34 protein-coding genes and 2 tRNA genes are annotated in these 43,425 nt (G+C 58.0%); 25 read left to right on the forward strand and 11 right to left on the reverse strand.

The window, feature by feature from the left end:
* Positions 1-344 precede the first annotated feature (344 nt).
* The 7 genes from gyrA to DW913_RS07475 form a co-directional block, all read right to left on the reverse strand.
* Positions 345-3,056 (reverse strand): DNA gyrase subunit A, encoded by a 2,712-nt coding sequence (gyrA, locus tag DW913_RS07445; RefSeq protein WP_199580805.1) that lies wholly within the window; start codon positions 3,054-3,056, stop codon positions 345-347.
* A gap of 41 nt (positions 3,057-3,097) precedes the next feature.
* A complete protein-coding gene (gyrB, locus tag DW913_RS07450; RefSeq protein ID WP_117769723.1) occupies positions 3,098-5,128 on the reverse strand; it encodes a DNA topoisomerase (ATP-hydrolyzing) subunit B in 2,031 nt (676 codons plus the stop codon).
* A gap of 105 nt (positions 5,129-5,233) precedes the next feature.
* Entirely contained in the window at positions 5,234-5,797 is a 564-nt protein-coding gene (locus DW913_RS07455; RefSeq protein WP_117584032.1) for a DciA family protein, read from the reverse strand.
* Complete coding sequence (locus DW913_RS07460; RefSeq protein WP_117584031.1) at positions 5,784-6,890, reverse strand: DNA replication/repair protein RecF; 1,107 nt, start codon at positions 6,888-6,890, stop codon at positions 5,784-5,786. Before DW913_RS07460 ends, DW913_RS07455 begins: the two co-directional genes overlap by 14 nt.
* A 9-nt stretch (positions 6,891-6,899) precedes the next feature.
* Entirely contained in the window at positions 6,900-8,003 is a 1,104-nt protein-coding gene (gene dnaN / locus DW913_RS07465; protein ID WP_099432409.1) for a DNA polymerase III subunit beta, read from the reverse strand.
* A 238-nt stretch (positions 8,004-8,241) separates the two neighbouring features.
* Complete coding sequence (locus DW913_RS07470) at positions 8,242-9,966, reverse strand: DnaA ATPase domain-containing protein (RefSeq protein WP_117640646.1); 1,725 nt, start codon at positions 9,964-9,966, stop codon at positions 8,242-8,244.
* Between the two features lie 15 nt (positions 9,967-9,981).
* Positions 9,982-11,334, reverse strand: a complete 1,353-nt coding sequence (locus tag DW913_RS07475) for an ATP-binding protein (RefSeq protein WP_117798105.1) — start codon at positions 11,332-11,334, stop codon at positions 9,982-9,984.
* A gap of 345 nt (positions 11,335-11,679) precedes the next feature.
* Here DW913_RS07475 and rpmH point away from each other — a divergent pair, with 345 nt between their 5' ends.
* The 9 genes from rpmH to DW913_RS07520 all read left to right on the forward strand — a co-directional run bounded on the left by rpmH (position 11,680) and on the right by DW913_RS07520 (position 16,720).
* Positions 11,680-11,814 carry a 50S ribosomal protein L34 gene (rpmH, locus tag DW913_RS07480; RefSeq protein WP_019127408.1) on the forward strand — a complete coding sequence of 45 codons (135 nt, stop codon included), beginning with the start codon at positions 11,680-11,682 and terminating at the stop codon, positions 11,812-11,814.
* A gap of 20 nt (positions 11,815-11,834) precedes the next feature.
* Positions 11,835-12,173 (forward strand): ribonuclease P protein component, encoded by a 339-nt coding sequence (gene rnpA, locus DW913_RS07485; protein WP_117766363.1) that lies wholly within the window; start codon positions 11,835-11,837, stop codon positions 12,171-12,173.
* Positions 12,170-12,394 carry a membrane protein insertion efficiency factor YidD gene (gene yidD, locus DW913_RS07490; RefSeq protein WP_117798106.1) on the forward strand — a complete coding sequence of 75 codons (225 nt, stop codon included), beginning with the start codon at positions 12,170-12,172 and terminating at the stop codon, positions 12,392-12,394. The genes rnpA and yidD overlap by 4 nt, the downstream gene beginning before the upstream one ends.
* 29 nt (positions 12,395-12,423) lie before the next feature.
* Positions 12,424-13,194, forward strand: coding sequence for a YidC/Oxa1 family membrane protein insertase (locus DW913_RS07495; RefSeq protein WP_117584025.1), 771 nt, complete (start codon positions 12,424-12,426; stop codon positions 13,192-13,194).
* 45 nt (positions 13,195-13,239) lie between these two features.
* Entirely contained in the window at positions 13,240-13,809 is a 570-nt protein-coding gene (locus DW913_RS07500) for a R3H domain-containing nucleic acid-binding protein (RefSeq protein WP_117798107.1), read from the forward strand.
* Positions 13,810-13,977: 168 nt separating this feature from the next.
* Entirely contained in the window at positions 13,978-14,643 is a 666-nt protein-coding gene (gene rsmG, locus DW913_RS07505) for a 16S rRNA (guanine(527)-N(7))-methyltransferase RsmG (RefSeq protein WP_233542030.1), read from the forward strand.
* Between the two features lie 134 nt (positions 14,644-14,777).
* Positions 14,778-15,578 carry a ParA family protein gene (locus tag DW913_RS07510; protein WP_022093800.1) on the forward strand — a complete coding sequence of 267 codons (801 nt, stop codon included), beginning with the start codon at positions 14,778-14,780 and terminating at the stop codon, positions 15,576-15,578.
* Positions 15,571-16,476, forward strand: a complete 906-nt coding sequence (locus DW913_RS07515) for a ParB/RepB/Spo0J family partition protein (RefSeq protein WP_199578346.1) — start codon at positions 15,571-15,573, stop codon at positions 16,474-16,476. The genes DW913_RS07510 and DW913_RS07515 overlap by 8 nt, the downstream gene beginning before the upstream one ends.
* Positions 16,466-16,720: a hypothetical protein gene (locus tag DW913_RS07520; RefSeq protein WP_117564012.1), complete on the forward strand. Its 255-nt coding sequence runs from the start codon at positions 16,466-16,468 to the stop codon at positions 16,718-16,720. The genes DW913_RS07515 and DW913_RS07520 overlap by 11 nt, the downstream gene beginning before the upstream one ends.
* A gap of 198 nt (positions 16,721-16,918) precedes the next feature.
* Here DW913_RS07520 and rlmN read toward each other — a convergent pair whose 3' ends face one another.
* Positions 16,919-17,971, reverse strand: a complete 1,053-nt coding sequence (gene rlmN, locus DW913_RS07525; protein ID WP_117634727.1) for a 23S rRNA (adenine(2503)-C(2))-methyltransferase RlmN — start codon at positions 17,969-17,971, stop codon at positions 16,919-16,921.
* Between the two features lie 85 nt (positions 17,972-18,056).
* Between rlmN and DW913_RS07530 the strand changes: the two genes are divergently transcribed.
* Both DW913_RS07530 and DW913_RS07535 read left to right on the forward strand, forming a co-directional pair.
* Positions 18,057-19,022 carry a D-alanine--D-alanine ligase gene (locus tag DW913_RS07530; RefSeq protein WP_117798109.1) on the forward strand — a complete coding sequence of 322 codons (966 nt, stop codon included), beginning with the start codon at positions 18,057-18,059 and terminating at the stop codon, positions 19,020-19,022.
* Positions 19,016-21,910: a helicase C-terminal domain-containing protein gene (locus DW913_RS07535; protein ID WP_117798110.1), complete on the forward strand. Its 2,895-nt coding sequence runs from the start codon at positions 19,016-19,018 to the stop codon at positions 21,908-21,910. Before DW913_RS07530 ends, DW913_RS07535 begins: the two co-directional genes overlap by 7 nt.
* On the opposite strand, the gene DW913_RS07540 is transcribed toward DW913_RS07535, so the two are convergent.
* Entirely contained in the window at positions 21,907-22,830 is a 924-nt protein-coding gene (locus DW913_RS07540) for a YafY family protein (protein ID WP_117798111.1), read from the reverse strand. The genes DW913_RS07535 and DW913_RS07540 overlap by 4 nt on opposite strands.
* Positions 22,811-23,833 carry a YafY family protein gene (locus DW913_RS07545; protein ID WP_117798112.1) on the reverse strand — a complete coding sequence of 341 codons (1,023 nt, stop codon included), beginning with the start codon at positions 23,831-23,833 and terminating at the stop codon, positions 22,811-22,813. Before DW913_RS07545 ends, DW913_RS07540 begins: the two co-directional genes overlap by 20 nt.
* Before the next feature lie 198 nt (positions 23,834-24,031).
* Between DW913_RS07545 and DW913_RS07550 the strand changes: the two genes are divergently transcribed.
* Together DW913_RS07550 and DW913_RS07555 are read left to right on the forward strand one after the other, a co-directional pair.
* Complete coding sequence (locus DW913_RS07550) at positions 24,032-27,178, forward strand: hypothetical protein (RefSeq protein WP_117798113.1); 3,147 nt, start codon at positions 24,032-24,034, stop codon at positions 27,176-27,178.
* A gap of 21 nt (positions 27,179-27,199) precedes the next feature.
* Complete coding sequence (locus tag DW913_RS07555) at positions 27,200-27,418, forward strand: hypothetical protein (RefSeq protein WP_022094153.1); 219 nt, start codon at positions 27,200-27,202, stop codon at positions 27,416-27,418.
* 66 nt (positions 27,419-27,484) lie between these two features.
* On the opposite strand, the gene DW913_RS07560 is transcribed toward DW913_RS07555, so the two are convergent.
* A complete protein-coding gene (locus DW913_RS07560) occupies positions 27,485-30,916 on the reverse strand; it encodes a SpaA isopeptide-forming pilin-related protein (RefSeq protein WP_117798114.1) in 3,432 nt (1,143 codons plus the stop codon).
* Between the two features lie 297 nt (positions 30,917-31,213).
* Here DW913_RS07560 and DW913_RS07565 point away from each other — a divergent pair.
* The 12 genes from DW913_RS07565 (at position 31,214) to DW913_RS07620 (ending at position 42,918) form a co-directional block, all read left to right on the forward strand.
* Positions 31,214-31,288: transfer RNA gene (locus DW913_RS07565), tRNA-Gly, on the forward strand.
* Positions 31,289-31,712: 424 nt separating this feature from the next.
* Positions 31,713-33,059 (forward strand): adenylosuccinate lyase, encoded by a 1,347-nt coding sequence (purB, locus tag DW913_RS07570; RefSeq protein ID WP_117798115.1) that lies wholly within the window; start codon positions 31,713-31,715, stop codon positions 33,057-33,059.
* Positions 33,060-33,200: 141 nt separating this feature from the next.
* Positions 33,201-34,037, forward strand: a complete 837-nt coding sequence (locus tag DW913_RS07575; protein WP_158551316.1) for an ABC transporter substrate-binding protein — start codon at positions 33,201-33,203, stop codon at positions 34,035-34,037.
* A complete protein-coding gene (locus DW913_RS07580) occupies positions 34,034-35,833 on the forward strand; it encodes a GGDEF domain-containing protein (protein WP_117798116.1) in 1,800 nt (599 codons plus the stop codon). The genes DW913_RS07575 and DW913_RS07580 overlap by 4 nt, the downstream gene beginning before the upstream one ends.
* A 113-nt stretch (positions 35,834-35,946) precedes the next feature.
* The gene (locus tag DW913_RS07585) at positions 35,947-36,210 is read left to right on the forward strand and encodes a TIGR03905 family TSCPD domain-containing protein (protein WP_089572560.1); all 264 of its coding nucleotides are present in this window, start codon (positions 35,947-35,949) and stop codon (positions 36,208-36,210) included.
* On the forward strand, positions 36,210-37,421 hold the full coding sequence (locus DW913_RS07590) for a twin-arginine translocation signal domain-containing protein (protein WP_117798117.1): 1,212 nt from the start codon (positions 36,210-36,212) through the stop codon (positions 37,419-37,421). Before DW913_RS07585 ends, DW913_RS07590 begins: the two co-directional genes overlap by 1 nt.
* Positions 37,422-37,574: 153 nt before the next feature.
* On the forward strand, positions 37,575-38,297 hold the full coding sequence (locus DW913_RS07595) for a response regulator transcription factor (RefSeq protein ID WP_006236208.1): 723 nt from the start codon (positions 37,575-37,577) through the stop codon (positions 38,295-38,297).
* An 11-nt stretch (positions 38,298-38,308) separates the two neighbouring features.
* Positions 38,309-39,874, forward strand: a complete 1,566-nt coding sequence (locus DW913_RS07600) for a cell wall metabolism sensor histidine kinase WalK (protein ID WP_117798118.1) — start codon at positions 38,309-38,311, stop codon at positions 39,872-39,874.
* Positions 39,875-39,992: 118 nt separating this feature from the next.
* Positions 39,993-40,871 carry a phosphoribosylaminoimidazolesuccinocarboxamide synthase gene (locus tag DW913_RS07605; protein WP_035136481.1) on the forward strand — a complete coding sequence of 293 codons (879 nt, stop codon included), beginning with the start codon at positions 39,993-39,995 and terminating at the stop codon, positions 40,869-40,871.
* Positions 40,872-41,447, forward strand: a complete 576-nt coding sequence (locus DW913_RS07610) for a hypothetical protein (protein WP_055251296.1) — start codon at positions 40,872-40,874, stop codon at positions 41,445-41,447.
* An 89-nt stretch (positions 41,448-41,536) separates the two neighbouring features.
* Complete coding sequence (locus tag DW913_RS07615) at positions 41,537-42,817, forward strand: aminopeptidase (protein ID WP_117798119.1); 1,281 nt, start codon at positions 41,537-41,539, stop codon at positions 42,815-42,817.
* A gap of 28 nt (positions 42,818-42,845) precedes the next feature.
* A tRNA-Lys gene (locus tag DW913_RS07620) sits at positions 42,846-42,918 on the forward strand.
* The last annotated feature ends 507 nt before the right edge of the window (positions 42,919-43,425 follow it).

The following is a 43,425-nucleotide window of genomic DNA, read 5'->3' on the forward strand; positions in this document are numbered from 1 at the left end:
CCCGGTTATCAGCCGGACGCTCTAACCAACTGAGCTACAGGTCCATCGCGCAAGGGATATATTAGACGAGTCGTTACGCGCGCGTCAACAACTTTTTTGAAAATCTTTGGAGGGGTTCGCCCCGGTCGCCCGGCGGCATATGAAGTCGCCTGCTCGGACAGTCCTGACTCGCACGGAGAGCACATTAAGTGCTCTCCGGCTCGTGCGGAACTCGCGATCGACTTCATATACCGCCGGGCGACCGGGGCGAACGCGGGTCCCTAGGTTTTCAAAAAAGCGGTCGGCGCGCAGGTGCGCCGACCGCCGATATATGGGGTCTGATGTTTTTGACCGGAGAGGACTACTTACTCGTCGAGGAGATCCTCTGTCATGTCGTTGCCGTCGCCTAGGTCGACTGGGGTCTCTTCGGTATCGGCTGCGGCCTCGACACCTTCGCCCTCGGGCTTCTCTTTGGCGGCTGTCATGCGGGCCACGGCGCATATACGGTCGTTGTCGTCGACGGTCATCATCTTGACGCCCTGGGTGGCGCGGCCGGTCTGGCTGATCTCGTCGGTCTTGACGCGAATGACCGTCGCGCCCTCCGTCACGATGAACAGCTCGTGCTGCGGACCCACCGTCTTCATGGCCGCGAGGTTACCCTTACGCTCGGTCATTTGGATGGTGTAGACGCCCTGGCCGCCGCGATTCTGCTCCGGGTAGTCCGCAACCGGCGTGCGCTTGCCGTAGCCGCGCTCGGTGATGACGAACAGATCGCCGTTGCCGTTAGTGACTTCCATGCCCAGAACGCTCACGCCGTCCTTCATACCGATACCGCGAACGCCGCTGGTATCGCGGCCGGTGGCGCGCACCTGCTCCTCGGAGAACATGATCGCCTTGCCCGCGGTGGTGGCCAGGATAATCTTGTCGCCCTCGCGCACGCGGCGCACGTTCAGCAGCGCGTCGTCGTCACGCAGGTTGATAGCGATCAGGCCGTCGCGGCGGCTGCGGTCATATGCGCTCATCACGGTCTTCTTGACCATGCCACTCTTGGTGGCAAACATCAGGTACTCGTCGGCAGGGAACTCGCGGCAGCTGATGACGCTCGCGATCTTCTCGCCCTCCTCGAAGGGCAGCAGGTTGACGATCGCGGTACCGCGCGCCTGGCGCGTACCCACCGGCAGCTCATGCACCTTCAGGCGATAGACCTTGCCCTTGTTCGAGAAGAACAGCACGTACTCGTGCGTGGACGCGATGAACATCTCGTCGATGACATCGTCCTCTTTGAGGTTGACGCCCGACACGCCCTTGCCGCCGCGTTTCTGGGCGCGGTAGGCGGCCACCGGGATGCGCTTGACATAGCCGGTGTGGGTGATGGTCACGACCATGTCCTCGTCGGCAATGAGGTCCTCGACGTCCAGGTCCTTCTCGACCTGGCTGATCTCGGTGCGGCGCTTATCGCCAAACTTCTTGGAGATCTCGCGCATCTCTTCCTTAATGACGCCCAGGATCTTCTCCTCGTGCGCCAGCAGGTCCTCGTAGTAGGCGATGGCGCGGCGCAGGCCGTCCAGCTCTTCCTGAATCTTGTCGCGCTCCAGGCCGGTCAGGCGGCGCAGCTTCATCTCGAGGATGGCCGTGGTCTGCTCGGGCGTAAAGCCAAAGCGCTCGATCAGGCGACTGCTGGCCTCGGAGTCGGTCTGCGAGGAACGAATGATGCTAATGACCTCGTCGATATGGTCGAGAGCCATCAGGTAGCCCTCGAGGATATGCGCGCGGGCCTGGGCCTTCTTAAGGTCGAAGCGGGTGCGGCGGGTGACGACGTCGACCTGGTGGTCGATGTAGTGCTGCAGCATCTCGCGCAGGCTCAGGCATTTGGGGACGCCGTTGACGAGCGCTAGGTTGTTGGCGCCGAAGGTCGTCTGCAGCGAGGTGTACTTATACAGGTTATTGAGCACGACCTGCGGAATGACGCCCTTCTTGAGCTCGATGACCAGACGGATGCCCTTCTGGTTGGACTCATCGCGCATATCCGAGATGCCCTCGATGCGCTTGTCGTTGACGAGCTGGGCGATCTTCTCCTGCAGGGTGCCCTTGTTGACCATGTAGGGGATCTCGGTAAAGACCAGGCGGTTGCGGCCGGTCTTGGTGGACTCCACGTGAGCCTTGGCGCGCACGGTAATGGAGCCGCGGCCGGTCTCGTAGCTCTGCTTAATGCCGGCGCTGCCCATGATGATAGCGCCGGTGGGGAAGTCCGGACCGGGCATGATCTGCATGAGCTCGTCGACAGTGGCGTCGGGATTATCGATCAGGTAGCAGGTTGCCTCGATCGCCTCGGTGAGGTTATGCGGGGCGATATTGGTGGCCATGCCGACGGCGATGCCCTGGCTGCCGTTGACCAGCAGGTTGGGGAAGCGCGCAGGCAGTGCCACGGGCTCGGCGAGCGATTCGTCGTAGTTGGGCTGCCAGTCGACGGTATCCTTCTGCAGGTCACGCAGCAGCTCCATGGCGGGCTTTGCCAGGCGGCTCTCGGTGTAACGCATGGCAGCGGCGCCGTCGCCGTCGATGTTGCCGAAGTTGCCGTGGCCGTCGATGAGCGGCGTGCGCATGGAGAACCACTGCGCCAGACGAACCATTGCCTCGTAGACCGCGAAGTCACCGTGCGGATGGTACTTACCGATAACTTCGCCGACCGTCCAAGCGGACTTCTTGTGCGGGCGGTTGGGGTAGATGCCGCTCTCGTTCATCGCATACAGGATGCGGCGGTGCACCGGCTTTAAGCCGTCGCGCACGTCCGGCAGGGCGCGCGCCGTGATGACCGACATCGAATACTCGATAAATGACTGCTTCATCTCGCGGCCAAACTCCGAAATCTGGAGCTGGCCACCGTTGATATCCTCGCCGGCCGAGGCGCCGCGATCGACTTCGCCAAAGCTCTCCTCGAGCTCACCGTCGTCGTCCTCTTCCTCGTCATCATCGGCATCGGGGTTATAGGCATCCGGATCGCCGTCCTCGCCCTGCTCAGCACGGGCAAGCAGGCGCTTCAGATCGTCGGGCATGCCGGCATCGCCGGCCTCGCCCATACCCTCGTTATTGTTGATATCGTCTGCCACGTTACCTCCTCTTAAGCGTCAAGGAAGCGTGCATCATGCGCATGCTTCTCGATGTACTCGCGGCGATAGCCGACCTCGGAACCCATCAGCTCGCGCACGGCGCGGTCTGCCACCACGGCATCCTCGATCGACACGCGCTGCAGGATGCGGGTCTTGGGGTCCATCGTCGTTGAGGCAAGCTGCTTGGGATCCATCTCGCCCAGACCCTTGTAGCGCTGGACGGTATAGCCCTTGCGCTTCTTGGTGATCTTGCCGTCCTTGGCCTTGCCGTCCTCGTCGTTGTCGTCGGGGTTCAGGCCCAGACTCTGGATGGTGTCGCGCAGGATCTCGTCTTCGGGCTGGCGGCCGTTGGGATACACGTAGTGGATCTTGTTGCGCACCTTAATGCCAAAGATGGGCGGGCAGGCAACATAGACGTAGCCGGCATCGATCAGCGGACGCATGTACTTGTAGAAGAACGTCAGCAGCAGGATGCGGATGTGCGCACCGTCGACGTCTGCATCGGTCATGATGATGATCTTGTGGTAGCGCGCCTTGGTGATATCGAAGTCGCCACCGTCGCCGGCACTCGTCGTGACGCCGCAGCCGATCGCGGTAATCAGCGACTGGATGGTGTCACTCGAGAATGCGCGATGGTCACCAACGCGTTCGACGTTCAGAATCTTGCCGCGCAGGGGCAGAATCGCCTGGATGTCTCGGCGACGGCCGTCCTTGGCCGAACCGCCTGCCGAGTCGCCCTCTACGATGAAGAGCTCGGTCAGCTCGGCATCGCGCACCGAGCAGTCAGCGAGCTTACCGGGCAGGGACGCCGTCTCGAGCAGGCTCTTGCGGCGGGTCGCCTCGCGCGCCTTGCGGGCGGCGTTGCGCGCCTTGCAGGCCTGTTGCGCCTTCTTGACGATCTCGCGGGCGGGCTTGGGATGCTCCTCCAAGTAATCGGCGAGGCCGTCGGTCACGATCTTGAGCGTGAGCGCGCGCATATAGGAGCTACCGAGCTTGGCCTTGGTCTGGCCCTCAAACTGCGGATCGGGCAGCTTGACCGAGATAACGGCCGAAAGGCCCTCGCGCACATCGTCGCCGGTCAGGTTGGCGTCTTTTTCCTTGAGCAGGTTCTGTTTGCGCGCGTAGTCGTTGATCACGCGGGTGAGCGCGGTGCGGAAGCCCTCAAGGTGCATGCCGCCCTCGGGAGTGTAGATGTCGTTGGCAAACGACATGACGTTCTCGCCGTAGCCGCTATTCCACTGCAGGGAAACCTCGACCTCGCCCATCTTGGCCACAGGCGCGTCCGGGTCCGATTTGCCCTCGATGTAGATGGGCTCCTTAAAGGCCTCAGGGACGTCCTTGCCCTCGTTGAGGAACTTGACGAAGTCGATGATGCCGCCCTCGTAGCAAAACTCCTCCACGTGGGGAGTCGCCTCGCGCTCGTCGGTCAGCACAATCTTAAGGTTCTTATTGAGGAACGCCGTCTCCTGCAGACGGTTGTGCAGCGTATCGAAATCGTAGATGCAGGTCTCGAAGATCTCGTCGTCGGGCCAGAAGGTGACGGTGGTGCCCGTCGAATCCGAGGTGCCCACGACCTCCATCTTCTTGACGGTCTTGCCGCGCGAGAACTCCATCTCGTAGGTGTTGCCATCGCGACGAACCTGAACGACCACGCGCTTGGACAGTGCGTTGACGACGGAGATGCCCACGCCGTGCAGGCCGCCCGAGACCTTATAGGCCGAGTTATCGAACTTACCGCCGGCGTGCAAGATCGTCATAACGACCTCGAGCGTCGGGATCTTTTTAACAGGGTGCTCGTCGACGGGGATGCCGCGCCCGTTGTCGACGACCGTGATGGAGTTGTCGGCGTGGACCGTCACCTGGATCTCGGTGCAGAAACCGGCCATGGCCTCGTCGACGGAGTTGTCAACGATCTCCCACACCAGGTGATGCAGACCGCTGGCGCTCGTCGAGCCGATATACATGCCCGGGCGCTTACGAACGGCCTCGAGACCTTCGAGAATCTTAATCTCGCCGCCATCGTAATCGTTTTCGTTTGCCACACGTCCTCCTTCAGTCAAGAAAATGTGTACAGCCTTACTAGTTTATCGTAAAAAAATACCCTCGGGAACGAGGGTATTTGGCTCTACAAGGCCACCAGATGCGATTTAAGGCTCTTTTTTGCTTTGCACGCCCTTGGCCCACTCGGCACTGGCTCTCATGGCATTCTCGAGGGCCTCGCGCAGTTTTTGGTCTTCGATGGGCGCCACTTGGCGCTCGATCTCGGTGCACTCGGCCTCACTTAGGTCGGCGTGCGGGGCCGGCGGGCGCTCGGTCGTCGCCGGGCGCAGGCGCTCCTTGGCGGCGGGCGGCGTGTGACCGGGCGCGGTGGTTTTGAACACCAGGCCGTCCACATGCGCACCGGCGCGCTCCATGCGCGCGCGGATGATCTCGCGCAACAGCGTCATTTCCTGCGTCCACGAGGGCGAGTCGAGATACACCAGCAGCTCATTGGACTCGGGCAGGTAGCGCAGTCCCGTCACATGCCGCCCCTCGCGCGTGCCCGAGCACACCGCGTTCCATGCGCGATAGACCGTGCGCGACTCCTCGGCGGCCTCCATCTGCGCACGGCGCTTAGGCGTTGCAGCCGCCAGGATGCGCTGGCGCTCTGCGTTCAAAAACCCGCTGAAGGCGACTGTCTCGCTCTCGCGCTCGTAATTAGCACGTCTCACCCATGCTCACCACCTTGGCTCGATCAAGCAGGTCATCGGTAAAGTACCCCAGGTTGGTCGTGGTTATGACCGTCTGGATATCATCGCCGATCAGCCGCAGGAAAGCGCCGCGACGCTCGCCGTCGAGCTCGCTCATCACGTCGTCCAAAAGCAGCAGTGGGGCGGTGCCCAGGACATCGCGAGCCACGGCAACCTCGGCCACCTTCCAGGACAGCACCAGCGTGCGCTGCTGTCCTTGGCTGGCAAATGAACGGGCGGAGCGACCCGCCACGGTAAACTCAATCTCGTCGCGATGCGGTCCCACCAACGTCACGCCGCGGCGAATTTCCTCGTCGGCATGCTCGTCAAGGGCGGCCAGCATGCGCTCGTACGCCCAACCCTTCAGCTCTTCGCGATCCTCGACCTGGGGCAAAGCCCCCAGCGTGGACGCATAGGTCACGTTGGCGGCCTCACCTGACGCTACTTGCCCGTAGGCAGTGTGCACATGGCCCGCCAGCCGGTCGAGCAGGGCCAACCGGTGCACGAGCAGGGCCGAGCCCGCGCGGGCAATCGAATCGTTCCACGCGCCGAGCATCTCGCGGCAGCACCAGGTCTCCTTGAGCAAGGCGTTACGCTGGGTCACGCAGCGCCCATAGGTGCTCGCAAGATCGGCATAGCGTGCGCTCAGTTGCATGCCAAAGTCATCGAGGGCGGCGCGGCGCACACTGGCGCCACGCTTAACCATGTCCAGATGGTCGGGGCAAAACAGCACGCTCGGAAGAACCCCGCGCACACCGGCGGCAGAGCATCTCTTGCCGTTGCGGCTAAACGAGCGCTTACCGTCCTCCGCGCTCAATCCCATATCAAGCACGCGGCCGTCGCCCTCGAGCCTCAGCTCGATCTTGCACGAGCCCACGCCGTCATGGACGAGCTCGGCTGCGGTCGGATGCCTAAACGAGGCGCCGCTCGTCAGCAGCTGCAGCGCCTCTATGAGATTGGTCTTTCCCGCCGCGTTGGGTCCCGCAAGTATCGTCACGCCCTCGTCCAGGGCAAGGTGATAGCTATCGAAGCTGCGGTAGTGCGCGACGGAAAGATCGCGGGCGAACATGGTCATGGCGCAGCGCTAGATGCGGACCGGCATGACCAGGTACAGGTAGTTGATCTTGTCGTAGGACTTAAAGATGCCCGCCTGCGAGTAGCTCTTGAGCTCCAGCGTGATCTCCTTCTCCTTGGACAGGGCATTGAGGCAGCCGAAGATGTAGTGGTAGTTGAAGGCGATGGTACCCGACTCGCCCTCGGCCTCGACATCGATCGTCTCCTGCGCAAGGTCCTGGTCATTGGAAATGGAGGACAGGCCCATCTGCCCGTTCTCGACATCGATCTCGAACTTGACGGCGGGGTTGGCGCTCGCGATAACGGCCACGCGCTTGAGGGCGGCGTTAAAGGCGGCGACGTCGATCTTGACGCTCGTCACGCACGAATCGGGGATGAGCTGCTTGTAGTTGGGGTACACGCCCTCGATGCGACGCGACACGTAGGTGGTGTTGCCGGCCTCAAAGACGACCTGGGTGTCGGTAGCCCCGATCATGATGGTCGCTTGGCTGGCCATGATGTTCAGCGCGTCGTTAAAGGCGTCAGCCGGAACGTTGAGCTCAAAGGAGCCCTCGAGGGTCGAGGTCTCGACCTGCGTATCGCACACGGCCAAGCGGAAGGAATCGGTCGCTACCAGGCGTACGGTGTTGTTCTCGACCTTCATGTGCACGCCGCCCAGGATGGGGCGAGCCTTGTCGGTCGAGGTGACGCGCCACACGCGGCCGACCATTTCGGACAAGACATCGGTCGGCAGCTCCACGGCACTCTCGATGGCATAGGCCGGAAACTCGGGGAAGTCATTGGCATCGAGCGTGTTCAGCCTAAAAGAGCTCTTCTCGCAACCAATCAGCACCTGGCGCTCGGACAGCTCAAAGGTAACCGGGGCATCGGGGAGGGTCTTGGTGATATTGGAGAGCATCTTACAGGGAATAACCATCTCGCCCTCTTCTTCGACATGCGCCGCGATGCGATGACGGATCGAGATGGTGTAGTTAGAGGTCTGGAATTCCAAGATGCCGTCTTGGGCCTTAACGAGCACGCCCGACAGGATGGGGAGGGTGGATGCCGAAGCGACACCCTTCATAACGACGCCGATGGCTTGTGTAAGCGAGCTCTGGCTGACGGTGAACTTCATCTTTTAATACCTTTCTATAGATATAAATATCTTAATAATAGTAATAGCACTGACGAAACTGTTGATTACTCCCAAAGACGCAGGTCAGACCCAGAAAGAGAATCGACAGCAACCTGTGTGCAACAGGGGTGGTTTTCCACGTTCAAAACCTGCGCAAAACTTTTCATCACCGCGGGTTGGGTTTTAGACACCTTATGCCCGTGGTTTCGACAAGTTTTCAACAGGTGTCTCTATTTCCCTACGAGCGCAGTGTAATTTTATCGCGCAGCGACTTGAGGTCTTCGGTGACGGTGCGGTCTTCCTGGATCATCTTCTGGACCTTTTTGTAGCTCGTGCTGACGGTCGAGTGGTTGCGGTTGCCAAATTCGGCGCCCACCGCCGTGGTCGTCATCTCGCACATCTCGATGGCCAGATAGATGGCAATATGGCGTGCTTTGGCGATATTGGCGTTGCGACGCGGGCCGATGAGCTCCTCGTGCGTCACGCCGTACTGCTCTTCGATGACGGACTGAACCGTCTGGACGTTGATCTTTTTGGCCGATGTGTCGAAGTACTGGCTGGCGATGGCGTCGATATCGTCAAAGGTGAGCTCCCCGCCCTCGCGCTCGCGGTCGCCCGCCTCGCCGGCGCAACGCTCGCAAAAGCTCTCGAGCTCGCGGATGTTGGTGCCCGAGACCTCGGCCATGTGTTTAAAGTGCTCGTCGGTCAGGTGCCCGCCGTCGCCCCCATAGGCCGCCAGCAGCGAGTCGTCGCCTGCCTCGGGAGCGGCGACGATGGTGTTCTCGTAATAGCGCTGCAAGATCTTGTATTTCATCTCGTAGCTGGGCTCTGCGACCAAGCAGAGCATGCCGGCGTTGAAGCGGCTGGTCAGACGCTCGTCCATGCTCAGGTCCTTGGGGGCGCGGTCTGCCGCGATGACGACCTTCTTGTTGTTGCGGATGAACTCGTCCATGAGCTGGAAAAAGTAGTCCACGCTCGCGCGCTTGCCGATGATGTTTTGGATGTCATCGATGATGAGCACGTCCACGCCGTGGTATGCCTGCATGATAGGGGCGTTGCTCTTCTTTTGGCGGTCGAACTCGGTCATCAGGTCGTCCAGATATGCCTGGGAGTTGGCATACTTGACCTTGATCTCGGGCGACTTCTCGGCGAGCTCGTTTTTGATGGCAAGCAGCAGGTGCGTCTTGCCCAGGCCCGATTTGCCGTAGATGAACAGTGATGTGCACGTGCCGCGCTCGTCCGCGAGGGCGGCAAACTTGAGTGCCGAGCGATAGGCATGGCTGTTCTCGGGGCCGTAGACAAAGTTCTCAAAGGTAAATTTTGAGTTCGCGGCGAGCGGGGCTCCATCCGCATTCTGCTCGGCCGGTACGGTCGGTGCTGGCATGGGTGAAGCGGGGGTCGCAGCTTGCGTGGACTTAGTCGGCGCTCCGCCCTTCATCTGATTCATCATGCGACGAAAATCATCGGCCGAGAGCGTGTTCTTGATTGCAATGCCCGAATCCGCGCCCGCCGCTGCGTCGTGAGCGATAGGCATGTGCGTGACGGGTGCGTTCGTTGACGTCGCCGCCGCGGTCGGCAACGGTGCCATGGTTTCACGGGAAACATCGCCGTGCTGGTGCTCGATTGTCGGCACGTCGCCTGCGGAGGCCGGCACCGCCGGGGAAGCAGCGGGAGCCGTGGCGGGCGCCGTCGCGGCAGCAGATTCGGCCGTTGCGCCTTGCGGTGCCACGATGTCGAGCGCGATCGGTGCAAAGGCGATTTCTTCCAGATAGGCCTCAATGGTCGGCTGATGCTTTTTGAGCTGCGCGATGGCAAAGCGCGAGGGGGCCTCGATCGTGAGCGTATCTTCGGTCAGGCTTATGGCGCGCGATTGCCCCAGCATGTTGATGAGGCGTGCATCTTGGCCGTCGCGCTGGCAAAAGGCGATGGCATCCCCCAGGATGATGCTTGCTTCCTCGTCCACTGTCTCTCCCGTTCTTTAGCTCTGAGCTCGCACGCGAGCGGCGCCGAGTTCGGTCAGATGGTATTTCTGGCCATGCTTGATGACCAAGCCGGCCTGCGCCAAGTCATTGAGCGTGCGTGACCAAGTAGGGGCCGAGTTTCCAAACGCCCTCGCCAGATCGGTTGCACCGCACGCTTGATTTTGCGCCAGATAGCCCAGCGCGGCGTTGCCGCGATCGCTTACGAACACGTCCGGCTGTGGCTGAGCATACTGATTTGCTGCATTAGGATACATCATTTGAGCTGCTGATTGTTGAGAACTCTGCATCGGCGGCATTTGCTGTTGAAAACTTTGAGGCCACTGTTGGTAAGGCTGCGGAGTCATCTGCTGGGCCCAGGGGTTGTACTGCTGCTGCGGCATCTGCTGGTGCGGCTGCTGATATCCCTGCTGGTACTGCTGTGGGAACTGCTGGCCATACCCCAGTGGCGGCATCTGCTGATATGGATATCCCTGTTGGTACGGCTGATATCCCATTTGCTGGCCACCCGGTGCCCCCGTCGCCTGCTGCATTGCTGCTGCATCCTGATCCGCCAGCGGCATGGCCTCTGGCACGTTTGGCGGCATCGACATCGACGCCGCCTGGGACTCTTGTGTAGGAAGCATTCCGGGCTGCTGCATCTGTCCCACGCGGGGCTGCATCTGTTGCGTTGCCATGGGCTGCTGCGCAAAAGCTCCCGGCAGGGGATATGCGGACTGCTCCGTCTCGGGCCGCACGGCAGCACCGCGCCCGCCGGCGCGTTCGATTTCCTGCACGCGTTTAGGATCCAGGCTTACCGTAACCACGGTGCCGTTGCCCATGTTGTCCTCGATGGACACGGCCCCGCCGGCGTTTTCCAAATACTCCTGCACCATGGGAAACCCTGCTCCGGTTCCACGGATATAGCGCTTCATCTTGCTGTTTGCGCTGGTAACGCCAAAGTCGAAAGCGCGCTCCTTGTCGTCGATGCCGGGTCCTTGATCAGCAAAGCGGATGGTGTCTCCGCCGTCCAGAATCGAGATGATGGGCTCGGCAAAGTGCGCGTGGATAAAGTTTTCGACAATCTCGCGGATGACCATGAGCGAGATATGGCCACCTTGTTCTTTCATGCACTGGTAGACGGTGTTGGTCGTCTCTTCCAAATACGTGCGGACATCTTGCGGATCAATGACGATCACACGCGGTGTCGACAGCATGTCGTCATAGACGGCGATGCGCGCGGCGTACATGGCTTTTGGCGCCTGCGTGGTCGTCTGCTCGCCTTCCTCACGCTCTTCGCGCACGCCGGTGATGTGCTCGTTGTCGGGTGCCGGGTCTCCGGAATCGACCATGGTGTAAAAGTCGTCAGACATGCCGCTCGCAATCTTTCAAAAGGTTTCGAACAAATAGTAGCTCACCGTGCAATGTTTCTCATCTTTCGACAACTTTTCAAAACCTGTTGAAAACTTTGGAAAACGGACGAAAAGTTCTCAACATTGCCAACATGACCTGTTGAAAACTCGATGAAATATCGTGAAAAGTTGCCATGCACCGCTAAATCGAGCTTGGCTTATGGGGGAACCGTGTGAACTGCGCAACCTTTTACCTTTGATTTCTTGACATTTGAACATTGATTTCCCTACAATCTTCAAGCTCACGTGTCTATATCTGCGTCCGCGTCCCCGCGGACACTCGAAATGCAGCAGGAGGAACTTAAGATGAAGCGTACGTATCAGCCTAATAAGCGTAAGCGTGCCAAGACCCATGGCTTCCGTGCCCGTATGGCCACCAAGGGTGGTCGTGCCGTGCTCGCCCGTCGCCGCGCCAAGGGCCGCAAGCGTCTCACTGTCTAGCAGCGATACACACATCTCGCATGAAGACTATTAAGTCTCGGCAAGATTTCGAGCATGTGTTCAGTCAGGGGCGTCGTTTCAATCACCCTCTGATTCGAATGACCATATGTGAATCGGTTGGCGAAGGCGACTCCGGAAGGGTCGCCTTCGTTGGTGCTAAACGGCTCGGTTGTGCTGTCGTGCGCAACCGTTCTAAGCGTGTGATGCGCGAGGCCGCCCGCAGCTGTGGATTTCCCGTTGCGGGTTATGACATCATCTTGTTCGCAACTCCCAAGACGAGGGATTCCTCGCCGCAGGAGATGGACAAGGCATTGCGTTCGCTTATGAAACGCGCCGGCGTTGCCGGGGAGGAGCGATGAGCAATCACGTTTTGCGACGTGTTGCCATCGCTCCTATTCGCATATATCAACAGGTTATTTCGCCCTTATTGCCTGACGCCTGCATTTTTTACCCAACGTGCTCGCAATACGCCATCCAGGCGATTGAGAAGTACGGTGTTTTGAGAGGCTGCTGGCTTGCCGTGAGGCGCATCGCTCGCTGCAATCCCCTGCACGTCGGCGGTTATGACCCTGTGCCCTAGCGGGCACTCGCTATCGGAGGAAAACTTACATGTGGGATTGGATCGTTAACATCCTTTTCGAGCTGCTCAAGCTCATCCAGACCTTTGCGGTCGACTGGGGCCTGTCCATCATCATCCTGGTGGTCATCATCCGTCTGCTGCTGACGCCGCTTATGCTCAAGTCGACTAAGTCGACGGCTCGCATGCAGGTGCTGCAGCCCAAGATGCTCGAGATCCAGGAGCGCTATGCCGACGATCCCCAGCGTCAGGCCGAGGAGATGCAGAAGTTCTACAGCGAGAACAAGTTCAACCCCATGGCTGGTTGTCTGCCGCTTCTGATTCAGATGCCTATCCTGTTTGCCCTGTTTACGCTGCTTCGTAACCTGCCGCAGTACTTTAACGAGGGCACGTTCTCGTTCTTCAACATCCTGCCCGACCTGACCACCACGCCGAGCGCTTCCTTTGCCGATGGCTTTATGGTTGCACTGCCTGCGCTGGTCTGCCTGATCCTGTTTGCCGTCCTGACCCTGATTCCGCAGCTCTATATGTCGCGCAACCAGACCGGCCAGCAGGCCCAGAGCATGCGTATGATGGCCGTTGTCATGACGGTCATGATGCTTTGGATGGGCTGGAGCCTTCCCGTTGGTGTTCTGCTGTACTACGATGTGTCTTCTGCCTGGCAGGTTATCCAGCAGATCTTCGTGACACAGAAGGTTATCGACAAGGCTAAGGCCGATGAGGAGGAGCGCCTCAAGAACGCTCCACTGCAGGTCGAGGTTACCCGTCGCGAGAAGAAGCCGCGTCCGCACAAGAAGAAGTAGTCGGGATATCAATCTTATTTAGGTACCTAACTTTTGGAGTACGTTATGTCTGAAGAGATCATCGAGGATATGCTTGAGGAGGTTGCCCCGCAGACTGCGGGCGATTATCCCGAGATTGCACAGCGCTACAAGGCCGGTGAAGAGCTGACCGATGAGGAGCTCGACACCATCGCCGATGTTGCGATTTCCATTCTGCGTTCCATCCTTTCGCACTTCGATGCCGCCAACTCTCCTATTGATGAGTACGAGGGTGACGAGGGCGAGCTGATTTTGGATGTTACCGCTCCTGATCTTGCTGTTCTCATTGGCCGTCATGGTCGTACCCTTGATGCCCTTCAGGTTATGTTCTCTTTGCTGGTGAGCCGCAAGCTTGGCTTTAGGTATCCGGTTGTAGTGGACGTCGAGGGATACAAGAGCCGCCGTCAGGACAAGGTTGCCTCCATGGCACAGTCTGCAGCCGAGCGTGCCATCCGCACTCATAAGAGTGTTTCGCTTCCGCCCATGAATGCCTATGAGCGTCGACTGGTTCACATTGCACTTCGTGGCAATGATGCCGTCGATACTCATTCTGAGGGTTCTGACCCTGATCGCCATGTGGTGATTGTTGCTCGATAATCTGCTCGAGCTTATGCTAAGGGGACGTGGTTTCCACGTCCCCTTTTTTTGTCAAAAGTTCTCGATACACTGATTTTTGTCAGAAAGGAGCTTTCGTTGTTAGTACTTACTGATCAGCAAGCTGACGAGATGTTGACTCGTCTATCTTCCTATTGCAAAGAGTATTCCTTGAGCGTATCTGATGTTGAGCTGAGGAAATGTATTCAGCATTTGGATTTGGTTCTGGAAACAAATAAGACAACTAATCTCACCCGTATTCTTAACGTAGAAGATGCTGCGGTACTTCATATCCTCGACTCACTTGTTTTGCTCCCCTATATCAATAAGGCTCCTGAGGGAGCTCTGCTCGATATGGGGACAGGTGCGGGCTTCCCTGGTATTCCGTTAACCATAGCCACGCATCGTAAAACTACTTATATTGACTCTGTTGGTAAGAAGGTTGATGCCGTCAATTCTTTTGTTCATACTCTTGGGTTGAAACATGCTCATGCGATTCATGATCGCCTTGAAGAATATGCTCGAAGCCATAAGAAGCAGTTTTCTGTCGTAACCGCCCGCGCACTTGCCCCTCTACCGATTCTTGTTGAGTATGCGGCTCCGTTCCTCAAGGATGGAGGTCTATTTGTTATCACCAAGGGCAATCCTTCCGATGAGGAGCTTGCTTCCGGTATGTCAGCAGCTAAGATTTGCGGCTTCACTTTGCTTCTGAATGACGCAATCGATTTGCCTGAGGGCTTGGGCCACAGGGAGTTTATTGTTTTTAAGAAGAGTCATCCAGCATCCGTTTCATTGCCTCGTGCAAATGGCATGGCTAAGAAGAATCCGCTTGCCTAGATGTTTCACGTGAAACATAATGGATACTAACAACTTGCAGTGTTTCACGTGAAACATGGCGGTTGATATCGAATCGGAATGTTTCACGTGAAACATCCTCCGTTTGACAGCTTTAATACACACCAGGAGGGACCGTGGGATTTCGCGACGTTAAGCGTTCTAAGAGCGCAAAAGACACGCGTATCATTGCAATCATCAATCAAAAAGGCGGCGTCGGTAAGTCAACGACGGCTGTAAACCTTGCAGCAGCACTGGGTGAGCAGGGTCGTAAGACACTAATTGTCGATTTTGATCCGCAGGGAAACAGCACCAGTGGATTTGGAATTGAAAAAGAAGACCTTGATCACTGCATCTATGATGCATTGTTGAATGATGTGCCGGCAGAATCGCTTGTTCTTGATACAAATTGCAAAAAGGTATTCGTAATTCCAGCTACGATTCAGCTTGCAGGTGCCGAAATTGAGCTCGTAAGCGCAATTGCTCGTGAAACCCGCCTCAAAGATTTGCTTGAGCCGATTCAGGACGAGTTCGATTTTATTTTCATTGACTGTCCTCCTTCGCTCGGCCTGCTTACTATCAATGCCTTGACCGCAGCAGATAGCGTTTTGATTCCAATCCAGTGTGAGTATTACGCACTCGAGGGCGTTACGAAGCTGCTTGAGTCAATGAAGATGGTCAAATCACGTCTGAACAAGGGCTTAGACACCTATGGCGTGCTTATGACCATGTATGACTCACGTACTTCTTTGTCGAATCAGGTTGTTGAGGAAGTTCAATCGTACTTTGGCGATAAGGCGTTTAAGACGCTGATTCCCCGTACGGTTAAAATCTCTGAAGCTCCGTCTTTTGGAGAACCGGTAATTACCTATGCACCTCAAAATAAGGGTGCAAAAGCGTATATGAACCTTGCAAAAGAGGTGATCAAGCGTGCCTAGTGTAAAGAAACGTGGTGGATTGGGACGCGGACTCAATGCTTTGGTCTCAGAGGCTGAGTATGAGACCGGTGGTTCTGCTGCATCTGCTTCAAATGCCGCATCTGAAACAAAACTACCTATTGAGGATATCGTTCCCAACCCTAATCAACCGCGAATTCACTTTAATGAAACTGAACTTCGCGAGTTGAGCGAGTCAATCCAAGAACATGGCGTTTTGCAGCCGCTCTTGGTTCGCAAGCATGGAAACGGCTATGAGATCATCGCTGGTGAGCGTCGTTACCAGGCGTCAAAGCTTGCTGGTCTTGAGGAACTGCCTGTCATCATTAAAGATGTTAATGATGAAGAGATGCTGGCCCTTGCTCTTATCGAAAATCTTCAGCGTTCTGATCTGAATCCCGTCGAAGAGGCTAAGGGCTATCGCCAGCTCATCGATGCTAGCGGTATGACCCAGGAGGCGTTGTCGAAGGCCGTAAGCAAGTCACGCTCTGCAATTACAAACTCGCTGCGCCTTCTCGATCTCCCCGAAGTAGTTCAGCAGATGATTTTTGAGGGTAAACTTACTGCTGGTCACGCACGTGCGATTCTTGCAGTTCCCTATGAGGACGCGCGAATTCGACTTGCAGAGAAGGTTGTTGCAGAGGGCCTTTCCGTAAGAGCGACAGAAAATCTTGCTCCATTGTTTTCTGCCGGAGAAACGCCTAAGACGCCGAGGCCTGCAACGCCTCAGTCTTTTAAAAAGGCTGCGCGTGTACTTCGTCAGATATTTAATACCAACGTACGCGTGAAGAGCTCGCGTGGAAAGAATAAGATTGAGATTGAGTTTAAAGACGAGGAAGAGCTCTCTCGTATTCTTGGTGAAATGATTCAGTTTGATCAAGGAGGCCAAGATGAGGAATAAGATTTTAACTGCGATTGCATTGGTGACGACTGTCGCGGCTGGTGCCTTTGCTGGCTATAAGATCGCGACAGACGATGAACTTCGAGGTCGTTTGCTTCGTGGCGCGCAAGATATTGTCGATACTTCCAAGAAGAAAATGGATGTTATGACAGAAGATGTTGCCATGCGCACTGCTCAGGTAACGAAGAATCCCAAGATTAATCAAGGTTGGGTTAGCAACCAATGGGAAAATGTAGGCTATTAGGTACCTAACAATTACCCTGCATATTTTGAGGGGTCCTTGTCTGATTCACGAGACAAGGACCCCCTATTTTGGCAGTAAAAATGGGAAAGGTTGCAACTGATCCAAAATTGAGGTCGATAAATGAAACGGCCCAGGTTGCATATCCTGCAATCGGGGCCGTTCGATGTTTCACATGAAACGTTTTGGCGTGTGACTCCCCTATGCGTTCTTCTGAACTTTGAAGCGCTGTTTCAGCTGTCCGCAAGCGGCGTCAATATCGTTACCACGGGAGTTACGAATCGTGGTCTCTATGCCACGGGACTCAAGACGACGCTGAAGATCCTCAACCTTGTGAATCGGCGACGGCTTGAGCGGGCTGCCCTCGATGTCGTTAAGCTGAATCAGGTTAACGTGGCACAGCGTTCCCTCGCAGAAGTCGCAGAGCGCCTGCATCTCGGGATTCGTATCGTTGACGCCTTCGATCATGGCATACTCATAGGTCGGGCGGCGGCCAGTCTTCTCGGTGTAGAGCTGAAGCGCTTCGTGAAGGCGAAGCAGTGTGTATTTCTTAACACCGGGCATGAGCTTATTGCGCGTCGACTGGATGGCGGAATGCAGGGAAACGGCAAGCGTGAACTGCTCGGGGATATCGGCAAATTTGCGAATACCGGGAATAACGCCGCTGGTAGAGACGGTGAGGTGACGAGCGCCGATACCGATGCCATCGGGGTCGTTGAGGATACGCAGTGCCTTGAGAACCTCGTCGTAGTTGGCAAACGGCTCGCCCTGGCCCATGAAGACAACGCTTGTGGCACGCTCGCCAAAGTCGTTGGATACATGAAGCACCTGGTCGACGATCTCTTGAGCGGTCAGAGAGCGCTTGAGGCCGTTGAGACCGGTAGCGCAAAAGGCACAGCCCATGCCGCAGCCTGCCTGGGTGGAAACGCAGACGGAAAGTTTGTTACGGCGGGGCATGCCGACAGTCTCGACGGAAATGCCATCGTGGTACTCGAGCAGATACTTGCGCGAGCCATCTTTGGAAACCTGCTTGGTGAGTTCAGTCGGCGTATCAAAGGCAAAAGCCTCTTTAAGCTGCTCACGGAAAGCCTTGGGAAGGTTGGTCATATCGTCAAACGAACAAACGTTCTTCTCAAAGACCCATTCGATGAGCTGCTTCGCGCGGAAGGCGGGCTGGCCAAGTTCGGCCACGAGCTCGCGAATATCGTTTTGGCTCAAGTCGCGAATGTCCTGAGATTTAGTCTTGGGATTCATGGAAGCCTTTCGATTTTGGGGAAACGTAGAGGGTATCGCTACAATATGGTATCAGCTGCAGAAATTATAGAGGAGGAGTCTGCCCATGCCGGGTAAAAGCCTAGAGAACATGCACGTAGCGGTCTTGGCGGGCGGTCATTCCGCCGAGCGCGAGATCTCGCTCGATTCGGGAAAGAACGTTGTGGTGGCACTGAAGGAAGCCGGCTACACCTCGGTGGAGCTGCTTGACACGGCCGCCGATGACTTTATGGTAACCATGGCGACCGGCGGATTCGATGTGGCATTTATCGCCATGCACGGCGCCGGCGGTGAGGATGGCGCCATGCAGGGTGCCATGGAGACCCTGGGTATCCCCTACACGGCCTCGGGCGTACTTGCCAGCGCCTGCGGTGCCGACAAGGAGGTCTCTAAGCTCCTATACGCCAAGGCGGGCATTCCCATTGCCCCCGGCCTTGCGCTCGAGGTGGGCGATGAAGTCGATATCGATCATATCGTCGAGGTTTGTGGCGAGCGCTGCTTTGTGAAGCCGGCCGTCAACGGTTCCAGCTATGGCATTTCCCTGGTCCATGAGCCCTCCGAGCTGCCCTCGGCAATCGCCAAGGCGTTTGAGTACGGCGACAAAGTGCTGGTCGAGAAGTGCATCGAGGGTACCGAGATCACCGTCGGCGTATACGGCGAAGATGACGTGCGCGCCCTGCCGATTGTCGAGATTCGTAAGCCCGAGGACTGCGAGTTCTACGATCTGGACGTGAAGTATGTCGACCCTACGGATATCCATCGCATTCCGGCGCAGATTTCACCCGAGAATTACGCTCGTGCCCAGGAGCTTGCCTGTGCCGCTCACAAGGCGCTCGGTTGCCTGGGCATCTCGCGCAGCGACTTTATTGTGAGCGAGGACGGCCCCGTTATCCTCGAGACCAATACCATTCCCGGCATGACCGATACGTCGCTGTATCCGGATGAGATCCGCCACACCGATGACATGACGTTCCCGCAGGTCTGTGACAGTCTGATCCGTATGGGCCTTCGTCGAGCGGGCATTGCATGCTAATCGAGGACGCGGTTTCGTCAGGAACGCCGCAGTTTGTCATCGACTCCTATGCCACGCTTGCCGACCGCGCCAAAACGCAGTCCTTCGGCCTTATCGAGGAAGATGTGATTGTCCTCGATACCGAGACCACGGGTCTTTCGGTGCAGGACAACGAGCTGATCGAGATCTCGGCGGCCCGTCTTTCGGGCCGCGAGGTCATCGACCGCTTCGATACCTTCGTGCATCCCAAACAGCTGATTCCCGCCGAGATTACCGAGCTCACGAGCATTACAAATGCCGATGTGGCAGATGCCCCGTCGGCGGTTGAGGCCGTCGCCGCTCTCGCCGATTTTGTCGGTGGCTGCCCGGTGATCGCACACAACGCCACGTTCGACCGCTCGTTTATCGAGTCGGTCAAAGGCGGCGTCAACGTGAGCGATATTTGGATCGATTCGCTGGCGCTGTCGCGCATCGCGCTTCCGCGCCTGGCCTCGCACAAGCTGTCTTTTATGGCCGATCTGTTTGGCTGTGACTCGGTGTCACACCGTGCCAATGCCGACGTCGACGCCCTGTGTGGCGTATGGCGCGTGTTGCTCGTGGCGCTCACCGACTTGCCCCAGGGCCTCATGGCGCGCCTAGCCGACATGCACCCGGATGTGCCTTGGTCCTATCGTCCTATATTCTCATTCTTGGCGGGACAGAACCCTGGTTCTATCTTCTCTCTCAGCGCCGCTCGTGCTGACGTTCTCAAGGCCGATCGCGCCGACGATCGGGTGGACGCCGACGAACTGCCGGTCCTCAAGATGCCGAGTCGTGAGGAGATTGAGGCAGACTATGCGCCGGGTGGCCTGGTCAATCGCATGTATCCCACCTACGAGCCGCGTGATGAGCAGATCGCGATGGCGCTCGAGGTCCGCGATGCGCTGGTCACGGGCACTCATCGTGTAATTGAGGCGGGCACAGGCGTCGGCAAATCGATGGCCTATCTGGTGCCTTTTGCCGAGGCAGCACGCCGTAACAACATCACGGTTGGTATTGCGACCAAATCGAACAATCTTGCCGACCAGCTCATGTACCATGAGCTGCCAAAACTTGCCGAGCAACTGAACGGTGGTCTGTCATTTTGCGCTCTCAAGGGGTATGACCACTATCCGTGCCTGCGCAAGCTCGAGCGCATGAGCCGCGGCCAGGTCGAGATCACCACCAAGCGCGATCCGGCGGACACGCTCACGGCGGTCGCGGTCATTATGGCGTACGTCTGCCAATCAGCCGATGGCGACCTCGACTCGCTCGGCATTCGGTGGCGCAGCGTCAACCGCCCCGACTTTACGACGGCCTCGCGCGAGTGTGCCCGTCGCCTCTGCCCGTTTTTCCCTGATAAATGTTTGGTCCACGGTGCTCGCCGTCGTGCGGCACATGCCGATGTGGTGGTCACCAACCATTCCCTGCTGTTCCGCAATGTCGCGGCCGAGGGCAGGATTTTACCTCCGATTCGTCATTGGGTAATCGACGAGGCCCATTCCATCGAGCGCGAGGCGCGCCGCCAGTGGGCGCGCGTGGTGTCGGCGGACGAATCACGCGTCCTGTTCGAGCGCCTGGGTGGCTCGAGCACCGGCGCACTAAGCCAGGTTTCCCGTGATTTGGCAACCTCCGAGGGCTCTACGCTCTATCTGGGCCTTACTGCCAAGGCGACGTCGACGGTTGCCCGCGCGAGCATGGCAATCGCCGACGTGTTCGATGGCGTTCGCGAGCTCGGCCGCCGTGCGCGTGGGGGTTATGACAATGCCAATCTATGGATTGGCCCCGAGCTGCGCGAATCAGACGACTGGCATGATTTCTTACAGTCGGCCTACACTGGCATCGACGCATTGGAACAAGCTGACAAGAGCGTCGACGCGCTGGTGCAAGCCGTCGCCGCCGACAAGCCCGAGGTTGTTGTCGACCTGGGTGATATCTCGCGCCGCCTGCACGAGCTGGCCGAGAACCTCAAACTCATCATTGATGGCACCGATGAACACTACGTATATTCGCTGCAGGTCAATCGCAGGTTGCGTGCCGGCGGAGAGTCGATGACCGCAGAGCGCATCGACATTGGCGAGGCCTTGGCAACCGAGTGGCTGCCCGAGGTTCACACGGCTATCTTTGCCTCGGCAACCATGACGGTGTCCAAAAGCTTTGAGCACTTCAACCATGCTGTCGGCCTCGATCGCATCGGTGCTTCAACATCCTCATCGCTGCACTTGGACTCGAGCTACGACTTCGATTCGAACATGGCTGTAGTCGTTGCGGGCGATATCCCCGATCCGCGCGATCGTGAGAACTATCTTACGGCGCTCGAGCGCGTGCTGGTCGACGCCCATCTTGCCATGGGCGGATCGGTGCTCACGTTGTTCACCAATCGGCGCGACATGGAAGACCTGTACGCCCGCGTTGAGCCCAAGATGGCCCGTGCGGGTCTGGAGCTCAACTGCCAGCAGCGCAACTCATCTCCTCGTCGCCTGCGCGACCGGTTTATCAACGAGCCGACCTCGTCGCTTTTTGCGCTTAAGGCCTTCTGGGAGGGGTTTGACGCCAGCGGCGAGACGCTGCGTTGCGTCATCATTCCCAAGCTGCCGTTCTCGAGCCCCACGGACCCGCTCTCGTGCGAGCGTAACCTGCGCGAAGACCGCGCTTGGGCACGCTATTCGCTGCCCGAGGCGGTGCTCGAGGTCAAGCAGGCGGCCGGCCGCCTTATCCGCTCGTCGACCGATTGCGGCGTGCTGATTCTGGCCGACCCGCGCCTGGTGACGAAGGGCTACGGGAAGAAGTTCTTAACGTCGCTGCCCACGAGCTCTTATCAGCGCATCGAATCGGCGCAGATCGGTCACTATCTGCAACTGTGGCGCGCACGCCACGAGCGGCGGCGCTAAAGCGGACAGACGAGGGTTTTTGCCATATCGCACAGACGCTTTGACAGGGCGGGGTCATCCAAGATGCGGATGGCTCCGCCCGCTGCGATTATCTGGCTCAATAGCCAACGCTCGGAGCCGTAATGCACGGTTACCGTTGCCATGTCTGCACCGCCGCGCTCGATGAGGGCGATGCCGGCCCAGTCCAGATGCTCCGCCATATCGAATGGCATCAAGAGCTTTGCGCTACGCTGCGTCCGGGCAAGGGAATCGTGGAGGGATGCAACGTCCGGTGCGTGAGGCACGACGGAGTCTTCCGTCAAGGCGAGTCCCTCGATTTTATCCATGCGATAGGTGCGCTGCTCATCGACCGCGATGTCCCAGGCAATCAGATATGTTTGGTCGCCGTTTGCCGTAATGCGCAAGGGGTCGACCAGACGCTCGCGTGGCCGTGCATCGTCCATCGAGCGATACGAGATGCGGCAACGAACACCGTCCTGAATGGCGCAGCTCAGCTGCTGCCAGTGCGACCCGTGGTTGACGGTGTCAAAGACGCGCTGGTTATAGCCGAGCTCTTCGGGTAGAAGAGCATGTCGAATCCGAGCTGCCGCCTGGGGCTCGATCCCCAACGATTCAAGTTCATGGTTGAGCACAGCGCCCTCGGCGGCACTCAGGCGCAGCGGTAGCACACGCCCGGCGTCACCGGTGAGGACCACACGCTCGCCGTGGCATTCGCAGATGATGCGCGCACCCGATTCTCGGTCCGCGAGCGTCGAGACGATCTCGAGAATCTCGTCGAGCGACACCCCCGTGATGTCAAAGCGACTGCAAATCTCGGTTCGTGTCATGCCGCTCTCGCCGGCGGCGTAGAGGGCCTCCATGATGTCGATGGCGCGCGAGAGCCTCTGCTCGCTGGTGAGTTTACGCACGGGCATGCTCATGCACCGTCCTTTCAATGAGGTGGTTCCACGCCTGTTTGAGCGATTTGGGGGCCATGGGCCTCATGCCGTCCATGGCGTGGGCCATGCAAAATGAGGCGGCGGCTTCAAGGTCGCGCACGTCAACGGTCCAGGTCCATCCTGCATCGGTGTGTGCGAGCTCGCCTCGCCCGCGCGTGAGGCCGTTGATCATATCGATCTGCGTCTGCGGGGCGAACGAGAACGTAGCCGCAACGGGCGGGCGGTCGGCAAAATCGAATTCAAAGAACAGGTAGTCGTTGAGATTGAAGTCTGCAGGGATGGCGTAGGCCTTCGAAGGACGCCAAGCGCGAACGATACGGTCGCAGCGGAATGTCCTGATGTCGTCGGTGGCATTGTCGAGGCCGCAGAAGTACGCAACGCCCTCGCGCTCGAACATGCCGTAGACGCAGACGGTACGCTCTTTCTGCTCACCGCGTCCGTTCTGATATAAAAATCGCAGCGCGCATCGCTCGGCAAAGGCGCTCCATACCGCATCGACGGTGGGAGAGCGGCGGATCGGTGCTTCGTCCGCCGTCGTCCTGCCGGTGAGGTAGGCAATCTTGGAACGAATATCGGCAAGCGGCGCGGCAAAAGTGGATGAGCCGGCCGCTATTGTCTGGTCGATAGCGTTGAGCAGGATATCGGCGTCGTCTGCGGTGATGAGGCCGCCTGCCGCAAACGTGTGCTCGCGGTCGATTGTCCATGAGCTTTCCTCGGTCTCCTGCGCGCCGGCGGGGCGAACCTCCTTGATTAAGATGCCGCGTTCGAGCAGTTTGTCACGATCGCGCCGAAACTTGCGCTTATCCGAGTCGATATTGCCCGAGCCATATCCCAGGTCAGAATCCAAGACGATCTGCTCGGTCGTCAGCGGTTCGGGGGAGCTGTTGAGCACAAAGAAAAGATTGAGGATGCGCTGAGCCGTTTTATCGAAACTGGGCTCCGAATTCCCCTTTTTAATTGTCGCGGTCGCGTCGCTTGCCGTCATAGAGTCCTCGCATGAGAAGGTGGTTTGCTGCCATGATTTTAGTCCGATATGGAGATTAGGCTATATCCTTGTCCGCTCGGGGCGTTAAGATGGCCCGAATTCGGTCGTTTGCGCTCGCTCGGGGTATACTTTCGACTATATACGGTTCTAATGTGCATGCATTGGGCCTATTTGTCGGATTATGGATGTGGAGCGCACATGGCGAACACCCAGAACTATATTAACCACCTGCTGCAGAACACCGGCATCACGCCGGCATGCAGCGAAGAAGAGCGCTTGGCTGCCGAGGATATCGCTCAGATCTTCCGCAACCACGGCTTTGATCCCGAGGTTCAGGAGTTCAATGCCCCGGCGCCCAGCAGGTTGGCATTTGCCGTTACCGGTATTCTTGCGTTTGCCGGCGCCCTGCTGATGGGCATCGGTGGCGGCATCGGCTTGGTCGGCACCTTGCTGGCCATTGTCGGCGCCGTTCTTTACGTGCTCGAGCGCACGGGCCACCCCGTGGTTTCGCGCCTGGGCAAGACGGGCGTGAGCCAAAATGTCATCGCCTACCACAAGGCCTCGGGCCCGCTCGCGTCTCCGCGCAACCGCCCGGTGGTCGTTGTCGCACACTACGACTCTCCCCGTGCTGAGCTGCTCGCCCGCGAGCCCTATGCTTCGTATCGTGCGCTCATCGCCAAGCTGTTGCCCGTTGCCACGGTTGCCCCTGCTGCCGTTGCCATCTTGCGTATCCTGCCGCTCCCCGGCGCGCTCAAGGTTCTGCTGTGGATTGTCGCGATCCTCGCTTCCCTCGTTGCGCTCGCCAACGCGGCAAACATCATTTCTAACCGTTTTGTGCTTCCCTATACGTCCGGCGCAGTGTGCAACAAGTCTTCTGTCGCCGCTATGCTCGGCGTTATGGACAACGTTGCTCCCTTCCAGGGCGAAAACGAGTTTCCCGACGATGTTCCGTTCGATACCTATTTTGGGGAGCAGAAGCGTCGTGCCGAGGAGATGGCGCGCGCAGCAGCGGAGTATGCCGCGGCCCAACAGCAAAACGACTACGGCAACACCATCGAGTATGAAGAGCCTACCTACGCCGAGGACGAGTTCGGTCAGCCGATTGCTCCCGACGCTCAGACCGAGCCCGAACAGGGCGAGGCTTTCGACGAGCAGATCGAGGGCTTTGAGGGTGCGTCTGCCGACGAGACGCTGATTGGCGCCATCGTGCCCGAGGATCAGAATCAGGCTGTCCAGGCCGAAGAGTTCAATGACGAGGTTCCCACTGCCGAGCCGGCGGAGGAGCCTGTCGCGGCCGAGCCCGAGCCCAGGCTCTATCGCAATGCCGCCGGCAACATCCGCTTTGGTTCGGATGCCATCCGTGCGCTCGGAATGCTTCCCGAGTCCTGCACGCTCGATTACGAGGAAGGCGAGGAGCCGACGTTTGAGCCCGAGCCTGCCCCCGTCGTGACTGCATCTGCGCCCGTTGTCGCCGTGGATGATGAGTCTGCCGCGGTTGCCGCTGCCGTTGCCGAGCCCGAGGCGGTGTCCGCGATCGATCCCGCGGCAGGACTGGACATTTTGGCTCCCGCCGCGCCGACGCAAGACGTTAGGGACGAGCCTGACGACGATTACGCTGAACAGCCGAGGCGCGTGTCTTACGAGAGCGATACTGATTTCTCGGCCGAGATTCCCGCGGCAACGCCCCATGCCGATATTGCATCCGCGTTCTCTTCGATTGGCGCCAGCGCTTCCAACTTCTTTAAGGGTGCGCTTGCAAAGGGCAGGAAATTTGTCGACGATTTCGAGGGGAAGCGCGTTGCCGCACGCGAGGCTGCCGAGCAGGAGGCTATCGCTCAGCAGCAGGCAGCCGAGGCGGCAGGTGAGCGCGCGGCGCAAGAGTTCGAGCAGAACGAGGCTATGCAGTCCGTGCCTGTCGACGCCGCCGAAGCTACAACGTCCTTTGAGGCTCAGCAGCACGTCGATAGCACCATGTCGTTTGATGCCGCGCAGTTCGATTCCACGATAACGTTTGAAAAGCAAGGCACCGCGATTGCCGAGCCCCTTCCTGTTTCCGATGAGCAGGGCGACGCGGCAGACGATGACGAGCCTATTGACGCAGCCGAAATCGAAGATGTCGCCGAGGACGAGCCCGTCGAGGCCAACTGTGACGAAGAGCAATACGCGGCAGCCGAGCAAGATGATTCGACCGAGGTCGAGCAGGAGGAAGTGCCTGCGGTTTCCGAGGCCCCCGAGACAGATGAGTCGAGGCCTTACTCCACGCAGATTTTCACCATGCCGGCCCCGAGTGGTTCCGGTGCCACGGTTGCCGATGTTGCTCCCACCCAGGACGAAACGGTCGATTCCCTTATGGCCCAGATTTCCTCCCAGGCATCGCCGCGTCCGCAGATGAATGTTCCCGATCCGGCGTCGGCACCGTCGCCTGCACCCTCCTCGTCTCCGCTGGCTTCGGTCCCCGATCCGTCGCTGCCGTCGATGAAGCAGACAAACGTTGCGTCTCGCACGTCGCTGTTCGACCTTCCCGATCCCTCCGCACAGGTCAACGACCCCTTTGCTACCGCTCAGGGTCCCGAACCCACATCGGCACCCGTTGCGCCTCCTATGCCCGTTGCGTCGGGCGCACAGCCGATCGAGACCATTTCGGCTCCCGCCCCTGCGGCACCTAAGTCTCGCAAGCGCGGCCTGGGCGGCCTGTTCGGTCGTAAAAAGAAAAACGAACAGGACAGCATGAGTGACTGGCTGGGCGTCGAAGACGATTACGATGCCAAGAAGTCCGGTCGCGGCATCGGTTCGTGGGATAATTTCGAGGACGATAACGATGGCTGGAAGGGCGGCGCTACGTCTTCCGACGGCGCTTCTTCCGAAGATATGCTCTCGGCTGTCGCCTCTATGGGCGACGATGAGCTGCTCGGTCACGATATCTGGTTTGTGGCAACGGGCGCCTCGGATTGTGATGGCTCCGGTATGAAGGCCTTCTTGGCTTCGCATCGCGATAAGCTCCGCGGCGTCTTCTTCATCAATCTTGAATCCGTCGGCGCCGGTAGGCTTTCGGTGGTGACGGTTGAGGGCGAACAGCAGCTGCTCAAGGGCGATCGCCGCATCATGAACCTGGTCAGCAAGGTGTGCAAGTCGTTCCATGTCGATTGTGGCGCGCTCGAGATGCCCTATGCCAAGACCGATGCCTACGCCGCGCTCGAGGCGAGCCGCCGAGCCCTCACCATCGCCGGCGTGGACGGCACGCGTCTGGCTTGCGCTCGTACCGAGGACGACCTGCCCCACAATGTCAACCCGACGAACATTGCCACGGTATCCGAGGTCGTGACCGAGGTTATCCGCCGTTCGTAGACGGAGCTCTAAGGAGTCAACGTGTTTTCGTATATTAAGCGCCATTGGCCTGTCTACGTGATTTTGACCTTGATTGCCATTGCGTTAGGGTTTGGAGCTGCCTACATCGTGGGCGCGAAGGGCTCGACCCCCGCCTCCGCAATCAGCGAAGAGGTGGAGCAAGAACAGAGCACGGGTGCCGATGGGATTCCTGAGTCCGAGCAGGCAATCGTTGATGGTGGATCTTCGTCTGCAGAGTAGATACGGCGATTTACATGATTGAAAGCGGGCGAGCCGGGGGACTGGCTCGCCCGCTTTTTTATCGCGCTAGCGCTTCTTTGGGATCGACCTAAGGCGAGCGAACCATAAGGCTGCGGCACCCGAGGTCAGAAGCGCGGTGATGCAGGCGGCGATGGGAACTGATCCTGTTGCCGGTAGGTCCTGCGGTAGGGTACAGCGTTGAATGACACGGTCCTCGTCATGTGACTCAAGTTTATCGCCGCCGCCGTTGCGGCAAAGATCGACGCGCGCGCTGTTGGTGAGTGCGGTTTGGGGCGTATAAGCCGACGTTGCCTGCATGTGCACGGCTGCGCCCCGAGCGTCTGTGCCAAGGATTGCTTTGGCATCGTCAAGGTCGTCGTGCTCATCTTTGAGATCATCACGGGTCCAAGAATCCACATCGCTTCGAGTCGTAAAGTCGGCGGCTACTGCACCGTATTCAATGCGAATGCCCGTTACGACGGTATTGGATGCAAGGTCAAGTTCTTTCGCCTCGAGTGTGGTGGATTCCGTGGTCGAGACATCCGCCTTCCAGAGGTGCCAGCCGTCGTAATCGACGAGGCGGCAATCCTCACCCAGACTCTCTTTTACTTCGTCGGACTCAAGCCAAGGATTTTCGTGCCCATCGTCAAGCGTCGCGTTTGCCGGCCCATCGACGTCTGTCGAGTCCAACGGCGTCGTGCGATACCACACGTTGCACAGACCGTTGAGGTCGCCGATGGCGACGGGGGTTTCGATTGAGACGAATCTCGCCGTGCCGTCTTTGGCGCACTCAAGATCATCGGTAATCGTAAACTCATCAACCCAAGTAGCGGAATCGTTTCGAGCATCGATGGTATAGGAGAAAAGCCCATCCGTATTGGTTTGCATCGCGGCGCGGTTTTTTCCATCGCCGTTAGCCAACAGACCCTTCCCGATAGGTTGGACAAGTTCCTGACGCTTGTCGACCTGTCCTTTGATCTCGATGGGCGCATCCTTCATCGCGACGGATTGGACTTCTCCCGTATCCTTTATTTCAAACGTTATCTCCTCGGCAAGATCATAGGTCCGCGGAGACATCGTTTCGCGCAACGAGTAGGTGCCGGGTGCAAGATGTTCGATGCGGTGCGGCTTGTCGGATGAGGTCCAGGAGTCTATTTCGGTTTTATCGGGACCATATAAGGTGAGCTGTGCGCCTTTCACTTCCTGCTCTCCGCTTGCATCGACCTTGGAGATATCAACCTTGGTGTAATCGTCGGATACGTTAAGCCGTGCTTCCACAACGGGTGTTTTCTGGTCGGCATAGGTAAGGTCGACGATATGGTGCGTCCGGTCGAGTAAGAAGCCGGTCGGCGCTTGAGTCTCGACAACCTCGTAGCGTGCGGTGCCAGATCCCAGCGGGAGGTCGTCCGCGCGTGCTTCTCCAGTTTCATCCGTCGTGACGGTAGCGACAGTCTCACCGTCGAGCGCGGCAATGCTACCGTCGGGGCGCACGATATCACCTGAGGCACGGATCTCAAAGGTGGCGCCCGCGAGGCTGCTGCCGTCTACGGCATCGGTTTTAACGATCCTGATGTTTCCGGTCGCGGCGTGGTTATAATACGAGACGATTGCAACGGGCGTTAGGTTTATATCGGCGGGTATGTTTACCTCGGTCTCTCCGCCGACAAGATAGGGCTCTTTGGCCGAGGTTTCGCGTACATAATAGGTGCCCGGCATGAGCGATTCGGGCAGTGTGACGGTGCCGGTCGCGTCAGTCGTAAAGGTGTCCATTACGTTATATGCTGGATACCAGCATGTTTGTGAGACAGGTTTGTGATTGCTGTCGAGGAGTTGGAAGGTGAATCCGGCTAGGGGAACAGAGGCGCCTGTTTGGTCATCGCGTTTTACAATCTGGAGATGCGTCGACAGGGCGTGGTTGTCCACGATATATTGAAGCTCGGCGCCGTCGGAAATCTGATTGGCCCCGACGGTCCATTCCCCTGCACGTTTAAAACCCTCGGGGACGGTTTCCGGAACCTCGCGAACCGTGTAGCCGGCACGGTCGTATGGGACGGCTCCGTGGACACCGGCGGGTCGCTTGCCTGTGCCGAACCATGCTTCGGGCTGATCTTTGGTGGAGGCAAAGCCATAGATGTTTGTGGTCAGTGTGCCAACAACCTGCTGAGAGCTGTTGCTGACAACCTCAAAGACAACATCTCCTGCCGGCTGCTCCAGGCCGGATTGATCGCTATTGCCGTAGTCCTTGAATTTGGAAATCTCAAGGTCAAACGCAATGGGGATATCGGAAACGCGCGATTCGATCTCGACCACGCCTGAATCACCGAGCTGGTCGGCTCCAACGGTATAGGACCAGCTGTCGTTGGCTGGCAGGTAGCCCTCGGGGGCTTTTGACTCATAGATGGTAAAGGTTCCCAGGGGGACATCGGTGAGGGTAGCTCGACCGCTTTCATCGGTCCTGAGAGTTTGTGTCCATCCAGGGGTTGATTGCGATACGCACACGAATTCTGCTCCTGCGAGCGAAGCCCCAACTTGGGGGCCTGCATTCGTTGCGGCGTCGAGCTTTACAATGCGCAAGGTAATGGCGCCGGGTTGTTCATCGATGGCGACCTGCCCGCCGTCATTCCCCGTGGTAAAGGCAACGCGATCGGGGCGGGGGACATAGCCGGCCGGCGCCTTCGTTTCAACTAGGTAGTATGCCGTGTTGGGTAGGAGTGTTGCCTGCGCTCGACCGTTGCTGTCCATCTGGACGGTGCCGACACGCGCGCCGCTGGCGCTCTCAAAAACATCGAATGTTGCCCCGTCAAACTGATAAGTATTGTTTCCGCTGGTAATGGCAGCGTTTGCAGACTGCTTTTTGAAGGAAACAGAGACCGCCGGCAGTACATAGAGCATGTCTTGACGTTTGCTGCCGCCCGATACGGTTCCTATATAGCGCCGCGCGCGGTGCGGAGCGGCTTTGATGCTTCCTGATTTTGCGCTGTCGTGGAGCCACCGCGCAGCCGCCACGACTTCATTGTCGGCGGTAAAGTGCCCACTCTTGGTTTTGCCCTGAGCGGTCGTGTAGGAGTAGGTGCCGTCGACATGGGTAGTGCCGTTGAGCATCCATACGGCAAGCTGGGTGGCGGCGCGGGCGCGATCGGGTGAAAGATGGTAACCGCCAAACGATGTGGCGGTAGGATATCCGTGACAAACGATTGCCGCGAACTCGTCGTCGAGCCACACCCAGCCTTGATCAAAGTTAAGCCATGGGCCGCCCGGCTTGGTGGGGCCGGGACGCTCCTGGTTCATGCAGTAGGCAATCGAGGCGTCTTGAGCTTCATACTTGCCGATGAAGAACGGCCCACAATCATCGCTGATAGTGCGGAAGCCGAGCTGGTCGTAGCCATCGACGGCAAATGCGGCTCCCGGTGCCAGGTAGCCGAACAGCAGGAAGAGGAGCAGGAGCAGCGGACCTGTTGCGATTGCGCTGTGGACAGAGTGCGTGGGTGCGTTGGTCATGGCTGCTCCTTATCCCTCGTGCGCCGCATGGGGAGGTTGCGACGCGTAGGATGAGGCTACCCCCGAGGTTCATGCGGGTAAGTACCGGAGCCTGACCAAAAGCTTGCCCAATTCCTGACAAATTGAGCTCAAATACAACAATCAAGCAAAAGCGCAGGTAGAAGATAAGGTGAACAGGAAGTCAAAGGTCCTCGTCTCCACAATTGACGCGATTTTCAAACGAATCTCCACAGCTAAAACAAGTATCGCCACCCTTGTATCGAACAAGACAACCGCGTTATACTATCCCCCACATATGCGGGCATCGCCAAGTGGTAAGGCATCAGCTTCCCAAGCTGACACTCGCGGGTTCGAGTCCCGTTGCCCGCTCCATTCGAATTTCAGGCACGGTAACGTTTCGTTACTGTGCCTTTTTCAATAAAGTGCCGGGACTCGAACCCGACAGGGTGCGAGCGTTAAATAAACGCGAAGCGTTTATAGCGAGCAGGCAAGGTCGCCGATAGGCGACCGCAGCCGGTGCGGATTTGCGAAGCAAATACGCGGACGTCCCGTTGCCCGCTCCATCGGGCGCGGGAGACCTTGGGACGGCCAATTCAACAAAGTCTTCCCCATCGTCTCCGTGAATCCGAGGAGATCGACCGCAGCCGGTGCGGATTTGCGAAGCAAATACGCGGATGTCCCCATGCCCGCTCCAATTCCAAAATGTTAGGTTAATGCCTGCTGCCCATACTCGCACCCGCGCACGGTACAATGGTTGAGTTACGACCAACGTGCCAATAACCAAAAAGGAGCCGCTATGATCGATCGCTATACCCGCCCGGAGATGGGACACATCTTCTCCCTCGAGAACAAGTACGCCATTTGGCAGGAGATCGAGGTCCTGGCCTGCGAGGCCCAGGCGGAGCTCGGCAAGATCGGCATTTCTAAAAACGAAGCCCAGTGGATCCGCGACCACGCCAACTTTGAGAAGGCAAAGGTCGATGAGATCGAGGAGGTCACGCGCCACGATGTCATCGCCTTCCTGACCAACATGAAGGAGTACATCGACGCCGATGTTCCCGAGGGCGACCCCAAGCCCAGCCGCTGGGTTCACTACGGTATGACCAGCTCCGACCTGGGTGATACTGCTCTGTGCTATCAGCTTACTCAGGCGTGTGACCTGATTATCGAGGACGTCAAGAAGCTCGGCGTGATCTGCAAGCGCCGCGCCTTCGAGGAGCGCAATACGCTTTGCGCTGGCCGCACCCATGGCATCCATGCTGAGCCGATGACCTTCGGCATGAAGTTTGGCTCTTGGGCATGGGAACTCAAGCGCGACCTTGATCGTCTTGAGGATGCTCGCAAGAACGTTGCCTTTGGTGCCATCTCCGGTGCCGTCGGCACCTACAGCTCCATCGAGCCGTTCGTCGAGGAGTACGTCTGTGAGCACCTGGGTCTGGTTCACGACCCGCTGTCCACGCAGGTCATCAGCCGCGATCACCACGCCTATCTTGCCGGCGTGCTTGCCACTACAGCGGCCACCTGCGAGCGCATCGCGACCGAGGTCCGCAACCTGCAGAAGACCGATACACTCGAGGCCGAGGAGCCCTTCCGCAAGGGCCAAAAGGGCAGCTCCGCCATGCCACACAAGCGCAACCCCATCACCATGGAGAAGGTCTGCGGTCTGTCGCGCGTCGTGAAGTCCAACGCCCAGGTCGCCTTCGACAACGTCGCCCTGTGGCACGAGCGCGACATTTCGCACTCTTCCGCCGAGCGTGTCGCCCAGGCCGATAGCTTCATCGCGCTTGACCATATGTTCCAGTGCCTCATTCGCGTTATCGACGGCCTGCAGCTGTATCCGGCCCGCATGATGGCCAATCTCAACAAGACCCGCGGCCTCATCTTCTCCTCCAAGGTCCTGCTTGCCCTCGTCGATACGGGTATCACCCGCGAGGATGCGTACGCCATTGTGCAGGAGAACGCCATGGCCACCTGGCACGAGGTGCAGGATTGTGTCTCTGGCCCCACCTTTAAGGAGCGTCTCGAGGCCGATCCGCGCTGCACCGTCAGCCAGGAGAAGCTCGACGAGATTTTTGATCCGTGGGACTTCCTCACCCGCATCGATACGGTCTTCGATCGCCTGGAGCAGCTGAGCTTCGAGTAGGGTTAACCTAATTCGACCGCTTGCGGATGCATTTCAACCTTTGGCGCCTTGCCCGTCTTGGGCGAGGCGCTTTTTTTACTGTCGCATATGCGCCCGGGTAATAAAATGAACTCCGACTGCTGTTTCGATGAAAGGGGGCACGTGCCCAGACGCATCAAGCGGGCCACCATCGTCTCGTTTACGCTCATACTCCTTGTTGCCGTCTGTGCGGGCGCCCTGACGTATACCGTTCGAAGCAGTTCTTCCTCCTCGAATGAAGCCGATAGAGATCTCCCGGTGCTCAAAATCGGCGTTACGGATAACGACCCCTATGTGTATGTCGATACCACGGGCGATTACGCCGGTATCGATATCGACATCGCCCGCGAGGCCTGCAAGCGTGCGGGGCTCAAGCCACAGTTTGTCGATATTGACTGGAACGATCGCGACCGGCTGCTCAAAAACGGTGATATCGATTGCCTGTGGTGTGACTATTCTCCCTGTTATCGCGAGGATAAGTATTACTGGACCGAGCCGTATCTAACCGTGACGGTCTCGGTTGCCGCCAAGAAAACGAGTGGCATCAAGTCCTTGGCACATCTCGATGGAAGTAAGACCATTGCGGTGATTGCGGGTTCGGTGAGTGAACGCCGATTGCTTGCGGGGGATTTGGGGGTCTCGTCGGACGTTCAAATCAAATCATATGGCTCTGCCGAACTCTGCAAAGCCGCTCTAGTCAAAGGGTACGTTGACTGCTGGATGGCGGATGTCCAGTCGCTTGACCGACTCGTTGCTCAGTATCCCGGCGTTTACCGTGTGTTTGCCGACAATGTTATGACGGTTGACCTGGGCGTCGCGTTTGATGACAGCTATGAAGGATCGGTCGTAAAGGATCTCAATACCGCGCTGTTCGACATGGATCGAGATGGCACGATTGACCGTATTGTGGGCAATTACAAGACAGGAGCGACGACGGGCGGGCAAGGAGGAAATTCATGACAACTGATGAGCACCGCTTGAGTCGAAAGACTCTGAACGTCATAGCTGCCAGCGTTATTGTCAGCGCCGTCTTGTTAGGCCTGTTGTATACGGTTGGAACCCATCGCTGCCTCGAAAAAACGCTTGGGTTTGGCCAAGAAACCATGGTGTTTTTGGAGAACGCTTGCGAAAAATATGACCGCTACGAACAGGGGAGAAAAACCGAGGCGACGCACGATTTGCTCGCCGCGGTCGAATCGTTTGTGACGTTCCTGTCCTCTGATCGCGTTGAGGTTAACGACGATCTTATCGAGCAATTTGTCCATGCCGAGAACCTTTCGGGGCTGATGGTCATGGACTCCGATGGCCATATGGCTGCCCACTACGACATCGATGGTCGCGATCCGCTCATGTTGTGGCGAGATGAGTTGGCCTGTTCGCCGGTCGCATCGATGTATCAAGGTTCCAAAGTGACCTACTCAACTGTCGATGAGCGCCGTGGTGTCGTTTTTGCCGTCTGTGCTGTTCCGTATGGCGACGGCGTTGCCCTGGCATACCGCTCACTTGTTTCCGATACGGCGGACGACTATTCATATGCCATAGCCGACGTGCTTTCGAACAGTACCTTCCACCAGGGTCCCACGGTGCTTGTTATGGAGGATGCGGAGATTGTCTCATCCAACAGTGCCGATGCTGACGTGTCGCTCGCCCGACTCCTCACCAGCGTAGGAGTTGAGTGGAAAGACGACGGCCTGACGCGCATCGAATATCGAGGAGACGAATGGTATGCCGTGCGTGCGGCATATAAGGACTACCGCCTGTTTGCGCTATATCCCAAATCTGAGGTCATGTCTGACAGGATTTCATTTGTCGCCGTCGGCGTCTTGGTGTGTCTTGCGTTTTGGGTCGTGGTGCTGTTGGCTCGAAATATCGTTGACCACCGCAATTTGGTCGAAAAGGATAAACAGCTCGGCATTATCAATGCCATAAGCGCCATCTACGATTCGACCTTCCTTTTGCATCTCGACACCCTCGAGATCGAGGGGATCAATATGTCGCCGGCGATAGCGAAGATATTTGCCGAGCACAGCGAGGCATATGACTTTATGGACACGGTCTGCCGGGATATCGTGAGCCCCGAAAGCCGCGAAGCGGTTGTGGGACTCGTAGATATAAGTTCGATTCGTGAACGTATGGAGGGCGTACCGTACTTGGCTGCCGAGGTGCGAGATTGTCGAGGCGCTTGGTACTCGCTACAGGTTGTCCCCCAGCATCGCGATGAGCAAGGCCGGCTGGAGTCGGTCGTCGTGGCGACGCACAACATATCGATGGTCAAGCATGCCGAGGAGCTGTCATATCAAGACAAACTGACGGGGCTTCGCAACCGCAACTATCTTGAATCGCGCGGAGATAGCCTGGTAAACGAGGACTTGCCCGTGAGCGTGATTATGTTGGACTGCAATTATCTCAAGCGGACCAACGACATCTATGGTCACGAGATGGGGGATGAACTGCTGCGACGGACGGCGTCCGTGCTGCGGCGGGTGGCTGGTGCGGATTATCTGCCGATGCGCCTTGGCGGCGACGAGTTTTTGCTGGTTTGCCCCCATACTGACAACGAGTCTGCGCTCGGGCTGGAACAGGATCTTCGTCTCGGTCTTGCCGCGGTAAGCGATGAGGCCCTGACGGTCAGCGCATCGATTGGCGTGGCGACCGTCGAGACGGCTGGAAATACGCTGGCCGATGTATATCGTGTCGCCGACCACAATATGTATCGGGAGAAGCGCACGGTCCACGCGCAGGGTGCGGACTGCTAATCTTGCCCCCGCGAGTCCATGCATCGTAGGATGTTGAATCGGTGCTTGCGATAATAAGTCGGCCCAGGCGGGGATAATAGACGTCTGAAATTTCTTTCTGAGAGGGGATCTCAATGATTAGTTTTGACTACAAGCCGCAGGGTGTATGCTCTCGCAATATTCACCTCAATCTCTCTGACGATGGCAGCAAGGTGCTGGGCGTTGAGTTTACCGGCGGCTGCGATGGCAACCTCAAGGCCATCTCCAAACTGGTCGAGGGCGCTCCTGCCGACCGTGTGATCGAGGTTCTTGCCGGCAATACCTGCGGCATGAAGAAGACCTCTTGCGCCGATCAGCTTACGCGCGCTATCGAGGCCGCTCGCGCCGAGATCGCCTAATGGGTATCGCCGACCACATCAAGAACGGAATATCGCGCCGCGGCTTTGTGCTCGGTGGAGCTGCCGCGGGCGCTGCCACGGTGCTTGCCGGATGTTCGAAAAAAACAGGCACCAGTGATGATGCCGCTGGCGAGCCGCAGGTTATCAAGGACGATTCGAAGATTGTCTCGATCACTGATGAGTACGAGGCAGTTGACATCGATCTTGAGCCGGCGGCATCGTGGACGCTGCCGCTGGGCACGTTGCTGTACTACTGCGATGGTGACTATGCTGCGGCAATGATGGCGCCCGCATCGGCACTGCACGCCAACACGCTCGGCGTGCTCAACCTGGGCGATGGCTCGCTTACCACATTAATTGAGAATCCTATCGAGGGCACGGGATATGCTTTTTACGATGTCCGTGCCGGCGACGGCGTGTTTGCGTGGGTTGAGATGAACTTTGCCAGTTCATCGTGGAAGCTCTACGCTCAAAATCTGTCGGGCGCTTCGCTCTCTGGCGACGTGGTTGAGCTCGATCGAGGTGGCAAGGACTACGATCCGCCACTGTTTACGGCGTTCGGGTCATCAGCCATCTGGTATAAAATGCCTTCGGCAGGCGGCAATAAAACGAGTAGTGATTCGTTTTGCTATCGTCGCTCGCTTGATGAATCCAAGGCCGAGACAATTTGGAAATCGACGGGCCGCTTTGCGTCGGCCCCGCGCGTGAGCGACGGCATTTTGACCATCTCGCCGCGTGTCCGCAACGACGAGGGCGTCTACTACGGCATAACGGCAATCGATCTGACCGATGGCAACAACACCAAACGTGCCAAGCTAGTCCTTCCCTCGTCAGTCTCGCCTTTCGAGGCCGTATATATGGGCGATACCTTCGTGTTTTCTATCGAGGCGACCTATAGTGGCGTGGGCAGCCTGGGCAACATGGGCACGTATATCGGTAATGAGGGAGGGCCATACCTCTTCCTGTCCCGCGAGCCACTCGCATGTGCTGCCGGCAAGAAGAATAAATATCTCGTTAAGGTACAGGCATCGCATTTTCTCATCGACACCTCTGCCAAGACCTATGGCTCGCTACTGTCGCCCGACCGCGCTTTGGAATATGGCGATTATCCAGCTACGGCGGGAAAATCGGACTCATTTCTTACGTACGCCACGGTGCGCAACAGCCAGGGTATACCCGAGACGGTCACCGCACGCCTATTCTCTCTTTAAGCTTAGAGGGGTTAAAAAGGCGCCAACAGGGGAATAAACGCGTTGTAATTGTGAGTACCGCCCGCCGAGCTGCCGCGTCATAGTGGCATCCGGCGGGCTCAGGTGCGTTAAAATGGGCTTGTTCTTAGCTGATTGAGACAGGGGGGCCGTGTTATGGCTTCAGATGCAAAAAAGATTCTGCTGGTCGAGGATGAGAAGGCAATCCGTGACGCCGTCGCTGCCTATCTCGAGCGCGAAGGCTACTGGGTTGTGGGTGTCGGCGACGGCCAGTCCGCGATCGAGGAGTTCGAGAAGCATCAGTTCGACCTGGTCGTGCTCGACCTTATGCTCCCCAAGATCCCCGGCGAGCGCGTTTGCCGCACCATTCGCGATACCTCGGATGTCCCCATCATCATGCTGACTGCCAAGGGCGAGATCGAGGACCGTATTATCGGTCTTGAGCTCGGCGCCGACGACTATCTGATTAAGCCGTTCTCGCCGCGCGAGCTTGTCGCGCGCGTTCGCGCTTTGTTCCGCCGTGCCCATCAGGCCGACGAGCCAGCCGTCGAGGTACTCGACTTCGGCGATCTGGTCATCGATATCTCGGGCCACAAGATCTTGGTCGAGGGCAAGGAAGTCGATCTGACGGCTTCCGAGTTCAAGCTGCTCACCACGCTTGCTCGTCATCCCGGCCGTGTCTACAACCGTATGGAGCTGGTCGAGAAGGTGCTTGGGTACGACTTTGAGGGCTATGAGCGCACCATCGATAGCCACGTGAAGAACCTTCGCGCCAAGCTGGGCGATGATCCCAAGAAGCCCAAGTGGCTCTACACCGTTCATGGTGTCGGCTATCGCTTCGAGGCTCCGGCCAAGACCGATAAGTCGGACGAGAAATAGGGAAATCACATATGACACCTGCGCGCTTTGAAATCGGACAAAAGCACAAGCAGGAGAGCGAGGCGGGTTCCAAGGCTAGTTGGAACACGCCTCGCTCCGATTCAAGGCCAACGATGAGCTATCCCTCGCGCATGGCACTTGCTTTTGCTCTGACATCGCTCATGACGGTATTGGTGCTGGTGGGCGTGGTCTCTGTTGTGTGGGGCACGGTCTTTTCGGATTACACGCGCTCCAATATCGTCGAAATCGCAAATTCCGCTGCCGAAAAGCTTGCGACGTCGTATGAGGAAAACGGCAATTGGACTGCGGGCGAGCTACGTACGGTCGCGACATCGAGTTTGGTGTCCGACGATTTGGGTATGCAGGTCGTCAACAAGAAAGGCGTTGTCGTTTATGACGACTCATGGCCTTCGGCAAGCGCGACCGCCGATGTGCGCGAGAACGAATCGCCGTCGAGCAGCTCGAGCGGGAAAAAAGCATCGCATAGTCCGGTCTCGTCGGCTCCCACCGGCTCCGATAGCGTTGCAAACGTCGAAATCATAACGTCTTCCGGCGAGCATGTCGGACAAGTAAAGCTGTGGGCCATCGGCTCCGATGCCTTGCTCACCAAGGCAGATTCTGCGTTTAGGGAGAAGACCTTTAACGCCATGGCCCTTGCTGCGGTTGTTGCAGTTTGCATTTCGGTCGTTATCGGATCACTCGTGTCGCGCATACTCACCAAGCCGATTCACCGTATTACCAGCACGGCCAAGCAAATTCGCGATGGCGATCTGTCTGCTCGTACGGGCTTGCGCGGCGATGACGAGATCGATCAACTGGGCGAGACATTCGATGAGATGGCCACTTCGCTCGAGAAGGATATGAAACACGAGAAACGTTTGACCTCGGACGTGGCTCACGAACTTCGCACGCCGCTTATGGCCATGCTCGCAACGGTCGAGGCCATGCAGGATGGCGTATATCCTACCGACGATGAGCACTTGGAGACTGTTGCTTCCGAGACGCGTCGCCTGGCTCGTCTGGTGCAGCAGATGCTCGACCTGTCGCGCATGGAAAACAGCACGGCTCCGCTCAACCTTGAGCCGGTGGACATGGTTCCTTTCGTGCGTTCCATCGTCAATGCCCAGGAGCGCCTTTTTGTCGACCGCGATCTGCGCTTGCGCTTTGCTGACGAGACCCAAGGTCACGACGATGTCGTCGAAGCCGATCCCGACATGATCACACAATGCGTCATCAATCTCATGAGCAACGCCATGCGCTACACCCCCGAGGGCGGTTGGGTCGTGGTGTCGGTGCTCAGTGACCGCAAACACGTCAGCATCGCCGTTTCTGATACCGGCATCGGTATTGCCAAGGATGACTTGTCGCGCATCTTCGGCCGTTTTTGGCGCGCCGATGCCAGCCGTGCCCGTGAGGCGGGCGGTCTGGGCGTGGGCCTCGCCGTGACTAAACAGATCGTCGAGCGCCATCACGGCTACATATCCGTGGAGTCGGAGCTTGGAAAGGGTACGACTTTTACGATTCATCTGCCTCGCGAGCACACGGCGGACGCGGCATCTACTACAATGGAGCACTAGCTTTTCGCTATTCGGTGAAGGAGGGGTTTCGTCCCTGCCGCTCCGAGTTTGCGAAAACGTGCGGGAAAGAACCCGCATTACTGTCGTATTTTGGTAAGGAGTGACTCACGTGACAACGATGGAGCGTCGTCCGGATTCCCGTGGCAAGGTTCGTGATATCTACGATGCCGGTGAAAACCTGCTGATGGTCGCCACCGACCGCATTTCTGCGTTCGACTTCATTCTTCCCGACGAGATTCCGTTTAAGGGAGAGGTGCTCAACCGCATCTCGGCATTCTGGTTCGATAAGTTTGCCGACATCGTTCCCAACCACCTCGTTTCCATCGACCCGGCGGATTTCCCTGAGGAGTTTGCTGAGTATCGTGACTACCTCGCCGGCCGCGCCATGCTGGTTAAGAAGGCCCAGACGATTCCTATCGAGTGCATCGTCCGCGGCTATCTGACCGGTTCGGGCAAGAAGACCTACGACGAGAACGGCACCGTCTGCGGCATCCAGCTGCCTGAGGGCCTGACCGAGGCTTCCAAGCTTCCCGAGCCGCTGTTTACGCCGTCCACGAAGGCCGAGATCGGTGACCACGACGAGAACATCTCGTTCGAGCGTTGCTGCGAGATCGTGGGCGAGGACATCGCCACGCAGATTCGCGACCTTTCCCTCAAGATCTACAAGGCTGCCGCCGAGTATGCAGCGACCCGTGGCATCATCATTGCCGACACCAAGTTCGAGTTTGGTGTCATCGATGGCAAGGTCACGCTGATCGACGAGTGCCTCACGCCCGACTCCAGCCGTTTCTGGCCTGCCGCCAGCTACGAGGAGGGCAAGATTCAGCCCAGCTACGACAAGCAATTCGTCCGCAATTGGCTCAAAGCCAACTGGGATATGACGGGGGAGACCCCGCACCTGCCCGCCGAGGTCATCGATGGCACGTCCGAGCGCTATCGCGAGGCCTTCCAGATCATCACGGGCTCCCAGTTCACAAGCATGAAGGAGAACGCATAAGTGAGTACCCGTAGCGCCACGAACAAGCGCACGCAATCCCACGAGGTTACCGGGGTTGCGCGCAAGTCCGCCGCATCCGCCAAGCCCGCCCGTCAGGCAGCGAGCTCTGTCCGCGTCGTGCCGGCTTCGTCTAAGGCACGCCGCAAAGAGCTCGAGAAGGGCGAGAACCTCGAGGGCCTCTCTAAAGAGGAGAAGCGCGCCCGCAAGGCTAAGCAGCGCGCCAAGGAGGATCGCATCTACACGGTGTCGAATATCCTTCTCAAGCAGGATGAGGACTACACCAAGCGCCGCCGCATCTGGTGGGCCGTGCTCACTATCGGCATGGTGCTCGTCGTGGCCATTTGGGCTTCGCTGTACTTCGCTCCCGCTGGCATGGTGTCCAGCCCTGTCCAGATGGTCGGCATCGTTTTGTCCTACGTCGTCATTTTGGGTGACTTCATCTACGACTTCGTTCGTATTCGTCCCCTGCGCAACATGTACCGCACGCAGGCCGAGGGCATGTCCGAGAACAAGCTCAACGCCCTTATCGAGCGCTCGGCTGCCGAGGAGGACAAGAAGGACTCCAAGAAGAAGTAGCGTTTGCATGCATACTTATCGCTAAGATATAAGGCGCGTCGTTTTTGCGGCGCGCCTTTTTACTGTTCTATAGATAGATGGAGTGGCACATGATTCGAGCTGCCCTGACGGGCGAAGAGGCTCTGGAGGGCATGAAGGCCCTAGAGCCCAAGATAAAAAACTATGCGCGCCTGGTTGTCCGCAAGGGCGTAAACGTCAAGCCCGGCCAGGAGGTTGTCGTTCAGTCTCCGGTCGAGTGCGCGCCGTTTGCGCGCGTGGTGGTCGCGGAGGCCTATGCCTCCGGTGCCGGTCACGTGACGGTTATTTGGGCCGATGACGCCGTGACGAGGCTCACGTACGAGCATGTCGAGAAAAGCTATTTTGAGCAGACGCCCGAGTGGAAGCGCCTGCAGCTTGATTCACTGGCCCAGGATGGTGCCTGCTTTATCTTTATCGAGGGTGCGGACCCTGCCGCTCTTAAGGGCATCGATCCCGCTAAGCCTGCTGCAGCTTCTAAGGCAAGGAACACGCAGTGCAAGGTCTTCCGCCGCGGACTGGACTACAACATCAACCCGTGGTGCATCGCCGGCGCGCCGGTCGTTGCTTGGGCGCGCGAGGTGTTCCCGGGAGACGCCGATGAGGTTGCAATCTATAAGCTGTGGAATGCGATTCTGCACACCGCTCGCGCCGATGGCCAGGACCCGGAGAGCGACTGGGAACTCCATGACGCCGCATTCGAAAAGAACCTGCGTTTCCTGAACGACAATCGTTTCGACTACCTGCATTACACCTCGGCAAATGGAACCGATCTGACGATTGGCATGACGAAAGGTCACGAGTGGGCCGGCGGCAAGGGCAAGACGCCCGATGGGCACCCCTTCTTCCCCAACATTCCCACCGAGGAAGTCTTCACCTCGCCTGATCGTATGCGTGCCGACGGTATCGTGTATTCGGCTATGCCGCTCATTCACCACGGTAACAAGGTTGACGATTTTTGGATTAAGTTCGAGGCGGGCCGCGTAGTGGACTACGATGCCCGCGTGGGTAAGGCGACGCTTGCGAGCATTATTGACACCGATGAAGGTGCCGCTCATCTGGGTGAGGTCGCGCTTATCTCCAAGAACACGCCGATCCGTGAAAGTGGCGTTCTATTCTATGACACGCTCTATGATGAGAACGCTAGCTGCCATCTCGCGCTGGGTGTCGGTTTCCCCGAATGCATCGAGGGTGGGTATGACATGTCCAAGGAGGAGCTCCTGGAGCATGGCGTAAACGTCTCGAGCACGCACGTCGATTTTATGATCGGCACGGACGATATCGATATTACGGGCATTACGCCTGATGGACGTGAAGTTGTGATTTTCCAGAACGGCCAATGGAGTTGGGAATAGTCCCAGACCGTGGTACAATGCCACCCGCGGGCCGTTAGCTCAGCTGGCAGAGCAGGGGACTTTTAATCCCAAGGTCCAGGGTTCGAACCCCTGACGGCCCACCCAAAGATTGTTGAGGCGGTCAACTTCGGTTGGCCGCCTTTTTTGTCGCCCTTTCATGGGTTCGAACCCGAAAGGGCGCGGAGCTGAGGAAACGCGTGAGCGTTTGCCAGTGCAGCGCGCAAGGCGCGAAAGCGCCGCAGCGGCCGCCTGCGGAGCAGGCTGAACCCCTGACGGCCCACCATAGAATAGAAAAGCGACTGGCGGATGCCGGCCGCTTTTTTGTTGCCGCGACACGGGTTCGAACCCGAACTTCTCTATATATAAGAACGCTTGGCGAACAAAACCTGCCTTTTACCGACGGGAAACAAATAGCTGATGCTTTTGGAGTAAAGTGGCGCTCCAGAGATGACCGATGCCTTAACACCTATAAACCAGCTGGTCATCGCCAATATCAGAAGCCAATGCTTCAGTTTTAACCTCAGTGATGCGACTGAGGGACCTATTCATTTGTGAACAAAATATGGAGTGCGCGATTCCCGCCCCCGGCGCCCCTCCGGTCTGGCAAT

The organism is Collinsella sp. AM42-18AC, assembly GCF_003467965.1.
Classification (GTDB): domain Bacteria; phylum Actinomycetota; class Coriobacteriia; order Coriobacteriales; family Coriobacteriaceae; genus Collinsella.

Coding starts and splice junctions, on each gene's coding strand:
- DW913_RS07495 (WP_117584025.1), top strand. CDS start 12,424: ATGTGGGATTGGATCGTTAACATCCTTTTCGAGCTGCTCAAGCTCATC.
- gyrA (WP_199580805.1), bottom strand. CDS start 3,056: ATGGGCGAGGCCGGCGATGCCGGCATGCCCGACGATCTGAAGCGCCTG.
- dnaN (WP_099432409.1), bottom strand. CDS start 8,003: ATGAAGTTCACCGTCAGCCAGAGCTCGCTTACACAAGCCATCGGCGTC.
- DW913_RS07580 (WP_117798116.1), top strand. CDS start 34,034: ATGACAACTGATGAGCACCGCTTGAGTCGAAAGACTCTGAACGTCATA.
- DW913_RS07500 (WP_117798107.1), top strand. CDS start 13,240: ATGTCTGAAGAGATCATCGAGGATATGCTTGAGGAGGTTGCCCCGCAG.
- DW913_RS07540 (WP_117798111.1), bottom strand. CDS start 22,830: ATGAGCATGCCCGTGCGTAAACTCACCAGCGAGCAGAGGCTCTCGCGC.
- purB (WP_117798115.1), top strand. CDS start 31,713: ATGATCGATCGCTATACCCGCCCGGAGATGGGACACATCTTCTCCCTC.
- DW913_RS07530 (WP_117798109.1), top strand. CDS start 18,057: ATGCCGGGTAAAAGCCTAGAGAACATGCACGTAGCGGTCTTGGCGGGC.
- DW913_RS07615 (WP_117798119.1), top strand. CDS start 41,537: ATGATTCGAGCTGCCCTGACGGGCGAAGAGGCTCTGGAGGGCATGAAG.
- yidD (WP_117798106.1), top strand. CDS start 12,170: ATGAGCAATCACGTTTTGCGACGTGTTGCCATCGCTCCTATTCGCATA.
- DW913_RS07475 (WP_117798105.1), bottom strand. CDS start 11,334: ATGTCTGACGACTTTTACACCATGGTCGATTCCGGAGACCCGGCACCC.
- DW913_RS07545 (WP_117798112.1), bottom strand. CDS start 23,833: ATGACGGCAAGCGACGCGACCGCGACAATTAAAAAGGGGAATTCGGAG.
- DW913_RS07520 (WP_117564012.1), top strand. CDS start 16,466: ATGAGGAATAAGATTTTAACTGCGATTGCATTGGTGACGACTGTCGCG.
- DW913_RS07600 (WP_117798118.1), top strand. CDS start 38,309: ATGACACCTGCGCGCTTTGAAATCGGACAAAAGCACAAGCAGGAGAGC.
- rnpA (WP_117766363.1), top strand. CDS start 11,835: ATGAAGACTATTAAGTCTCGGCAAGATTTCGAGCATGTGTTCAGTCAG.
- DW913_RS07595 (WP_006236208.1), top strand. CDS start 37,575: ATGGCTTCAGATGCAAAAAAGATTCTGCTGGTCGAGGATGAGAAGGCA.
- rpmH (WP_019127408.1), top strand. CDS start 11,680: ATGAAGCGTACGTATCAGCCTAATAAGCGTAAGCGTGCCAAGACCCAT.
- DW913_RS07460 (WP_117584031.1), bottom strand. CDS start 6,890: ATGACCATGTTCGCCCGCGATCTTTCCGTCGCGCACTACCGCAGCTTC.
- DW913_RS07585 (WP_089572560.1), top strand. CDS start 35,947: ATGATTAGTTTTGACTACAAGCCGCAGGGTGTATGCTCTCGCAATATT.
- DW913_RS07560 (WP_117798114.1), bottom strand. CDS start 30,916: ATGACCAACGCACCCACGCACTCTGTCCACAGCGCAATCGCAACAGGT.
- DW913_RS07535 (WP_117798110.1), top strand. CDS start 19,016: ATGCTAATCGAGGACGCGGTTTCGTCAGGAACGCCGCAGTTTGTCATC.
- DW913_RS07605 (WP_035136481.1), top strand. CDS start 39,993: ATGGAGCGTCGTCCGGATTCCCGTGGCAAGGTTCGTGATATCTACGAT.
- DW913_RS07590 (WP_117798117.1), top strand. CDS start 36,210: ATGGGTATCGCCGACCACATCAAGAACGGAATATCGCGCCGCGGCTTT.
- DW913_RS07550 (WP_117798113.1), top strand. CDS start 24,032: ATGGCGAACACCCAGAACTATATTAACCACCTGCTGCAGAACACCGGC.
- rlmN (WP_117634727.1), bottom strand. CDS start 17,971: ATGAATCCCAAGACTAAATCTCAGGACATTCGCGACTTGAGCCAAAAC.